Source organism: Pseudohalocynthiibacter sp. F2068, assembly GCF_023015645.1.
In the GTDB taxonomy this organism is placed as follows: Bacteria; Pseudomonadota; Alphaproteobacteria; order Rhodobacterales; family Rhodobacteraceae; genus Pseudohalocynthiibacter; species Pseudohalocynthiibacter aestuariivivens.
In genome coordinates this window covers 170,140-227,249 of the sequence record NZ_JALKAK010000004.1, presented here as the reverse complement: position 1 = coordinate 227,249, position 57,110 = coordinate 170,140, and the positions used below count along the sequence as shown (strand labels likewise).

Genomic DNA, 57,110 nt, shown 5'->3' with positions numbered 1-57,110 from the left:
GATTGAAAATTCAAAGCTTCGGACCGACATCAAACAGGATGTCAGCAGGCTCGACAGAATGTTTGAACAACTTATCGACCTGTCTCGCGCCGATGCCTCGGCACAAACAGCCTATTCCAAGGTCGATTTACGCAAGCTAGCAGTTGATCTTGCATCAGATATGGCCTCCGAAACCATCCGCTCCGGCAGAACGCTCGCTGTTACCGGAGCGTCACAAAGCTTTGTCGTGGGTAATCCGGGGTTACTGACGATAGCACTTGGAAATCTCGTTCGAAATGCGCTGCACTATTCATCCGAAGGCACCGAAGTTGAGATTGAAGTTTTGGAAAAACCTGCAGGCTTGCGCGTGCTTGACCGCGGTCCTGGTGTGCCTGAGAAATTAAAAACCGATCTGTTTGAACGTTTCAACCGCGGGTCCTCTTCTGGGTGCAAGCCCGTCGGTTCTGGACTCGGATTGGCGATCGTAAAATCTGTAGCCGACGCGCATGATGCGAAAGTCCGCATTGAGGACCGACAAGGTGGCGGAAGTGATTTTGTCTTTGATTTTTCGCAACACGCCTAGAGCAAACCCAATCTACTGCTCTGAGGTCAGGAATTTTCCAGGTCTTGGGAATCAAAAAGATTCAACCGCTATTATTTAAGAAAATTCAGCACATTATCCAAAATCTTTTAGAAATCTGATTGCCTGTAAGAATTCTGTAAGCCTGCTGTCTGCACATGTGTCTAGACGAGCGATAAGCTGGCATGAGGCAGAACATGAAGATCGAATTTTTAGAAGGTGCGTGCGCCGAAAGAATGGCTGCGCAAAACCATATCCGGAAGGTGTATCAGGAAGCATATGGGGCAGAGCTAAACAGCTTTGCGCCGCTGCTTGTCACCGCGACGAATGCTGAGGGTAAAATTCTGTGCGCTGCCGGTATTCGAACGGCTACGGATGGGTTTTTCTCTGATACTTATCTAGATGGTGACTTTAGCACCGCATTATTGCACCGCGCCGGAATTTCCCTCCCTGCCGAAGAGATAATGGAAGTTGTGTCGCTTGCTTCCATCACACAGTTTCCCGTGTTGCCTGTACTTGATTCCATGATTTCCTGGGGTCGCGAACGCGGCATGACCTGTGGCGTGTTTACGGCCACAGCTCCGCTGCGTCGGCTTTTGAAGCGCACGGGTCTGACATATATTCCCCTGTGCCCGGCCAGCCCTGCATGTGTGCCCTCACCTGCGAACTGGGGCAGTTATTATGAAACGGATCCTTGGGTTTGCGCGTTCAGCGAAGCCCAGTCTTTGCCGGTAACCCTGTCGCCCCGGCACCGGCACCTGTCGGCTGATCTGCGTTCTGAGGCCTCCTGATGAAACCAGTATTCGAAGCGCTGGCGCGGCATGTGGCCACGCGGCCAGAAATTGTCGCCTTTCGGGATGATGCGAAGATCGTAACCTGGGCTGATCTATCCACCCGTGTTGTGGACCTTGCATCCCGGCTTGCCGGGGCCCCAAATACGGTTGGCATCGCGCTTGCCGGGGGTATTGACTATGTCGTTGCAGACCTTGCCGTCACGCTTAGCGGACGAACACAGGTTCCATTGCCCTTTTTCTTTAGCAACGAACAAAATGCGCACATACTAATGGATGCTCAGATTAGCGCTGTTATTGCGCTCGATGCTTCCTTGTTTTCGGCCTTGCCGCATATAGAGGTCATTGATCCGACTTTCTCGGGAAACGAAGGACCATCAATGCCAGAGTATCAGGGTGGCGTGGAGCGTGTGATTTACACCTCCGGATCATCCGGTCGCCCCAAAGGCGTGGTTATCGGTGACCGTCAATTAGATGCGTCTCTTGCCGCACTGAGCAAAATGAGTGGTGCCACAGCGACGGACCGGCATCTTTCAATCCTGCCTCTTGCCCAGTTGTTAGAGCAGATTTGCGGGATATTTCTGCCAATCCTCGCAGGCGCCGAAACGATCTTCAGATTCGACGCAACAAAGGCGCTTTTTGGTGCTCCGATCAAACCGTTGACCGATACGTTTTTCACAGAATTGCCAACGACCAGCCTTTTGGCTCCATCCCTTCTTGGCCGATGGGTCGCCGATCTGGAACTGAGATCAGAAACCGCCCCGGACAGCTTGCGTTTCGTCGCTGTAGGCGGGGCTTCAACCGCGCCTTCGCTTGCGACATCAGCAAGGGCTGTCGGCATCCCGTTGCACGAGGGCTATGGCTTGTCAGAATGTTGTGCGGTTGTCGCAATGAACCGTCCTGGTGAAAGCGTTGTCGGAACGGTTGGTCCGGTTTTGGATGGTCTGGATGTAAAGCTCGAGAATGGAGAGATCACAGTTGAAGGCCCAACCGTTATGGTCGGGTATCTGAATGGTGATCCGGCACCCGCACGATGGAAAACGGGTGATCTTGGCCATTTCGTCGGGAATCGACTTGTAATCGATGGCCGCAAGGATGCGTTGCTGGTGACTGGTGCGGGGCGCAATATTTCGCCTGAGTGGGTCGAACAGCGCATCAACGCCGACCCAAGAATTGTAAGTTCGGCGCTTGGGCTTCGGGATGCCGACGGGTTTTTGGTTCTCGTCGTCGCGACTGCTCAATCGTTACCTGTAGAAAAGATCGCCCGGTCTTTGGCTGATCTGCCAGATTACGCAAAACCCACGGAAGTGATCTTTGTGGATCCCGCGGAACCCGGCCTTTTATTTCCCGTGGGAACACCTGATCGCGCTGTTGCCAAAACGCTGATCAACACACGCGCAGCGCTTCCCCTACCAAACCTTGAAACTATTGAAAGCCTTGCATCATGACACAAAGGAAAACAGCCCTGATCACCGGGGGCGGGTCGGGAATTGGACGCGCACTTGCCGTTGAGGCTGCAAGACTGGGTTTTGATCTGATCCTTGCCGGGCGAACCGCTTCCAAACTGGACGAAACAGCATCGATGGTCGGCGAGACGAATGTTAAAACCGTTACCGCTGACGTTGCAACCGCTGAAGGGCGGGCCGCTATTCGTGAGGCTGTGGGCAACAAGCTGGATTTTCTGATTAACAATGCGGGCACGCTCAAAGTTGGCCATCTGGCGTTGCTGAGCGATGAAGACCTCAACCAAATGATCGGCACCAATCTGACGGCACCCATTGCGTTGACACGTGACCTTTTGCCCGCATTGGACATGGTTAAAGGCCGGATCGTGAATATCGGGTCGGTGTTTGGGGATATCGCTTACCCGTTCTTCGCTGGGTACTCAGCGACAAAATTTGGTCTGCGCGGTTTTTCTGACGCCATCCGCCGAGAGCTTTCCGGAACCGGGGTGGGCGTGACTTACATCGCACCCCGTGCAACCCACACCGCTGCTGAAACCGAATTTTCAGCTTTGGTTGAACCCATGCAAATGACACTCGACAGTGCTGAAAATGTGGCTTCGCAAGCTTGGGAAGCGATCCTTGCAGGCAAACGCGAGAGTTTTCCAAAGGGTAAAGAACGCTTCTTTGTCAAAGTGCAGCGTCTGTTTCCCAAGCTTGTCGATAATTCTGTCTGCGCACAGGCGCAGGACCCAAAAACATTGGCAGCGCTCAAACCCGCCACCTGAATGCACGTTACTTTTGACCAATGATTTCCGATTCAAGAACAGGACTACAAAATGAACTATAATGTCATTCGCGCGACTGAAGCAAAAACTCCAACCCTTGACGCATCTGTTGTTGCATCGGTCAAAGATTACTTGGAAAAAGATGGCTGGGTACTGTTGCGTGGCTTTGACGTTGACATGCAGGCGTTCAGCGACCTGACAACGCTGCTTTGCAAAACAATCACCTTTGATCCGGCGCGTGAAAATACCGACAAGACGACCCAAAAGGTTGATGCCGGGCTTGGCCCCATTGGTCTTCACATCGAAAACGGCAATACGCCTGTTTGCCCGGACGTTGTCGCATTCTATTGCACAAAGGCTGCTTTTGAGGGGTCACAGACAACGATCTGCGATGGGCGAGAAGTATTCAAGAAGTTTGATGACAGGCAGAAAGAGCGCTGGTCACAAAAAATGACGGTGAAGCGTACGCTGCCCGAAGACCTCTGGAAGCGCTACCTGGCGAATGAACATCCCGCGATCAGAGAGCCGGAAGAAGTAACCCACGAACACATCCTACAATTCAAGGCGGCGATTCCCGATCAGGATTTCAAACTGAATGAGGACGGTTCACTGGATTATGAACTCACGATTGCGCCGGTGCGGCCTTCCTCGCTTTCCAACGGTCACGCTTTCGCAAACGCGATCCTTGGACCGTCTCATAACTACGAGCCTCCGGTCTACACGCTGGAAGATGGAACGAAGGTGACGACGGAGGAAATAGAGGCTCTGCGTGACATCGCAGAAACCTGCACCGTCGAAATTAACTGGCAGGATGGCGATATTGCAGTCATTGACAATACCCGCGTGATGCATGGCCGCCGCGCCATCAAGGATCAGGACAGGCAGCTTTATATTGGAATGGGTCGGGTTTGAATTACGGGGCAGCTATTTAACTCTTTATTCCATTCCCGCCAACATTCTATGATTACGCTCAATGCACGGCCTTGCGAATTTGCCGAACGACAAGCCAGACACCAAGGACGACAAGCGGGGTCAGGCCCGCAGTCAGCCATATCTTGTCAAAGCCCATCCCTTTGGCGATCGGCAGGGCCATGTAGCTTAGCAAATTCACAGCGTAGTAACTGATCGCGACGACGGACAGCCCTTCGACCGTTTTTTGCAACCGAAGCTGAAGATCAGCCCGCCTATCCATGCTTTCCAACACTTTCTGGTTCTGTGCTGACCGTTCCACATCCACCCGCGTACGCAGCAGTTCGCCTGCACGCCAACTTTGCTTTGCCATGTTGCGCAGCTGACGCTCAGCCGCCTTGACCGTTCGCATTGCAGGGTCGAACCGGCGCATCATGAACTCGCCAAACGTCTGACGACCCTCAAAACGTTCTTCACGCTGCACTTCTATCCTTTGGCTTACAATAGCCGCGTAAGCAGCTGTCGCACCAAACCGGTAACTGGTTTGCGTTGTCAGCTTTTCCAACTCCGCAGAAATGGGCGTCAGGGCCGAAAGCGTTTCCTCGGCATTCACGGAGTCCGAGGCCATTTCCTCAACCAACGCAATCAACTGGTTGTCAATTTCGCGCAGCCGTGCCGACAGCTTGCGCGACTGTTGAAAGCCAAGCATGGACATCGCTTTGTAGGTTTCAATTTCACACAGCCGTTGCACGATGCGGCCGATCCGGCGCACCCCGATATCCGGCGCAACAAACACCGAAAAGCGCATATGGCCTGCCTCATCGATCCGAAAATCACCCGCGATGACGGCCGAACGATCCAGAACATAGCTGACGGCCAGACTTTCCGGCACAAAAAACGCGTCTAAATGCGAATGTATCTGCGCAAGGTCAGGCATGTGATCTATATGGATCATCGCAGACGTAACCCGGACGCCGGGTGCCTGGGTCAGCCATTCTTCCGGGAAAATCTCGAACGCAACGGGGTCGAAAACCCGTCCGCTAAGGCCGTCACAAAACACCGTGTAGGTTACAAATTCACTATGGCTTTCCCACTTAAGATGATAGCGACCGATTTCTCCGGAATAATGTGTTGCCTCGGGTTGCGGATGTGGCGCGCCATAACGATCAAGCAATGCCAGAAGGTGGATAAGATCCGCGTCCCGGTCACGATTAGCAGCGGCCAGCGGGCGCTTTATAGCAAGATATATGGCATGGCTTGGCGCTGCGAGCGCTGGAAATGGACGCGCGTGAAGCTCATTCGCCAATTTATAGCGCAACGGATGATCTTTGATGCGGCTCATATACAGGCTCCGGAATTTTTTACGCTAACTACGCGGTAACCCGAGAAGTGTAAATAAAATAATCTTTATTTTCAATTGCTTACCTGCACACAATTGCATACCAACCGTCTTTCCTTGTGCGTAAAATAAAAAAGCCCCGCAGTTCTTCACTGCGAGGCACTTTTCGTTAACGCGTATGGTCCTAGCTGATCATCGTCAGCAGTTGATCAAGCGAGGCTTTGGCGTCACCATAGAACATGCGTGTATTTTCTTTATAGAACAGCGGGTTCTCGATGCCAGAATACCCCGTACCCTGCCCACGTTTGCTCACGAACACCTGCTTGGCTTTCCAGCATTCCAGCACCGGCATACCAGCGATGGGGCTGTTGGGGTCTTCCTGCGCGGCGGGGTTCACGATGTCGTTGGAGCCGATCACGATGGCCACATCGGTTGATGGGAAATCGTCGTTGATTTCATCCATTTCCATAACGATATCGTAAGGCACGCGCGCTTCGGCCAGAAGCACATTCATGTGGCCCGGCAAACGCCCGGCGACCGGGTGGATGGCAAAGCGTACCTCTTTGCCCTTGGCGCGCAAACGTTTTGTCAGTTCAGAGACTGACTGCTGCGCCTGCGCAACCGCCATACCGTAGCCCGGAATGATGATCACGCTGTCTGCGTCTTCCAATGCCGCAGCAACACCCTCGGCCTCGATTGCGATCATCTCGCCTTCGACTTCCATCTGCGGGCCAACGGCACCACCAAAGCCCCCAAGGATCACCGAAACAAAATGTCGGTTCATCGCACGGCACATGATGTAAGACAGGATCGCACCGGATGAACCAACAAGTGCGCCGGTCACGATCAGAAGGTCATTGCCAAGCGTAAAGCCGATGGCCGCTGCAGCCCAGCCGGAATAGCTGTTCAGCATTGACACAACAACTGGCATGTCAGCGCCACCGATGCCCATGATCAGATGATATCCAATGAAGCCTGCGATGAGCGTTACAGCAACCATTGTCCAGATACCGGCACCGTTGAAATACATGAGGCCAAGGATAATGCAGAGCGCCAGTGAACCCGCATTCAGCGCGTGACCACCCGGCAGTTTCTTTGGCTTGCCGTCAAGCTTGCCTGCAAGTTTGCCAAAAGCCACGACAGAGCCGGTGAATGTCACCGCACCGATGAAGATACCAAGAAACACCTCGACCTTCAAAATGGCGACTTCGATGGAGTCTTTATGCGCGAGCTTTTTGGCAAAACCATGCAGCGCGTCACGCGCCGCCTGATCCATGCCCTGCACGGCAGAAAGCTCCAGATCGGCGTTCAGCCCGATAAAGACCGCGGCCAGGCCTACAAAGCTGTGCAGCGCTGCCACAAGCTGTGGCATCTCTGTCATCTGAACTTTGCCAGCAACATAATAGCCAGCGTAAGAACCAATCGCGACCATCAGCAAAAGGACGATGTAGTTGCCGCTGTCAGGGCCAAATACGGTGGCAACAACCGCCACCGCCATGCCCACGATCCCGTACCAAACGGCGCGTTTCGCGCTTTCCTGATTGCTGAGACCGCCCAGTGAAAGGATAAAAAGAACCGAAGCGGCTATATAAGCCGCGGATGTAATACCAATGCTCATGTCGCTCTCCTCAGGACTTCTGGAACATGGCAAGCATCCGGCGTGTCACCAGGAAGCCACCAACAATGTTGATCGAGGCAATCAGCACCGATATCGCGGCGAGGATCATCACAAGCCATGAGCCCGAGCCAATCTGCAACAACGCGCCGATAATGATGATACCTGAGATCGCGTTCGTCACCGCCATCAGCGGCGTGTGCAGCGCGTGGCTGACGTTCCAGATCACCTGGAAGCCGATAAAACAGGCAAGCGCAAAGACGATGAAGTGCTGCATAAAGCTCGCCGGTGCATAGGCCCCGATGATCAGCATCAGCAATCCGCCAATGGCGAGCATACCAACCTGACTGCGCGTCGCCTTTTGAAAAGCTGCCACTTCGGCGGCGCGTTTTTCCTCGGGCGTAAGCTCTTTGGTGGCTTCTTTCGGTTTGGCGGCGATCGCCTGTATCTTCGGCGGCGGCGGCGGGAAGGTGATTTCACCCTTGAAGGTCACTGTCGCGCCGCGGATCACATCATCTTCCATGTCATGATTGATCTTGCCGTCTTTTTCCGGGGTCAAATCCGTCATCATGTGGCGGATGTTGGTTGAGTAAAGCGTGGACGCCTGCGAGGCCATCCGGCTCGGGAAATCTGTGTAGCCAATGATGGTCACGCCATTGGCTGTGACAATCTTTTCGTCGGCCACCGTCAGTTTACAGTTACCACCCTTTTCGGCAGCGAGGTCCACGATCACAGAACCGGGCTTCATGGCTTTGACCATATCTTCGGTCCAAAGCTCTGGCGCTTCACGGTTCGGGATCAGCGCGGTGGTGATCACAATGTCCACTTCCGGGGCAAGTTCGCGAAACTTCGCAAGCTGTGCTTCGCGGAATTCTGGCGAGGAAACAGAAGCGTAGCCGCCAGTGGCTGCACCATCCTGCTGTTCTTCCTCAAATTCGAGATAGACGAATTCAGCCCCCATCGATTCAACCTGCTCCGCCACTTCAGGGCGCACGTCAAAGGCGTAGGTCACAGCGCCAAGACTGGTTGCAGTTCCGATTGCAGCCAAACCGGCAACCCCTGCCCCAACCACAAGGATCTTGGCAGGTGGTACCTTACCCGCAGCCGTGATCTGCCCGGTAAAAAAGCGGCCAAAGTTGTTGCCCGCCTCGATCACCGCGCGATAGCCCGCGATATTGGCCATAGAGCTTAGCGCATCCATCTTTTGCGCACGTGAAATACGCGGCACCATTTCCATGGCAATCACGTTTGCGCCTTTGGCACGGGCGGCTTCCATGCCCTCTTCGTTCCCTCCGGGGTTGAAGAAGGAAATCAGCGTCTGCCCTTTGCGAAGGCGTTTAAGCTCTGTGTCATTGGGCTGGCGCACCTTGACCACGATGTCTGCCGCCTTAAAAAGCGCCGCACCGGTTTTCACGACCTCAACCCCCACAGTCTTGTAGGTGGCGTTGGAAAAACCAGCCGCATCACCAGCGCCGGATTCGATAACACAGTCATAGCCCAACTTTTGAAGCTGAACCGCACTCTCGGGAGTCATGGCTACACGCGCCTCTCCCTCAAAAACTTCCTTCGGCGCACCAATTTTCACGTCGATTTTCCCCTTTTCTGCGGATGTTACGGAAAACCGTTCCAGTTTGAGCTAAAACGAACCCCGTGCAGACATTTTCAGATAAGAGCGTCATACCCTGCGCAATATTATTTCACAAGAAGTTGACGCTAACGGTTTATTGAAGGTCGGCCTTTGCTACAGCCAGCGGCGGGTTTTTCGCATGTAGGCCGCGAACTGAACCCTGAACTTTTTACGAAGCCGATCCTCCTCTGGTATAATAAAGCGTTTTTCCATAATCCAGACGAAGATCGGAACAAGCGGCAGAGATAACACCGCGTCCCAATACAAGATCAGGCCCGTCAGGATCAGCACATCGCCCAGATAGATTGGGTTTCGCGACCGTTTGTAAACACCTGTCTGAATCAGATTGCTGGATTCTTTGTGCGGATGCACCGTGGTTTTGTGGCGGGTAAATTCCCGAAGCGAAAGAATAAGAAGTAATATTCCACCGCCGAGGCAAATTCCACCCAGGAAGTCGGCCCAGGCGCCACCAAATGTTAAGCCCGGTAAATAGACTGTCTGGCACCAGGCCAAAGCCAGAAAAGCTGCCAACCATACCGGTGGGACATCAATGGATTTCATGGACCCTACTCCTTTTCGGTTTCCTACAATTGTGCTGTCCATTGCGAAATTGCAATTCACATACCTGCGCTCTTGCGCCTCAGGTTAGATACGATAGCTTTCGGGGTGCAGCATCGCTTGCCAAGATTTCACAATTTCAGGGCTTTCAACATGACCGATTTTGCAGCCACCAAGGCGATGTTTCATTTGCCTGACGACGCAACTTACCTTGACGGTAATTCTCTGGGTCCGCTTCCAAAGGCCGCCCCGAAACGGCTGGCGCGCACCATGCAGGACGAATGGGGCGAGATGCTGATCACTGGCTGGAACAAAGCGGGCTGGATGGGGATGCCAACTGAAATCGGCGATCGCATAGGAAAGCTGATTGGTGCGGAACCCGGCCATGTCGTGTTGGGGGATACGCTGTCGATCAAGGTCTATCAGGCGCTCGCCTCTGCACTTGAGATGAACCCGAAGCGCCGCGTGATACTTTCAGATAACGGGAATTTCCCGTCAGACCTCTATATGGCCGAAGGGCTGTGCAAAACACTTGGTTCTGATTTCGAGCTTAGAACCGTAAAGCCGGAAGACGTGGAAAATTCGCTTTCCAGCGACGTAGCTGTTCTGATGCTGACCGAGGTAGATTACCGCACGGGTCGCCTTCACGATATGAACGCGCTAACTGCAGAAGCACAGGCGCATGGAATCATCACTGTCTGGGATCTTGCCCACAGTGCCGGTGCTTTGCCCGTGGACGTTGCTGGGGCAAACGCTGATTTTGCGGTGGGGTGTACCTATAAATACCTGAACTCCGGCCCCGGTGGACCCGCGTTTATCTATGTTGCGCCCCGGCATGTTAACAAAGTTCGCCCCGCGCTTTCCGGCTGGCTGGGGCATGAAGCGCCGTTTGAATTTGACCTATCTTACCGGCCCGGTTCTGGCATTGAACGCATGCGGGTTGGCACACCGCCGATCCTGCAACTTGCCGCATTGGAGGCGGCAATGGACGTTTGGGATAGTGCCAACATCCATGATGTACGCGCGCAATCGATAAAACTGTGTGATCAGTTCATTGCAGGGGTTGAGGCGAGCTGCCCTGAACTGACACTCGCCAGCCCGCGCGATGGCACTGCCCGTGGCTCGCAGGTCTCTTTCCGGTTTGAAAATGGCTACGCGGCGATGCAGGCCCTTATTGTGCGCGGCGTAATTGGTGACTTTCGTGCGCCTGACATCATGCGTTTTGGTTTCACGCCGCTTTATATCGACGAAGCAGATGTCGCTCGTGCGGTTGATGTTCTTACTGATGTTACGACGAACCGCCTGTGGGACACGCCGGAATACAAAATGCGCGCGCGCGTTACATGAAGCTTCATATACGCGCCTCTGGGCCGGAAGATGATGACGCGTTACATCATATCTACTTCCGCGCCGTTCGCGAAGGCACCGCACAGTTTTACACACAAGAGCAGCGGATTGCCTGGGCTCCGTCCGAAAAAAGGCAAAAGCCTTTTGACGCTGCGCTCATCTGCTGGGTTGCGGAAGATGAAGCGCAACCCGTCGGTTTTGTGGCTGTGGAACCCGGCGGCTATTTAGACCTTGCCTTTGTGCTGCCAGAGTACATCGGTCGTGGCGTTGCAAAAGCGCTTTATTGCGAAGTACTGGAGTGGGCGGACAAGGAAGGCCTAGACCGTCTCACTGTGCACGCAAGTCATCAGGCCCGAAGGTTTTTCCTGCGACAAGGATGGACCATCGACTATGCCGAGACAGTGGAGCGAAACAGTCAAAAACTGGAACGGTTCGCAATGAGCCTTATGCTTAAGAACCCGCGGTGAAACCCAAATGGGTTAAATGGCAGTCAATTCCGATCTAGGCGTGGCGCAAAGATGGTGACGTCCGGCCCTCCGACCACGCATGCACAGCCTCGCCAAAGCTGGCGAACAAGGGGCGCGAGACAGGGTCTTGCGCAGCACGCCATTCCGGGTGCCATTGCACCGATATTGCATAGCCCGGCGCACCTTCGACATATATCGCTTCGGGTGTTTCATCAGGCGCCCAACCGTCAATGACGACACGTTTTCCGGCCGTTTTGATACCCTGACCATGCAGCGTGTTTGTCATCACCTCTTCCGCACCCATCATGCGGTGAAACACACCGTCTTTTGCGAACCGGACGGTATGGCGCAATGCAAATTTTTCTTCCAGCGTGCCCTCTGGTGGCATTCGGTGGTTTTCGCGACCGGGCAAATCCCTGATTTCCGGGTGAAGTGTGCCGCCCAACGCGACATTAACCTCTTGAAAACCACGGCAAACCCCTAAAATCGGCTGACCGCGCTCAACACAGGCCCGCACAAGCGGCAGGGTGATCGCATCACGATTGCGATCAAATTCGCCGTGCGCATCGGTTGCGGGTTCACCATATTCTTCCGGGTGCACGTTAGGCCGCCCACCAGTCAGCAAGAAACCATCACAGGTCGCGAGCAGTTCTTCGACTGTAACAAAACGCGGATCTGACGGGATAAGCAGCGGCATACAACCAGACACTTCGCTAATTGCTTCGGAATTCATGGTTCCGCCTGCGTGCGTAGGGTAATCGTCGTTGATCAGGTAGCTGTTTGAGATAATACCAACGATTGGGCGGGCCATTTGATACCTTTGTCTTGAACTTCAGATACCTATAAGCTGTTTCTATTCTTGTGTGTAGAGCTACCTTGCACATTCAGATGTGCAAGGTTGCAATACTGAAAAATCACGCCTCGCCCGAAAGGCCCGCGGCTTCAATACCAGCAAGCCCCGCTTTTGCATCGTTGTCAGAGGTATCACCGGTTACACCCACGGCCCCGATGACCGCGCCTTTTTTGTCGCGCATCAGAATACCGCCGGGAACAGGCACAACCTGCCCTCCATAAACCCCATTTACAGCAGCCATGAAATACGCTTGCTGCTCGGCCCGCATCATCTGGGCAGTGCCAGCCATGCCCAGCATGACAGCGCCATATGCCTTGCCCTGCGCAATCGCAAAACGGCCCGGCGAAGCTGTGTCTTCGCGCTCAAACGCTTTGACGTGGCCGCCCGCATCAAGAACCACAACGGAAAGCGGCTTGAGCCCAAGCTCTTTGCCTTTACTAAGGGTCGCTCTGATAATCGTTTTCGCTTTTCTAAGCGTAATTTCTGACATTTGAAGCCCCTTGTTGATGTCGTTTTTTAAGTTCAAGCCGACGTGCATGCAACACGGGTTCGGTATATCCAGATGGTTGTTCGCGACCTTTGAAAACCAGATCACACGCCGCCAGGAAAGCGATACCGTCGAAATCCGGTGCCATAGGTAAATAGCCCGCATCGCCTACGTTCTGCTGATCAACAACAGCCGCCATCTTTTTCATCACGGCCATGACCTGCTCTTGCGAAACAACGCCATGATGAAGCCAATTGGCCAGCGCCTGTGATGAAATCCGGCAAGTCGCCCTGTCTTCCATCAGCCCCACATCATTGATGTCCGGCACTTTCGAGCAGCCAACCCCCTGATCCACCCAGCGTACCACATAGCCAAGTATCCCCTGAGCGTTGTTTTCAATCTCTTCCGCGATTTCCTGCTCTGACCAGTTCACGCCCTTTGCGACGGGGATGGTCAGCAGATCGGAAAGTGTACCAAGCGCGCCACCCTTGGTAATTTCATCCTGACGCTCAAACACATTTACCGTGTGATAATGCGTTGCATGCAACGTCGCGGCGGTTGGGCTGGGCACCCAGGCGCAATTTGCCCCGGACATCGGGTGGCCAATTTTATCACGAAGCATTTCAGTCATCAGATCAGGTGCCGCCCACATGCCTTTGCCGATTTGCGCACGCCCCTGAAGACCGCAGGAAAGACCGATATCGACGTTTCTGTCTTCGTAGGCTGTGATCCAGGCGGAATTTTTCATCTCGCCCTTACGGACCATTGCGCCCGCTTCCATCGAAGTATGAATTTCATCCCCTGTGCGGTCCAGAAAACCCGTGTTGATAAAGGCAACACGTGATTTTGCGACCCGGATGCATTCCCTGAGGTTTGCCGAGGTGCGGCGTTCCTCGTCCATGATCCCAAGCTTTACTGTGTATTGCGGCAAACCCAACGCTGCTTCTACACGGCCGAAAATTTCATCCGCAAAAGCCACCTCTTCCGGGCCGTGCATTTTTGGCTTCACAACGTAGACTGATCCGTGAACCGAATTTCCACCGTCCCGCTGCAAATCATGCATTGCGATGGCGGTTGTCATTATGGCATCCATCAGGCCTTCGCCAACCTCGTTGCCGTCCCTGTCAAGGATGGCTGGGTTGGTCATCAAATGCCCAACGTTGCGCACCAACATCAAAGCCCGGCCCTTCAGGGTCTGTGTCGCGCCATCCGGTGCGGTGAATTCCAAATCTTCGTTCAAAACGCGCTGGAAGGTTTTGCCGCCCTTTGAGACCTCTTCTGACAAATCGCCCTTCATCAGACCAAGCCAGTTGCGATAGGCAAGAACCTTGTCTTCGCCATCCACGGCGGCAACGGAATCTTCGCAATCCATGATCGCGGAAAGCGCACTTTCAAGCACAATATCCGAAATTCCGGCGCTGTCTGATTTACCAACCGGCGTCTCTTTGTTGAGCACAAGTCTGATGTGCAGGTCATTGTTTTTAAGAATGATTTCACTTGGATCAGTGGCGATGCCAATAAATCCGACGAAATGCCTGGTGTCTTTCAGGCCCGCACCGGCCTGAAGGTACCCGTCTTGTACTGCCAGATTATCCAGATCTGCCCAACTGCCTGTTTGTAGCGGAACCGCATCATCCAAAAAGGATTTACCCCAGGCGATAACGCGCATGCCGCGCGCCGGGTCATACCCCTTTCCAGCAGGCAGATCACCAAGTGCATCTGTGCCATACAGCGCATCATAGAGCGACCCCCATCGCGCATTCGCCGCATTCAGTGCATAGCGGGCATTCATGATCGGAACCACCAATTGTGGGCCTGCAATCGACGCTATCTCTGGATCAACATTGGCTGTGTCGATGCTGAAATCCTGCCCTTCCGGCAAAAGATACCCGAGATTTTCCAGGAACGCCCGATAGGCAGCGGCGTCATGAACCTTTCCGCGATTTGCGATATGCCAATCGTCAATTGCCGCCTGCATATCTTCCCTGATTTGCAGAAGCGCCTTGTTCTTGGGACCAAGGTCATGAACGAGGTCCGAGAAGCCGGACCAAAACTGATCTGTGTTTACTCCCGTGCCGGGTAAGGCCTGCGCCTCAACAAATTCAACGAGCGTCGGGTCGACCTGAAGTCCGTGTTTATCAATGCGGGCCGGCATGGAATCACCTCTGTATGGTACGGTATACAACTGAATTGCGCCTATTTAGGGCCAAAGTTTCCGATGCGCAACAACTGTGGTAATATTAAGTTACCAATTTAGGCAATTTGTGAGGTGCTATCCTCTTTTTTCCAAGCCTTGCGGCGGCCAAGCATTCCGTTACATCTAGGACAAATTCGGTTGCAGGAGCCCGTGATGCGCAATGAGACGATCTTTCTGAAAGATTACACCCCCCCCGCCTATCTGATCGACGATGTGCATCTGACATTTAAGCTGGACCCAACCAAAACCCGGGTTCTTAGCCGCATTGCATTTCACCCCAATCCCGAAACGACAGACCGGGACTTCTTTCTGCACGGCGAACAGCTATCGTTGATTTCAGCCACAGTAGATGGGAAAGCGTGTCGACCTGAGATTGCAGATGAAGGCCTTATAATCGCGGTGCCCGATGCGCCGTTTATCTTTGAGGCGGAAGTAGAAATAAGCCCGTCGACCAATACGGCGCTTGAAGGGCTTTACATGTCAAACGGAATGTATTGCACGCAATGCGAGGCGGAAGGGTTTCGCAAGATAACGTATTACCCCGACCGTCCGGATGTGATGACGACCTTTACCGTGCGGGTTGAGGGTGATCTGCCAGTGCTGCTTTCAAACGGCAACCCTGCCGCGTCTGGTGATGGGTGGGCTGAATGGCATGACCCCTGGCCAAAGCCATCTTATCTCTTTGCGCTTGTCGCGGGTGACCTTGTCGCACACCCCGACAGCTTTAACACAATGTCCGGCAAACAGGTTGAGCTAAACATCTATGTGCGCCCCGGGGATGAACACAAATGCGCCTTTGGGATGGAAGCACTGAAACGGTCCATGGTCTGGGATGAACAGATCTATGGTCGCGAATATGATCTCGATATTTTCAACATCGTGGCGGTTGATGATTTCAACATGGGGGCGATGGAAAATAAGGGGCTGAATATCTTCAACTCCTCGGCCGTTCTTGCCAGCCCGGAAACCTCAACCGATACAAACTTTGAGCGTATCGAAGCCATCATCGCACATGAGTATTTCCACAACTGGACAGGGAACCGGATTACCTGCCGTGACTGGTTTCAGCTTTGCCTGAAAGAAGGGCTAACCGTTTTTCGCGATCAGCAGTTCACGGGTGACATGCGCAGCCATGCGGTGAAACGCATTAATGATGTGCTTGCGTTGCGCGGTCGTCAGTTCCGCGAAGACAATGGTCCGCTCGCCCACCCCGTGCGCCCCGACAGCTTTGTTGAAATCAATAACTTCTACACCGCAACGGTTTACGAGAAAGGTGCCGAAGTCATTGGGATGCTGAAGCGTCTGGTTGGGGATGCTGACTATGCAAAAGCGCTCGACCTTTATTTTGAACGCCACGATGGCGATGCAGCCACGATAGAAGACTGGCTGAAGGTGTTTGAGGACACGACAGGCCGCGATCTGGACCAGTTCAAACGCTGGTATGAACAGGCTGGCACGCCACGTTTGACTGTGACTGATCACTTTGACAACGGCACCTATACGCTGCATCTGAAACAAGAAACTCCGCCAACGCCGGGCCAGCCCAAGAAAGACCCGCGGGTTATTCCGGTTGCTGTCGGGCTGCTAAACCCCAACGGCGACGAGGTGGTGGAAACCACCATTCTGGAGATGACCGAGGCAGAGCAGAGTTTTGAGTTTAAGGGGTTGGCAGCAAGACCGGTTCCGTCAATCCTGCGCGGGTTTTCCGCCCCGGTCATCTTGCAACGAGACACCACAAACGCAGAGCGCGCGTTTTTACTGGCCCATGACACGGACCCGTTCAACAAATGGGAAGCCGGGCGCGCGCTTGGCAAAGACACCCTGAGCCGTATGGTGACCAATGGCACACCACCGGATAACGCTTACCTTGATGCGCTCATGGCCGTTTTGCGCGATGATACCCTTGACCCTGCGTTTCGCGCACTGGCCCTCAGTCTTCCAGGTCAGGACGACATCGCACAAACATTGTTTGACGCTGGGTTGACGCCCGACCCCGACAAGATTTATCGCGCCTCGCAGACATTGAAACAAACACTCGCCCAGCACTTACAGGACTTACTGCCAAAGATTTACGCGGAAATGCATGTGCCCGGACCCTATTCACCCGATGCTGAAGCTGCCGGGAACAGAGCGTTACAGGGAGCAGCACTCAGCCTGTTGTCACGCCTTGACGGTGGTTCTGCCGCATCACGTCAGTATGAAAGTGCAGATAACATGACCCAGCAGCTTGGCGCGCTGTCCTGCCTGCTGACGATTGAAAAGGGGGAAGCAGAGCTTGCGGCCTTCCGCACGCAATGGGGCCAAGACCGCCTGGTAATGGACAAATGGTTTGGTCTGCAAGTCACTTACGCAGCACCGGAACGCGCCGCTGCAACTGCTGACAGGCTGACCAAAGACCCTGAGTTTGATTTGATAAATCCAAATCGTTTTCGTGCGGTTTTTGGCGCCCTCGCCATGAACGCAGCGGGCTTTCACGACCCGACTGGGACGTCCTACAACCTGGTGGCCGATTGGTTGATACGCCTTGATGCGCTGAACCCACAAACCACGGCACGCTTGTCCACAGCGTTTGAAACCTGGCGGCGTTATGATGGTGATAGGCAATCCCTGATCCGGGACGCTTTGGAGCGAATTCAATCAACACCCGGTCTGTCACGCGACACAAGCGAGATGGTCGGGCGGATACTGAACGGATAAGCTTCTTTTCGGGCGGTCTATTGTTTCAGTCCCGGGCCCATTCCCCATTCGTACATGGCGCCGATAACCGGTTTTAGCGACTCGCCCTTTTCCGTCAGGTGATACTCGGCGCGTGGTGGATGCGTTGAGTAGAATTCACGGCGTATCACACCAGCGTCTTCGAGTTTTTTGAGCCGCGCCGATAAGGTGTTTGGGCTGACGGACAAGACGTCTTCAAAGTCTTTGAAACGACGCGGTCCTTCCAAAATCAGCTCTCGCATAATCAGAAAGCTCCACTGATCGCCAACCACATCGGTTGTGCGTTTGATCGGGCAATTTGTTTTGTCAGGAATCTCCATGCGTCTTGCCTACCATATAAATTACCGTTCTCGAATTGACTTCTATATTTATAGTCACTACGTGATTTATATCAATATAGGAGAGATATATGTTCGTTCAATTCGTAGAGTACTATGTCCAAAGTTTTGTGGTGCTTGTTCCTGCAATAGTTCTGGGGATAATTGCGTTTCACGCACAAAAAGCCGAATTTTCATTAGGCCGAATGCTCGCCACTGTGGGCATTGTCGGACTTTTACTTGGCGTTTGGTATGCGGGCGCCTCGGCACTAAGCCTTGCCGGAATCTTGATGCCGCCCGAAACTTTCGCTGACCCACCCTTCGCGCTGATGCCCATTTTGATCGGTGGCCCGCTAATCTGGTTCCTCGGGCGCAAAACCGCCACCGGCAATGCGCTGTTTAACCAAGCAAGCCATTCCTCGCTGATTGCCATTCAAATGCTGCGTATCATGGGGTTCATCTTTCTGGTTGGCTGGCTGACCGGAGATATCCCATGGCAGTTCGCCTTGCCCGCAGGCCTTGGTGACATCTGGGCTGGTTTCGCTGGTATTAGTGCCTATCGGGCCGTTCAGCAAAATGCTCCTGATGCCCGTAAAAAGCTCGTTCGCGCAAATGTCATCGGGCTGCTCGATTTTGCCGTTGCGGTTGGAACCGGGGTTTTGACCACAGAAGGGTTTGCTCACATCTGGTCGCTTGATGCACCAAATATTATCAACAGCTATCCGATGGCGCTTTTTCCAGGATTTTTTGTACCCATTTTCATTGGATTTCACCTGCTTTCGCTTTCGAAACTACGCGCAGAGAAAATTTAGCACGAAAATAACTCACTTGGCCGGCTGCGAAATGCGGACCGGCCAAAAGACGACAACTGGCGTCGCAAACTGCAAAGACGGGATCACGCACCACAGCCTTGATGCGGAAAAGCGAGGCGCGCATCATGGCACATGATCTTTCAAACCTGTTTTCAACCCTGGCGTCCCTTTATGAAAGGGAGGGCCGTGATGGGGCAAATGAAGCCGTTACCGCGCTAAAGAAGGCGACAACATCCGATCATTCGTTTTCAGAGGTTGACGAAACACCATTTCTTGAAGAATTCGAAACTGCCTTTGCAACCAACCCAGCGCCTGAGGCTATTGCTGTGCAAGATGTTCTGCCGCTGATCAAATGGCACTACGCGGGTTTGGAAGATGGCCGCATCCGCCCGGAAATCGCCCGTCATATGCTGACCGCAGAACTTTTGGGCCCAGATGGCATGATTTTTCATCCAACGGTTCGGGTCGGCCTTTTCATGCAACGGGCCGGCTTGAACTATGTCACCCGCAACCACGCCGCAGAAGAGTGTTTCATTATGCTGGCAGGGGAAGGGTTCTGGAGCACAGATGACGGAGAGCGATATCACAAAACCGCAGGTAACGTGATTTTTCATCCATCGATGATGCCACATCGCAGCGAAACGCGCGAAAAACCACTGTTAGCCGCCTGGCGCTGGAGCGGTGATATCGGTTGGGATCAGTATCAGCTGAAAGGTTAACACTTGTTCCCCGGTAAAGCGCTGCGTAGGGTCTGCGTGATCTGAGGTTATTGATGCAAGAATTTTCCTATAAAACGAGCGGTCGAACTACGCGTACGATCATTGTCTTGGTACTGGTTTATTCTGCATTGGCAGCGCTTTTGGTGGTCTTTGACGCTGCGTGGTGGCTTGTTGGTGGTTTAGTAATCTTTACGCTACCCGCGCTTTGGGACATTGCAATAGATCGTCCATCATCTCTAAAACTCAATGATCAGAGCCTCGGTTGGTCTTCGGGCAACGTGACGCAGGAACTACCACTTGAACAAATCGTCAAGGCGCGCTTTGATACGCGGTTAGATTTTTCCGTGCGCGTAACGCTTTTTCTAAGCAGTGGAAAAAAACTCCGCCTGCCCTATGACTGCCTTCCCCCGCATAAAACGCTTGAACGAGCGATGAAGGAACGCGGCGTTGTGACGGAACGCCATCACTTCTCGTTGTTGTGAATACCGTTTAAGCCACAAGCGCCTATAGTGCCCGAAAAGGGGATTCCACTATGCGTTATGCTCTGCCAATCTTGCTGTTGTTTTGTCTTCCGGTCTTGGCACAAGACAGAAGCGGAGGCGACACTGCTGGCAGTTGGCGTGTGACCCACCACCAGATTTTTGGTATCTGGAATGTTTTTTGTGACGAACGGCTGACCGGCGATACCCTTGAAGAACGCTGTTACATCCGCCGGGTTGACGTATTTTCCCCTGCACCAAAATTCGCGGCACAGTTTCTTTTCATCACACCACACGCAGATGGTGTTGAAATCGACTTTGGGATGGAACGCAGCACGGCATTTGAACCTGACGGGTTCCGCATCCTCGCTGACGAAGGTGTCATCTGGTCAAACGACCGACGTGGATGCCTGAGGGGGCGCAATTGCAATTTTACAGGTAAAGAGGCGGCCACGCTGATATCAATGATGGAAACTGGTGAGAGTTTTCGCTTCACCTTTACCGACAGACACGGCAATCCGCAGGATTTGAACTGGGAACTGTCCGGTTTTCCGGCTGCATTGAAGGATTTTCGCACTGTAGCGGCTGAACGTGGGCTTATGTGATCTTGCCCCGCACTTCGCCCTGTCTTAGAAAGCGCTGAATTGCTTTTCGGACGGATCTGACATGCTCGACCTTACCTACACTGCCCCGACCCCCAAAACCATCGCTGGCGCCAAGGAAGATTGGGAGCTTGTGATCGGGCTGGAAGTCCACGCGCAGGTCACGTCAAAGGCCAAGCTGTTTTCCGGGGCTTCGACCAAGTTTGGGGCGGAGCCGAATTCCAACGTTGCCTTTGTCGACAGCGCGATGCCGGGCATGTTGCCGGTGATCAACGAATATTGTGTAGAGCAGGCCGTGCGCACGGGATTGGGCCTGAAAGCGGATATCAACCTTTACTCCGCCTTTGACCGCAAGAACTATTTTTACCCGGACTTGCCGCAAGGTTATCAGATCAGCCAACTTTACCACCCAATCGTTGGCGAAGGTGAAATTCTGGTGGAAATGGGCGAAGGGATTGCGCGTAAAGTGCGGGTGGAACGCATTCACCTTGAACAGGACGCCGGCAAATCCATTCATGACATGGACCCGAACATGTCTTTCGTTGACCTAAACCGCACAGGTGTTGCGCTGATGGAAATCGTCAGTCGCCCGGATATTCGCGGCCCCGAAGAGGCAGCTGCCTATGTCTCTAAGCTGCGCCAGATCCTGCGATATCTCGGAACTTGTGACGGCAATATGCAAAACGGCAGCATGCGTGCAGACGTGAACGTGTCTGTCTGTCGCCCCGGCGACTATGAGCGTTACCAGGAAACGCAGGATTTCGGCCATCTTGGTACGCGTTGCGAGATCAAGAACATGAACTCCTTGCGGTTCATTCAGGCGGCCATCGACTATGAGGCGCGCCGCCAGATCGCCATTCTTGAGGATGGCGGTTCAGTCGTGCAGGAAACGCGCCTCTATGACCCCGACAAAAACGAAACGCGTTCTATGCGGAGCAAGGAAGAAGCGCATGACTACCGTTACTTCCCAGACCCCGACTTGCTGCCGCTCGAAATCGAACAGGCCTGGGTTGATGAAATAGAAGCCTCGCTTCCGGAACTACCGGATGCAAAAAAAGCGCGGTTTATAGCGGATTTCGGCTTGTCAGACTATGACGCGTCCGTCCTGACCGCCGATGTTGAAAGCGCGCATTTCTTTGAAGTCGTTGCCAAAGGGCGCGATGGAAAACTGGCCGCGAACTGGGTAATTAATGAACTGTTTGGCCGTTTGAAAAAGGACGATCTTCTTATCACCGATAGCCCGGTTTCGGCAGAACAGCTTGGCGGCATCATTGCGTTGATTACCAAAGGTGACATTTCCGGCAAAATTGCCAAGGAACTGTTCGAGATAGTCTATACTGAAGGCGGTGACCCTTCGGATATCGTCGAGGCACGTGGCATGAAGCAGGTGACAGACACCGGTGCGATTGAAGCCGCTGTTGATCAGATTATTGCGGACAACCCCGCACAGGTCGAAAAAGCACAGCAGAACCCCAAGCTTGCCGGATGGTTCGTCGGCCAAGTAATGAAGGCGACCGGCGGCAAAGCAAACCCCGCAACCGTCAACGCCCTCGTGAAAGACAAGCTTGGTTTATAGTGCTGCTATAAATGAGCGTACCGGTGACGTTCTAATCTCAACAACGTCATCCGCATGCATCGGCAATAAAGCAACAAAAATACGGACATAATCGCAGTATTTTGGACAAATCATCCCCGAATCGGGTAATGAGTAACTTCGCCAGAACCGATCAGGGAAAACGGTAATGCCAAAATTCGAATATAAAGTTGTGCCTGCCCCAAAAAAGGGAGAACGCGCAAAAGGATTGAAAAGCTCTGACGCGCGTTTTGCCAATACCTTGATGGGTGTGATGAATGAGCTTGGTCAAGACGGCTGGGAGTACCAGCGTTCAGATACCCTACCTTGCGAAGAACGCTCTGGTCTGACCGGAAAAACAACCGTTTTCCAGAACATGCTAATTTTTCGCCGTGCTATTGAAACCGGTGCTGAAACCAAGACCGATTCTTCAGTGACGCTCGCTGTGCCACAGGCAACGGGTGGTTTTATGCATAGCGCGCCAACAATCCAACCAGCGCTTCAAGATCAGGAAAATGCGGCCCCCGCTTTGGGATCTGCAAAAGAAGCCGGCAAAGACGAACCCAAGTCAGAAGTTGCTGCTGAGTAACTTGGCTCAGGAATTGATATCCAATGTAAGCGCGTGGATACGTCCGATAATCTCGGGTCCAATCGCAACGTGCACGGCTCTGTGGCGCGCAATACGGCTCATTTCTGCAAATTCCGGCACTACAATAGCAACTCGAAAATGGCTTTGACCACCCTCCTGATATCCGGCATGACCACGGTGATCCTCGCTTTCATCAACAACATTTAAACTCTCCGGCGAAAACGCGGATGAAAGTTTTTGGTAGATTTCGTCCTGAACGGTCATATTTTTTGCCCTAGCCCCTTCTCTAATGCTCAAAAAACACTAAACTCTCTTGTCCGAGTCGAAAAGGTAAAGAACATGAAAAAAGCTGATCCCTTCGGATTCGATATTTCCGTTTCTTCGGACAAAAAGAAGCGGACAAGAGGCAAGCGTGGGATGTCTGGGGCCTTCGAAACCTCTACCCGTCAATGCGAGCATCCCAGCTGTCAGGAGCCGGGCCAGTATCGTGCGCCCAAGTCACCGGATATTCTGGATGATTTCTATTGGTTCTGCAAAGACCACGTGCGTGAATACAATCTGAAATGGAACTTTTTCAACGGTGCGACCGAAGATGAGGTCGAAGAACAGGTTCAGTCAGACCGTGTATGGGGCCGTCCGACAAAGCCCTTGAAGGCAACTGATGAACAGCGTGCATGGGCGCGCCTTGGTGTTGATGACCCGCATCAGGTTCTGGGAAGCAATGCGACGCAAAACCCCGGAAAATCCATAACTGGCACCCGTAAACTGCCACCGACGGAACGCCGGGCCGTTGAAATTCTGGAAGCGCGCGACCACTGGACTAAAACTGAGATTCGCAAACAATACAAAGCGCTGATCAAAATCCTGCATCCAGACATGAATGGCGGTGACCGATCCGACGAGGACCGTTTGCAAGAAGTTGTCTGGGCCTGGGATCAGATCAAGGAAAGCCGCAGTTTCAGAAACTAGCACTGGAAATTTAAAAGGACCGCCAAATTGCGGTCCTTTTTTTATTCTGCGATAGGGGTCTTTGCGATTTGTTCGTGTTAGTTTTAGGCAGCCACAAAAATTAATGAAACGCCATTCAGACAATGCCGCATGCCTGTCGGCTCTGGCCCATCATCAAAGATGTGGCCCAAATGACTACCGCAACGGCGACAATGCGCTTCGGTTCGCGTGGTAAACAATGTGTTGTCCGCTTTCGTGGCAATCGCACCTGGCAAACTTTGGTAAAAGCTTGGCCAGCCGGTACCACTGTCATATTTGGCGGAAGAAGAATAAAGCGGCAGCTGGCAACCGCGGCAAATATAAGTTCCATCCGCATAGTTTTTATCATACGGGCTTGAAAAAGGTGCCTCTGTGCCCTCTCTGCGCATCACGCGGTACTGTAATGCGGATAGCCTGGCACGCCACTCTGCCGGTGTTCGAGTAACCTCAAAATTGCCTGTGTTCGCAAATGCGGGGCTGCACGTTGTTCCAATCAGGGCAAAAGCCGCTGTAGCAGAAAGAAAGTGACGACGCTTCATAGAATCCTCCTCCAATTGGGAGAAAGAATAGTAGGTTAGCCCTGTTCTGAGCAAGTGAACACCAAGCAAATCTGCGTGAGACCAGCGTTACTTTTTTTGACCAAACCAAGCGAAAAAAGCGTGAAAGCACGGATTCTGAGGCGGTTGAGCCTGGAATATTCGTTCATCATCGCCGCGCAAGACCAGATATTCGGACCTAAGTGTTAAACAAATGAATACTCCCTAAGTGATCCATTTCTGCCATTGCTCCCCTTGCACCTCCGTGAATTTTGTTGCACGACAATCGCGTTGCTTTGCTTGGGGCAGGCAACAAAGTCTGGAAGGATACGTCATGGCAGATGGCACAACTGATGTCGCAGCAAAACCAACTGAAGAAATCTCTGTACGCGAGGTTTTTGGAATCGACACCGATATGGTTGTCAAAGGCTTTGCAGATCGCAGTGATCGGGTGCCCGAAATTGACGCCACTTACAAATTTGATCCTGATACAACACTGGCAATTCTTGCCGGGTTTTCCCACAACCGCCGTGTCATGATTCAAGGCTACCACGGCACCGGGAAGTCGACACATATCGAACAGGTGGCTGCTCGCCTGAGTTGGCCTTGTGTGCGCGTTAACCTTGATAGCCATATCAGCCGGATCGACCTTATCGGTAAAGACGCAATCAAGCTGCGCGACGGCAAACAGGTGACTGAATTTCATGAAGGCATCCTTCCTTGGGCGCTGCGCAATCCGGTTGCGATTGTTTTTGATGAATATGATGCTGGCCGCGCCGACGTGATGTTCGTTATTCAGCGTGTGCTGGAACATGACGGCAAGCTTACGTTGCTTGACCAGAACGAAATCATCACCCCGAACCCGAACTTTCGCCTGTTTGCCACTGCAAACACCGTTGGATTGGGGGACACGACCGGGCTTTATCACGGTGTGCAACAAATCAACCAGGCCCAGATGGACCGCTGGTCGCTTGTCGCAACGCTGAACTACCTGAGTCACGATGCTGAAACACAGATTGTGCTTGCGAAGAACCCGCTGTTCAACAATGAAAAGGGCCGACAAACCATTAGCCAGATGGTTACAGTGGCCGACCTGACCCGCACGGCCTTTATGAACGGGGACTTGTCGACAGTGATGAGCCCGAGAACCGTGATCAACTGGGCTCAGAACACCCATATCTTCCGCAATATCGGCTATGCTTTCCGTCTGTCCTTCCTCAACAAATGCGACGAGCTTGAGCGCCAGACGGTAGCGGAATTCTATCAGCGGTGCTTTGACGAAGAACTGCCGGAAAGTGCCGCATCAAGCGCGATGGTCTGAGTAAATGCATATCGGTCTGATCGGTGGCATCGGAGTTGCAGCAACTGTTGTTTACTATCAACGTCTTACGGCGGCGATAGAAGCACAGGGTGGCGCCCTCGAACTGACCATCGTTCATGCTAATGTACATGAGCTGATCAAGAACAACCTAGCGGATGACCGGGAAACACAAGCTGAAATTTATGCTCGTTTAATTGATCGTCTTGCAGCCGCCGGATGTGATTGCGCCGCAATAACCTCGCTTGGTGGACATTTCTGTTTTGAAGAAACCGAAGCCCGCAGCGCCTTGCCTTTGATATCTGGCGTTACCCCGCTTGATGATTTTTTTGTCGAACAGGGCATTAAGAAAGCAGGGATTCTAGGCACCCGTGTTGTCATGCGTACACGGCTCTACGGGCAAATTAATAAAACCGGGGCAACCGCCTTGGATGACTATATTGAGCACCTTGGCCAGACATATCAGGACATGGCTGTTGCCGGTTTCTGTACAGATGAACAGCGTGCAACGCTTGTGAATGCGGGTGCCCGCATGGTACGCGATCAGGGGGCCGATGCGGTGGTGCTCGCAGGAACCGATTTGAACCTCGCGTTTAATGGGCAGAACACGGGCTACCGGGTGATTGATGCGCTTGACGTTCACGTCGACCAATTGGCGAAACTAGCACTGGGTGTTATCACTCTGGATGATGTGAAGACCGGCAAATGAATAAACCAACAGATAACCCAGCTGAGCCGTTCAAGAAGGCTCTTGCAGAAGCCACCAAAGTGCTGGCCGATGACGCTGAGCTTTCGGTCACTTACTCTGTTGATCCTCCTGGCAAGACGGAAGATTCAGTCCGTTTACCGCAAGTCACACGCCGCATGACGCGTGACGAAGTTCTGCTTGCCCGTGGCACTGCAGATGCTTTGGCGATGAAGCACAAGCACCACGACCTGACGACACATAACCGCTATCTGCCTCAGGGTCAGATGGCGCGTGATCTTTACGAGGCTATGGAAACCGCGCGCTGCGAAGCCGTGGGCGCACGCCAAATGCCCGGCACCTTGTCTAACATTGATGCAAAGATTGCGACCGATGCGACCCGCAAAGGCTATGAACAGATAACTGAACGTGGTGATGCACCGCTTTCTGTGGCGGCTGGATATCTGGTACGTCATCTGGCGACTGGGCGCGACCTGCCTGCAGGTGCTGAAAATGTGATGGAACTCTGGCGCGGTTTCATTGAACAACAGGCTGGCGGAACACTTGAAGATCTGTCTTCAAACCTTTCTGATCAAACGGCTTTCGCTAAATTTACCCGGCAAGTTATAGAAGACCTTGGATACGGTGACCAACTGGGTGATGACCCGGACAACGAAGATGAGGATTCAAGCGAAGACGCTGAAGAAAATCAGGACGACGACGAAAACCCGGATAGTCAGGGTCAAGATGATGAATCGGAAGAAGCCGAAGCATCGCCCGAAGAATCTCAGGAAGAACAGCAAGATTCCGGTCAGGCTCAAGTCTCGCTTGATGAAATGGCCGATATGGAACAGGGCGACGAAACGGAATTGCCCGAAGGCGATGCTCCGATGGAGCCACCCCCGCCTGCACCTGCATCGGATGCTGACCCGAACTATACCATCTATTCAACTGAATTTGATGAAGAAGTCAAAGCCGAAGACTTGGCGGAACCTGCGGAACTTGAACGTCTGCGTGCCTATCTGGACCAACAGCTTGAACCCTTGAAAGGGGCGGTTAGCCGTCTTGCCAACAAATTGCAGCGCCGCCTGCAAGCACAGCAAAACCGCAGTTGGGAGTTTGATCTGGAAGAGGGCATTCTCGACGCAGGCCGCCTTGCCCGAGTAGTCGCGAACCCAACAACCCCGCTTAGCTTCAAAATGGAACGCGATACAGAATTTCGCGATACCGTTGTCACCCTGCTGCTTGATAATTCCGGCTCCATGCGCGGACGCCCCATTTCCATTGCCGCCATTTGTGCAGATGTTCTGGCGCGTACGCTGGAACGTTGTCAGGTCAAAGTCGAAATTCTGGGCTTCACAACACGTGCCTGGAAAGGTGGGCAAAGCCGCGAAGGCTGGCTGGCCGAAGGGCGCCCACAACAACCCGGACGCCTGAATGACCTTCGTCACATCATTTATAAATCCGCAGATGCGCCATGGCGGCGTGCACGACCCAATCTTGGCCTTATGATGAAGGAAGGCCTGCTCAAAGAAAACATAGACGGCGAAGCGCTGGAATGGGCACATCGGCGTATGACCGGTCGCCCTGAAGTCAGGAAAATCCTTATGGTTATCTCTGACGGTGCACCGGTTGACGACTCAACTTTGTCCGTTAACCCTGCTAATTATTTGGAAAAACACCTTCGCGACGTGATCGCCATGGTCGAGAAACGAAATGCTGTTGAACTGCTTGCAATCGGCATCGGCCACGATGTGACACGTTACTACGAACGTGCCGTCACAATCACCGATGTCGAACAACTCGCCGGTGCTATCACCGAACAGCTTGCAGCGCTTTTTGACAATGATCCACGCGCCCGCGCCCGGTTTTTGGGAATAAAGCGGGCGGTCTGATGTTCCAGAGCTTTGAAATTCGCACCCACCCCAAAGATGGCCCACCACGCCTTGCGGCACTTAGAGCAGAACTGGTTGCGGAACCTCTGGATGGCTTTCTCGTGCCACGTGCGGATGCCCATCAGGGTGAATATGTTGCCGATCATGACGGTCGCCTAAGTTGGCTTACCGGATTCACCGGGTCAGCAGGGTTTTGCGCTGTTCTTACAGACCGCGCGGGGGTGTTCATTGACGGGCGTTACCGCGTTCAGGTGAAATCGCAAGTTGACCTTGAGCATTTCACGCCTGTGCCATGGCCCGAAACAAAACTTGGGAATTGGTTGAAAGAGGCCCTGCCAGATGGAGGGACCATTGGCTATGACCCTTGGTTGCATGCCTATAACGAAATCGAAACGCTCAGTGAACTGCTGAAGGTTAGCGGAATTTCACTGCAAACCAGCGGAAATCTGGTGGATCGCATTTGGCATGACCAGCCGCCCCCACCGCTTGGCAAAGTTGAGGTTTACCCGGCTGAATTGGCTGGCGAAAGCCATAAAGACAAACGCAAGCGGCTCGCCAAAGCTTTGATCGACTCAGGCCAAAGTGCCGCCATCATCACCCTGCCCGATAGTCTGGCATGGCTTTTGAACATTCGCGGCTCCGATATTGCACATAACCCGGTGGCGCATGGGTTTGCGATCTTGCATGCAGACTCAAGTGTTGATTTGTTTATCGACGCAGCCAAGCTTGATGAAAATGTCAACGTTCATCTGGGCGCAGATGTGCGAGTTCACGCCCCTGCAGCCTTTGCAGTCACCCTGGCGTCCCTCTCGGGAAAGATTCTGGTCGATAAAAACACTGTTCCAATGCAGGTCATTCACACGCTTGAGACTGCAAAAATTCACACCGTATTTGATCGTGATCCCTGCATTTTGCCAAAGGCGCGGAAAAACCCTGCCGAAATTGCTGGCTCTGCCGAGGCCCATTTGCGCGACGGTGCCGCAATGGTCGAGTTCCTGCATTGGCTTGATCAGGAGGCCCCAAAGGGCGCGCTCACAGAAATTGACGTTGTTAAGAAGTTGGAAGGTTTTCGTCGCGCAACAAATGCACTGCGGGACATCAGTTTTGAAACAATCTCCGGTGCCGGGCCGAACGGCGCAATCATTCACTACAGGGTGAACGAGGAATGCAACCGCAACATCACCTCCGGCGAACTACTGCTGGTTGACAGCGGCGGCCAGTATCTGGACGGCACAACAGACATCACGCGCACAATCGCAATTGGCGAGATTGGTGAAGATGAAAAGATCTGCTTTACCAGAGTCTTACAGGGAATGATCGCCGTGTCCCGCGCCCGTTGGCCCAAAGGTGTTGCCGGTCGTGATCTGGACAGTCTCGCACGTTATCCGCTTTGGCTGGCTGGTCAGGACTATGACCATGGTACCGGCCACGGTGTTGGGGCGTTTTTAAGCGTTCATGAAGGCCCCGTCCGGATCGCGCGCACGTCCGACCTGCCGCTTGAATCCGGTATGCTGTTATCGAACGAACCCGGTTACTACCGCGAAGGCGCCTTTGGCATCCGGATCGAAAACCTCATCGTTGTAGAACCTGCAACGGATCTGCCCGGGGCTGATAACCGCGAGATGCTGGCTTTTCGCACGTTGACCTATGTGCCAATCGACCGCCGCCTGATTGTATCTGATATGCTTTCGACCAATGAGCGCGACTGGGTCAACCAATATCATGCAGATACACGCCGCTTCCTGTCGCCACGTCTCTCAAAAGAAGCAAGAGAATGGCTTGACGCCGCGACCCAACCTCTGTGACACTGATTTGTTGCGTTTTCTTTGTTAGATTGCGCAGCAAGTTTTAGAGGTGGGAAAAGATGACTGATCACATTCATATTCGAAAAGCAGACGGCACATGGGTTGTCCGCGCGGGCGGCGCCGTTTTGGCAGAATCCAAAAACGCTCTGGAACTTTCAGAGGGCAGCTATCCACCGGTGATCTACTTCCCGCGCGCGGATATCGCGATGGCGTTTGTTGAACCGTCCGCAACCACCTCTCATTGCCCACATAAGGGCGATGCAAGCTATCATTCGATCCAGACCAAAAGCGTGCTTATCGATGACGCCGCATGGTCATATGAAAACCCAACAGAAAATGTTTCGCGGATAAAGGGCCACCTTGCGTTTTATCCGGAGAAAGTAGCTGTGGAACAACTTTAAGCTCTTTATTCAACACTTTCTTTTTCCAAGAAATATCCTCGCCGAAGGCATAGAATCTTTTAGATGGACCTTCCCATTCAAAGCGCTGGTCTTGAGCTTCAGGAATGCTCTTCTGCGGCTGTTTCCATCAAAGCTTTGTTATACGCCCTAAGCGCATCAACCTGAAACAACGCACCCCAAAGCTCGGGAGGCTGATCTTCCCCCCCCAAAGTGACCACTGGAATGAAGGGCAGCCCAGATTTTTCAAAGATTGGCATAGCTGCCTCAAGCGTTGCGTTACCATCGACATAAACGCCCTGTTCGATCAGCTCCCAACAGGCGTCATCCGTTGCACCGTCTTCCTGCCCTTTGGCACGCATCACCTGGGCAACATTGAACGTCGCCAAGAGATAGGCCTGAGGTCCGGCTGCAAGATGAACATTTCGTCGTTCAAGCTGTGTCAGGAAAAACGACCGATCCACGAGGCGGCTCGCCAGCGCCGTAGACAGCGATACGGATACCATGACAGCAAGTCCAGTCTGCCAGTCCCCCGTCAGTTCAAACACGATCAGCGTCGTTGAAATGGGTGCGCCAAGCACCGCTGCTGCAACCGCGCCCATCCCAGCCAAGGCGTAAAGCGTTTCCGAACCAGAAACATTCGGCAGTATTCCGGTTGCCACAATTCCAAAAGCGAGTCCTGTCAGCGCACCAAGCATCAACGAAGGGGAAAAAACCCCTCCCCCCATGCGTCCGGCTAAAGTGATCGCAACAGCCGCCGTTTTTAAAACCGCAAAGATCACCACTTCATGAAACAACAGCTTACCGGTCAATGCTGCAGACGTGGTTTCATAACCAACCCCAATGATATGCGGATACCAGATTGCCATTGCCCCAAGCAGTGCGCCAGCAATCATCGGGCGCGCCCAACGCGGAATATGCAAGCGCGCCTGTATATGGTCGCCGATGTCCTCTGCCCAGAAGATCGCCCACATCAGCGCGACAGCCACAAGGCCCGACACCAGCCCGAGAATCAGAAATGCCGGCAACTCGACATAAAACGCGATCGCACCATCAACCGGCAACATGAACTCGGTAACATCCCCAAATTCCAGACGGCTGATCACGGTACCCGCAACACTGGCAATAACAATTGGCGCAAAGGCATGCACCGCAAAGTGGCGCAGCACGACCTCAAGCGCGAAAAGGGCACCGGCAATCGGGGCATTGAAAGACGCCGAAACCGCAGCGGCCACTGAACATCCCAGCAGATCACGCCCGGTGATTCCGTCGGCATGTATGCGGTTTGACACCCAGCTTGAAATCACTCCCGCAAGGTGAACGACAGGCCCTTCCCGGCCACTGGAACCGCCCGATGAAAGCGTCACGAGCGAGGCAAAGGCAGAGGCCAGACCCGCGCGCTTTTCAACGCGCCCTTCCCGCAGAGCAGCCCCTTCAATCACATCCGCAACAGCGCGTGCCCGCCCATCGGGCGTGAACCAATGCAAAACCAGCCCAGTCAATAGCCCGCCAAGGATTGGGATTATTAATATCCAGTACCAGGGTAGAGTTTCCGCAAACGTATGCAGCATGCGCACATCTTCAGTTCCATAAAGTGCCGTTTGAACGGCCGAAACGCCTTTGCGAAAAAACAGCGCTGCAAAGCCAGCGCAAATACCAATCAGCAATGCAATGAACCAGAATTGAATTTGGCTTGGTCCACGTTTGAGCAAGACCTGCCAGCCTTGGCGGAGTGCGCGGACGGCCTGGTCTTTTTGCTGCACGATCAGGGATTTGCCCTGTTCTGCCATCTAGCACCTACCTTATTGTGCGGTCCAATAACGACCGGTTTCTATTTTTGCAGGCTTTCCCATGTTACCAGCTTGGCCTAGGGTCCTTCCGGTTACAACTTGAACGAGGCGACAATGTCCATCCAGTCCGCAATTGCCGAGCTTTCTCTTGTTTTAGGCGATAGGCTATCCTCAGCAAAGCCCGATCTTGAGCTTCACGGTCAAAGTGAGACACATTTCACTACAATGCCGCCTGATGCTGTTGCCTATCCGGAGAACACAGATGAGGTCAGCAAGATCGTGAGAATTTGCGCAGCTCAAGACTGCCCGGTCATTGGCTGGGGCGCAGGCACATCATTGGAAGGGCATACTTCGGCTGTTCGCGGCGGGGTCTGCGTTGATTTTTCTCGCATGAACAAAGTCTTGGTTGTCAATGCTGAAGACATGGATGTTGTCGTACAACCCGGCATAACCCGTGAAGACCTGAACACGGATCTGCGCGCGACCGGGTTGTTCTTCCCGGTTGATCCCGGGGCCAACGCTTCGATCGGTGGCATGGCGGCAACACGGGCCAGCGGAACAACAGCCGTGCGCTATGGCACGATGCGGGACAATGTTCGCGCGCTTGAGGTCGTGCTCGCTGACGGAAGGATCATTCGAACTGGCAGCCGGGCGCGAAAATCCTCTGCCGGATATGACCTGACCAGCTTGTTCGTCGGTTCCGAAGGCACACTTGGGTTGATCACCGAACTGACGCTCAAGCTTCAGGGACAACCCGAGGCGGTTGCCTCTGCGATATGCGCCTTTGATGCAATCGAAGATGCGGTGAACACAGTTATCACGACCATCCAAATGGGGATTCCGATGGCGCGGATCGAGTTTGTCGACAGCGCCACCGCTACCGCTTTCAACATATATGCCGGGGCGAACATGCCTGAAGTACCGCATCTGTTAGTCGAGTTTCACGGTTCAGACACATCTGCTTCTGAAGATGCGCGCCGATTTGGCGAAATCGTCGATGACATGGGCGGCAAGGGATTTGAATGGTCAACCAAGGCAGAAGACCGGCGTGCGTTATGGGCCATGCGCCACAACGCCTACTACGCCTGCCTCGCATTGCGCAGAGGGGCGACAGCGCTTGTCACCGATATCTGTGTTCCGATTTCCCGTCTTGCCGAGGCCGTTGAAGAAACCCGTGCAGATATCACAAATAGTTCGATTCCCGGCCCAATTCTGGGCCATGTCGGCGACGGCAATTTTCACGCGATCCTGTTGGTTGAGCCGGGCAACACCAAAGAACTCGAGGTTGCCAAGGACCTGTCCCACCGCATGGCGGAACGTGCGCTGCGGCTGGGCGGCACAATTACTGGAGAACATGGGGTCGGTATGGGTAAGCTTGACTATATGCAGGCTGAACATGGTGACGGGTGGGCTGTCATGGGAGATATCAAACGCAGCCTAGACCCGAAAAACATCATGAACCCGGGGAAGGTTTTGAAGCTAAATTAAGCCAATCCAACATTTCAGATTTGCCTGCAGTAGAAAAAGCAACAACACGGCTATCTGGTAAACGGCGAGCCCAGCCTTTCTTGAAAATCTCTTGTAACAGCGCCTTTCCAAGACCCCCGGCCAGATGGTGACGCCGCATGCTCCAGTCAAGACAGCTTCTGCAAACGGGGCGGCGCTGCGATTCTAGTTCATCCATATCAAGACCAAAGCGCGTCAATGCCAGCCGTCCAGAATTGCTTAGTTTCAATGAGGCTTCACCATTCGACATCCACCCAAGTGCCTTCGCTCTGTCAAACAAGGTAACCCCTATTTCACCCGCCAGATGGTCATAACAAACACGGGCGTAGCGTAGTGCGGGGTCTCGCGGGCCAGGGCGAGCACGGTGGCCCGTGCGGTGTGCTGAAATACCCATCAATGCTTCAAGCACCGCTCCTACATCTGAACCAGTCAGACGGAAATAGTGGTGCCGGCCCTGCACTTCACGCGTCAGCAGTTGGCCTTCGACAAGGCGGGCAAGATGCGTGCTCGCCGTTTGTTTCGTAACTCCCGCCTCGGTTGCTAACTCGGTCGCGGTTAGTGCGCGACCGTCCATCAACGCCACCAACATATTTGCGCGGGCAGGATCACCGATCAGTGATGCAGTCAGAGCTATGTCAGGGCCTTCTTTCATAGTTCGACGGTAACCGAACCATTGTCGAATCTCAAGATGCTAAGACACTTTGTACAACTTAGAGGAACTGATCCATGATTACCTGTTTTATCCGCTACGAAATTGATCACTTCAAACGCGACGCGTTTTGCAGATACGCACAAAACTGGGGAAAGGCGATTCCCGAGTGTGGCGCTGATTTAGTCGGTTATTTTGCACCACACGAAGGATCTGCCACGACGGCCTACGGCGTTTATACATTACCGTCGCTTGCGGAATATGAGGCGTACCGTGCCCGGCTTGCCGTCCATCCATTGGGACAGCAAAACTATGCCTTTGCAAAGAGTGAGCAGTTTATCCGTCGCGAGGACCGCATATTCCTGTCATGTGCATCCAAACCACACGCCCAAAGGAAACCCTTATGATTGCAGTAATATTCGAAGTTCAGCCCGCCGAAGAGCAACGCTCTGTCTACTTTGATATTGCGTCAGGGCTACGCGCGAAGCTGGAAGAAATGGACGGCTTCATTTCGGTTGAGCGTTTCGAAAGCCTTGTCACCCCGAACAAGATATTGTCGCTGTCATTCTGGCGTGATGAAGCCGCCGTGATACGCTGGCGTAAGACTGAACAACACCGTGCAGCACAATCCGTGGGGCGTCGAAAGGTATTTGCAGACTATCGACTGCGGGTTGCCAATGTATTGCGAGATTACGGCATGGATCAACGTGCGCAAGCGCCCGGGGACAGTCAAGATTTCCACGACTGATCTACTCTTTTTAGATTTAGGATTCTAACAGTCATATCCGGAGCGATGTTTGCATTTCTATCCAGCGAGCAAAGCCGCTGCCGCTGCCCGTGCCTGTTCTGTCACCGTATCACCTGACAGCATGCGCGCTATCTCATCTATCCGGTCGTGCGGATTGAGTGGGACCACGGTCGATGTGGTCTGGGCATCTTTCACGTGCTTCTCTACCCGCCAATGATGGCCACCCAAGGCTGCAACCTGCGGAGAATGAGTCACCACCAGCACCTGTGTCCCATTGGCAAGCGTTGACAGGCGCCGCCCTACCGCATCCGCCGTCGCCCCGCCGACACCTCTATCAATTTCATCAAAGATCATTGTCAGGCCAGAAGCGCCGGAAGTAAGACAGACTTTAAGCGCCAACAGGAACCTTGAAAGTTCGCCCCCCGAGGCGATCTTATTTAACGGGCCCGAAGGTGCGCCGGGGTTGGTTGCAACGGTAAACGCAACGGAATCACGGCCTTCCGGCCCTGCGGGTGCTTCGGTAATTTCGGTCACAAATATCGCGCGCTCCATTTTCAGCGGTGCCAGTTCTTTTGCCATAGCGCGATCCAGGAGTTGCGCTGAGTCTCGGCGAGCTTTGCTTAGCTTGGTTGCTGCTGCGTCATATTCAGTTTCCGCATCGCGCACAGCTTGTTGTTTACTGCTCATTTCAGTTGCGCTGTTATCAAGCGCATCCAGTTTAACGCGCAGTTGCGTTGCAAAAGTTCCAAGATCATCGGGCAATACGTCGTGTTTACGCGCAAGACCGCGAATAGCGAAAAGGCGTTCTTCTGCCTCTTCCAGCTCTGATGGGTTAAAAATCAGTGCCTGAAGACATTGTTCCACACCGCTCTGAGCATTTCCAAGTTCTGACAATGCGCGGTACAAAGCCTCGGTCGCCTCTTCAAGCTGTCCCTCTGCCTGTTCGGCCACCTCTTCAAGCCAGCGCAGGGCGTCCCCTATTTTGCCCTCAGCCCCTTCCAGACCTAGTGCATTCTGCGCTTTGACGATATCTTCGCGAATACGTTCTGACGCCTGCATCATTCGGCGACGTGCGTCCAATGCTGCTTCCTCGCCCGGTTGCGGATCAAGCAAGTCAAATTCACTGACTGCGTGACGCAGGAAATCTTCTTCGGCGCGGACTGTTTCAAGTGCGTCTTCGGCGGTTTGCAGGTCTTTCTTTGCATCTGAAAGCGCCCGCCATGCCGACCGGCATGTTCCGACCTTTGTGGCCAACCCCGCATAATCATCCAGCAACAGCCGGTGGCCGCGTGGATTGAGCAAACCACGATCATCGTGCTGTCCGTGAAGCTCTACCAAGGTATCAGAAAGCTGGCGCAGCACCTCGCCTGAACAGCGTCGGTCATTGACCCATGCGGTTTTGCGCCCGTCACGTCCGTTTGTGCGGCGCAGGATCAGCTCTTCGCCATCTGGCAAGCCAGCCTCTTCAAGAATCTGATGGGCGGGGTGGTCTTCTTCAAGGTCGAACCACGCAACAACCTCGCCCTGTTCAGCACCAGTGCGCACAAGCTCTGCGCGTCCACGCCAGCCAAGTACGAATCCAAGTGCATCCAGCAGAATCGACTTTCCTGCTCCGGTCTCTCCTGTCAGAACATTGAGGCCCGGCTGAAACTCCAGTTCCAGGCGGTCAATGATCAACATGTCCCGGACGTCCAGTCCTCTGAGCATCGGTCCTCCGCGCGCTCTGGATCAGAGCCATTGGCCCTTAACAGTCTGGCGATAAATCTGTGCCAGCCAGCCGCCGCCGCGTGCTTCTGGCGCCAGTCCCCGCCCTGTCAGCAAGGCATAGCTGTCCTCGTAGAACGCGCTGGACTGGAAGTTATGGCCCAATATTGCAGCTGCAGTTTGGGCTTCCGCATTCAACCCGAGTGACAAGTAGCTTTCAACCAGCCGATGCAATGCTTCTGCGGTATGGCTGGTTGTCTGGAACTGCTCTACCACAACACGGAATCGATTTATCGCTGCTGTATAGTGGCCCCGTGCAAGGTAATACCGCCCGATCTCCATTTCCTTGGCAGCGAGGTGATCAAAGGCCAGGTCAAACTTGAGAATCGCCGAACGCGCATATTCACTGTCTGGATAGCGTTCAATTACTGTTCTTAGCGATTGAAGCGCCTGAAACGTCAGACCCTGGTCACGACCGATTTTATCAATCTGGTCATAGTAACTTAGCGCGAGAAGGTATTGCGCATAGGCTGCATCTTCGTCAGCTGGATAAAAGTCGATGTACCGTTGGGCTGCAGCACGGCTGTTTTCGTAATCGCGGTCTTTGTGATATCCGAAAGCCTGCATTATAAGGGCGCGTTTTGCGAATTCCGAATAAGGATACAAACGCTCGACTTCGCCAAACAGGCGTGTCGCCTCATCAGCTTTACGCCGATTTTCAAGCTCAAACTCTGCTTGTTCAAAAATTTCCTGTGCGGACATCTCTTCAATTTCGCGCTCGCGATTACGCTCGCCGCGTCCACACGCCGTCACCAAAACCAGTGCCAACAAAATTCCGACTGTCCTAAACGAAGACCTGCCGCGTGCCATCACCCGCCTACCCCACTTGAATATCAAAAAGGACCAGTTGTCCTAATATGTCAGGAGTTTCCTAGCACAGAAAAATCCGGTGCAAAACGACTTTACGCGGTTTTTAACACGCATGCGCCATGGCAGGAATATCAGAAGGCCGCACACCCACGCCCGGAAGCCGTGCAGCCATGGTTTCATCGCAGACAACCATCCGGAATGAGTCAGGTTGCGCGAAAAGCGCGCGCAAGAGTTTATTGGTCAGAGCATGCCCCGCACGATGCCCGGAATAGCGTGCCATCAAAGGAGCACCCGCCAAGGCAAGATCACCAAGTGCATCCAGCATTTTGTGGCGAACAGCCTCATCCGTGTGACGCAAACCACCGGGGCTCAGAACTTCAGCGCCATCCACTACGACAGCATTGTCAAGCGTACCGCCCAATGCAAGCCCATTGGCGTGCATCACATCTACATCGACCTGACGGCAGAAGGTCCGGCTATCGCACAATTCGCGCACGAAACTGCCGTTTGCCATGTTCAGTGTTTTGGTCTGACGGCCAATCGCTGAGTCGGCAAAGTCGATATGAAAATCAATATAAAGCGTATCGGACGGATCAAGTCTCGCAGTTGCATCACCGTCACGAACTTCGACGGGCGCAAGCACCTCAATCGCACGTACCGGTGCATCAAGACGACGCAGACCCTGTGCAACGATTCCTTCCACAAACGGAACGGCGCTACCATCAAGGATAGGAATTTCCGGGCCATCTACTTCGACAAGAGCGTTATGAACGCCACACCCCGACAAAGCCGCCATGATGTGTTCTATTGTGGAAACTTCGACACCGGCTTCATTGGAAATTCGGGTACACAGTTTTACGCCCGGCAAAACCTGATCCCAGCGCGCAGCGATAAGGGCGTTCGAATCAACATCCGTTCTGCGAAACCAGATCCCGTATTCAGCAGACGCAGGATGAATCGTCACCCGGGCCGCGGCACCGGAATGAAGCCCGACTCCATCGAAGCGAACTGGCGATTTGATCGTTGTTTGCAAAACAAACCCCTTCAGCAAAGCACGGCACGTATCAGTGGCCGACACCGTTGAGGTAAATGCAGAGGGCCAATAGCTCAACTCAATCTTTGCAACGTTCTGAAACATCGTAAATTAATATGCGCGATAAATTGCCGAAAAATTTATGAAGGTGATATAAATCACTGTTTATAAATAAAAAAAAGCCGGATAAATCCGGCCTTTCTTTAACATTTATTAAACCGACTCAGTTGGCTTGACGGCGGAGAAACGCCGGAATTTCGATGCGTTCCTGCTCAGGATCAGTCTCGGAATCGCTCTCGTAAGACTGAACCGGCGGTTGACGTCGCGTCGACTGGCTCTGTGTTTCGCCAGGTTCGGTGCCATGCCCCGTCATCCGATTGATCAAAGAATTGATACCAAATCTAGGGCGGTTTTCTGCCCTTGGCTGCGTTTGTTCCGGCTCACGGCGAGGTGCCATGCTTTGTGTTGCGGGAGCCTTTTGCACAGCGGCCTGCAACCTCGCAATCGCCTCGGGCGATGGCGTACCCGGCGTCGGGGCCCGTGGTGCAACAAACTCGGTCGCCTCTGCACGTGCGTCGAACTGCGAATCAGACGCTTCTGATTGTGGCTTATAGGCGGGTGGTGGAAGATCGTCGCTTTCATCAAAGTCGTCAAAAATATCTTCCGCCTGTTCTTCCGCTGCGGCTGTTTGCGCATCCAAATCTTCGAACAGGGATTGTTCTGGTTCAGATACTGATTCGGCAACGAATTCAGCTTCTGCATACTCCTCTTGTTCTTCAGTCGCGTGTTGTTTTGGCTGAAGAGGCTCTGCCATACGGCGGCGTGCGACCGGAACTTCCGGAACAATTTCGCTTGCGTCGATTCCCGTCGCAACAACAGAAACGCGCATCATACCTTCCATGGAAGTATCCAAAGTAGAGCCGACAATAATGTTCGCCTCTGCATCCACTTCTTCCCGAATGCGATTTGCTGCTTCGTCAAGCTCAAACAGCGTAAGATCGTAGCCGCCAGTGATGTTGATAAGAACACCACGTGCGCCACGCAGGCTGATCTCATCAAGCAATGGATTGGCAATCGCTTTTTCCGCTGCCTGAATAGCGCGATCTTCACCTTCTGATTCGCCGGTTCCCATCATCGCTTTGCCCATCTCATCCATCACAGCACGGACATCAGCAAAGTCGAGATTGATCAAACCGGGCCGAACCATTAGATCGGTCACGCCTTTAACGCCCTGATACAGAACATCATCTGCCATGCTAAACGCTTCGGTGAAGGTGGTTTTTTCATTGGCCAGACGGAACAGGTTTTGGTTTGGGATGATGATCAGCGTATCGACAACCTTTTGAAGCGCGTCAACGCCGTCTTCGGCCTGTTTCATCCGTTTGATTCCCTCAAACTGAAAAGGCTTCGTCACAACACCAACTGTCAGCACACCAAGCTCGCGCGCGGCTTGCGCGATAATCGGTGCCGCGCCGGTACCGGTGCCCCCACCCATACCAGCAGTGATGAAACACATATGCGCCCCAGCCAGATGATCGACGATTGCTTCGATCGTTTCTTCGGCGGCGGCGGCACCAACTGCAGGCCGGGCGCCAGCGCCCAGACCTTCAGTAACTTTAACACCCATCTGGATTTTCGCCCCAGATTTGCTGGACTGCAGCGCCTGGGCATCGGTGTTCGCCACAACAAACTCGACGCCTTCAAGCTGCTTATCGATCATATTGTTCACGGCGTTGCCGCCCGCACCACCTACGCCAAAAACCGTAATACGTGGTTTCAAATCATCCTGCCCTGGCATCATGAGGTTCAATGTCATCGATTTATCCGCCTGTGTGTTAACTTACTCTGTTGGCAATTTGCCCCTAATCCACGTCAATCCTACCGTTACAAAGCCGCAACGTCACCTAAAAAACACCCAAAAGACACAAAATATAGACATTTTTGGGGCGGCTTCGGCGGGATTTCGCCGGGTTAGCTAGATGTTGCGGTCTACCAGTTGTCCCTAAACCATTTAACGGCGCGGCGCAGCGAACGCGCCGGGTATCGTTCTGCGGGAATTTCAAAATCCCACCACTCGTCTTGCGGGTGGGCCGCAAAGAGACACAACCCCACAGAGGACGCAAAAGCGGCACCCGTAGCGGCTTGGGGTAGTCCCTGAACGCGTAGCGGACGACCAAGTCTCACCTGCTGGCCAAGAATGCGCGAGGCAAGCCCATCAAGTCCCGGAATCTGACTGCCCCCACCCGTCAGAACGATTTGCTGACTTGGAAGCCTGTCGAACCCGGCAGCATCCAGACGGGCGCGCACCTCTTCAAGAATCTCTTCGACACGGGGGCGCATGATTCCGATCAGCTCTGCGCGGCTGACAGTACGCCTGTCGTGCTCCCAGTCACCGGTCTCTCCGCCGATTTCGATCATTTCGCGGTCATCCATTCCGGTCGCAACAACCCCGCCGTAGAATGTCTTGATCCGTTCAGCCACCGTCAACGGGACCTGCAGCCCTTTGGATATATCTCCGGTCACATGTTCGCCGCCCAAGCGCACGCCATCGGAATAGATCATGTGTTTTTTCATGAAAATCGACAAACCGGTCGCACCGCCGCCAAGGTCTATGCAGGCTGCGCCCAGTTCCTGCTCATCCTCAACCAGCGAGGAAACACCCGACACATAGGCCGAAGACGCAAGCCCCGCGAGCTCAAGATCACATCGCTTAATACAATAGAGCAGGTTTTGGATTGCTGTGCTGTCCACTGTCATCATATGCATATCTACAGCCAGACGATTGCCGATTTGGCCGCGCGGATCGTTTAACCCGCTGCGATGGTCAATCGCAAAATTAACAGGCTGCGCATGTAAAACTTCACGACCCTGCCCATAATCCGGCATATCGCATGCCGAAAGAACGCGCGCGATGTCCTGTTCCGTTACAACACTGTCCTGAAGCTCAATCTCGCCCGCCAGCCCGTAGGATCTGGGTTGAGCCCCGGAAAAACAAGCGATGACATGGTCGACCCGGACATTTGCCATCTTCTGCGCGGCCTGCACTGCGGTTCGGATCGCGCGCTCGGTTTCCTGCATGGCATCGATTTCACCAAAACTTACCCCACGTGAACGGGTTGTCGCGGCACCAATCACCCGAAAGCTGGACTGACCGGCCATTGATCCGATACCGTCTTGCTCTCCAAAATGCTCTGGCCCGTCAAAGCGCAAAACAAGGCAAGCGACCTTAGATGTACCAATGTCCAGAATTGCCACCACACCGCGCTGCATCGCTGCTTTGCGCATATTTCGCATTGCCCGCTGGCTTTCATAGAGGTTCGTCATCATTGAGTCGTGTCTCCTAGAACCTGTCCACGGATCCTGCGCAGTTCGGTAACTGCTGTCTCTGCGAGCCGGACTGTTGGGCGGTTTTGGTTGCGCATATCAATTACGACAAGGTCGCGCGCCATGAGGTCTTGCACATGATCCAGTGCAATCACACGCTCAATCGCCTCGACCGGGTTTTCTTCTGGCAAGAGGATTCGCTGATTGCGATCAAGTGCAACATCCCAGCGCCGTTCTCCCATCCGGACGAGACCACGCACCCGGCTCGCCAACGGTTCTGCTGCAGCGAAAAGATCGAGTGCTTCGGGCACCGCGAGTTCGGCCCCCTCCCCTGTCAGCAGCGGTAGATCAGGGCGCTCAGCCCGGGCGATCAACGCGCCAACCCGGTGCCCCGTACTATCGAGCAGTTCAACACCTTGCGGGCCACGCCAGACAACCGAAGGAATCCGCTCAATAACATCTATCTGCAAAACGCCGCCGGCCCGAATTCGGACTTCTGCAGATGCGACCGCATCCAGTTCCGCAATGGTCAGGCGCATTTCTTCGAGGTCGAGATCAAAAGAACTGAGCGGAAAATCAATTGGCACAATCTCGCGAATGTCGCCGTTTACTTCCGGCGATGCACCGTCAATCGCCATGAGCTTGACCATGAATTCCGGACGTTCTTCAATCGAATTGCGAATTTCGGTGATCCGTAATGCAATCGCATCGCGGTTATCTGCGTTCCCCAATACAGCCATACCAAGCGCAAATGCCGCACCCATTGGCAAACCAACCCGCAGGAATGTTCGGAACAATGGTGTAAGCAACAGCCGTTGATACCTGTATGACAGCCGGCTTGGTGCCGGATCGCGGGGGCTGGTGTTCTCGCGGTGGGATGCTTTCATCTGTCGCATGACGCATCCTCCACCATCCAGCGACACAAGGCCCCGAAAGAGATGCCAAGATGAGCCGCCTGTTCAGGCGCGAGCGACGTTGGTGTCATGCCCGGTTGGTTATTCGTTTCCAGTAAGATCAGTCCATCGAGCCCCCGGGATTCATCCCAACGATAATCAGTACGGCTTAAACCTCTGCACCCAAGGGCGTCATGCGCGCGCACGGCGTACTCCATGCAGGCGTCAAATATCTCGCCTGGTATGTCGGCGGGCAACACGTGGCGCGAGCCACCTTCGACATATTTTGCATCGTAATCGTACCAGCCGTCGGTCAGGATATCGGTCACGGTCAAAGCCCGGTCATCCATCACGGTCGTGGTCAATTCGCGGCCTGGTGCATAAGTCTCGACCATCACGGTTTCGGGCATGGCTGATGACATTTTCGGCGGCCCGTTGGCGGATTCATGCACTATGTAAATACCAACAGATGAGCCTTCATTGTTGGGTTTAACAACATAGGGCGGTGTCATCACGTGGTCCGCTGCCACATCAGACGTTTTGGCGATAATGCTATCGACGACAGGCAAACCTGCAACACGAAACACTTCCTTTGAACGATCTTTGTCCATCGCAAGTGCAGAGCCCAGAACACCGGAATGCGTGTATGGAATTTTCAACCATTCGAGCATTCCCTGAACGCAGCCGTCTTCCCCCCACCGACCGTGAAGCGCATTAAAAACAACGTCAGGATTTATATCGACAAGACGCGCAGCAAGGTCTGGACCAGCGTCCACCTCTACCACCTCAAATCCTTCGTCCCTCAAAGCAGCGGCGCATTCACGCCCGGTCGACAGTGAAACCTCGCGCTCAGCCGAGAATCCGCCCATCAAAACCGCTACTTTTTGGGTTGCCCTGCTCGACATACCCACCTCGTACCGCCAATTGGGTCATATTGCTGACCCTTGTTATTTTCGACCCGCTTCCGGGCCTTTGTTTTTATTCATTTTTCAGGGGCCGGTTCACCGACCCTCTTGATCTCCCACTCTAGCGTTATTCCACTGTGTTGGAAAACCCTTTTTCTTACTTCTTCGCCTAATCCTTCAAGATCAGCAGCCGTTGCGTTGCCAATATTCACCAGAAAGTTCGGATGCATCGGTGACATCTGCGCCCCGCCCCGCGTTGCGCCACGCATTCCGGCGTCATCGATAACCTTCCAGGCCTTCAGATCATGCCTGTCATCGTCTTTGCCGGTGGAGCTAAACCCGGCAGGATTGCGAAAGGTGCTGCCAGCCGTCCGGTCTTTTGTGGGTTGGGTTTCGTCGCGTTTTGCAAGCTGCTTTTCCATCCGCTTTGCCAACACCTGTGGTTCTTCGCGTGATCCTTCAAATACGGCATCAACAATGACCCAGCCTTCCGGCAGATCCGTTGCCCGGTAGCGAAAATTCAGATCATCCGCAGTCAGGGTCACAATTTCACCCTCACGCGTGACAGCGCGTGCAGAGACAAATGCATCAGCGGTATAAGTGCCGTAACATCCGGCGTTCATGCGAACAGCACCACCAATTGCGCCCGGTATCGTTCTCAGAAAGGTAAGATCAATACCCGCTTCTGCAGCGCGGCGCGCCACATGGGCGTCAAGTGCTGCAACACCCGCTGTAACGCGACTATCTTCGATGCTGATGTCGTTGAACCCCCGCCCCAACCGGATTACGACCGCCCGGATACCGCCATCACGCACGATCAGGTTCGACCCAACGCCCATGGGAAACACTGCAATGTCGGCTGGAAGGTTGCGCAAAAAAGTTGCCAGGTCCTCGATATCGGCAGGCTGAAACAAATAATCCGCAGGGCCACCCACCCTGAGCCAGGTGAGATCATCAAGCGTCCGGTTTGGTGTTAATCTGCCGCGCACCTCAGGAAGGATCATTGGCTCCGCCCAGAACGAGATGCCGCAACCACCGGCCCAGATAGACAATTGGCCAGCGCAACATCGACGCGCCCGCCGCCAGCGCAATCAGGCCGACCCAAGGGCCATTTTCATATGTCAGATACCCGAGCAATGGCACGCCGATCGCGATCAAACCGTAAGCGCGGCTCCAATAGTTGTCTTTGCTCGGCAAAATAGCGGAAACATTCGCGATGATCATCCACAGAAGCGTAAGAACAAGTGACGTGTTCATTGGTCTGTGCCTTCTTGTTTTGATTGTCTGGATGGCAAATTATACAACTTTACAATGTAATAAACCAGCGGTCGACGGAACATTGAAATCACAGCGGCAAACGCAAGCAATACGATCCAGACATTGTGCTCGTAGGCCAGATAACCCATCAAAAGCGGTGCAAGCAACAAGAGTGAGACACCCGGTACGTATTGCAACCGCATCGGCAACAGCGCAACGAAAGTCGCAGCTATCGCCCAAAAACAGGCCAGATAAAGAGACGTCGTCATGTCTTCAGCCTTTCCGGCAAACCATGCGCCCATGCAGATATCGTACCTGCACCGAGGCAAACAACCATATCACCGGGCTTTGCTTCTTCACGAACCAGACGTTCCAGACCATCTTCGTCCATTATGGCGCAGGCGTGACGGTGGCCGTGCCGAACGAGACCCGCGACCAGATCATCCCGGCTCGCCCCCTCGATAGGGTCTTCGCCCGCAGCGTAGACCTTTGAAATACCGACAACATCAGCATCATTAAAGCAAGCGCAAAAATCATCGAAAAGAGAATGCAGGCGCGTGTAGCGATGCGGCTGATGCACCGCGATAACGCGACCGTCACAAGCTTGGCGTGCCGCTTTGAGAACAGCGGTAATTTCAACCGGGTGGTGGCCATAATCGTCAATAATCGTGACACCATTGACTTCACCTATTTTGGTGAACCGGCGGTTTACACCGCCAAAACTTGCCAATGCTTTTCTGATCTCATCAAGCTTCATACCCAGATGGCGCGCAACCGCGACTGCGGAAAGCGCATTGGATACGTTGTGATCGCCCGGCATGGGCAAGGAACACCCTTCAATCACTTTGTCCTCGGCTTGCAGATGGATATCAAAATGCGCAACACCGGCCTTGTAAGTCAGGTTCGCGGCACGCACGTCCGCCTGGGCGTTAAAGCCAAAGGTTACGACACGGCGGTCCGTGATACGTCCAACCAGCGCCTGAACTTCCGGATGATCCGTGCAGCAAACCGCAAGGCCATAAAACGGAATGTTTGAAACAAACTGGTAAAAACCCGCCCTCAGACTATCGAAATCGCCCCAGTGCTCCATGTGTTCCGGGTCAATGTTGGTGACGATTGCAATTGTGGCTGGCAAACGGTTAAAGGTGCCGTCGCTTTCATCCGCTTCGACAACCATCCATTCGCCTTCGCCACGGCGTGCGTTTGAATCATAGGCGTGGATAATTCCGCCATTGATCACGGTTGGATCAAATCCACCGGCATCCAGCAGAGTGGCTACCATTGTTGTGGTCGTTGTTTTTCCGTGGGTGCCTGCAACGGCAATATTGGACTTAAGCCGCATCAGTTCGGCCAGCATTTCAGCCCGACGCACAACGGGAAGGCCGCGTGAACGTGCTTCATCCAGCTCCGTATTCCCAGGCTTGATTGCGGATGAGATTACGACAACTTCGGCATCTTCCAGATTTTCGGCACGCTGGCCGATGAAAATCTTTGCGCCCAGGTTCTTTAGCCGGTTGGTGATCTTGGTTTCCTTAATGTCAGACCCCTGCACCGTATAGCCGTGATTGAGCAAAACTTCGGCAATGCCGGACATGCCGATACCACCGATACCGACAAAATGGATGGAGCCGAGCTGCGTCGGTAATTTGGTTGCGGCACTCATACTCTTTGTCCTTGGCTTGCAAGGTTTTCAACCAGTTCCACCAAATCGTCGGTCGCATCGGGCCGCCCCTGAGACAGGGCCGCCGACGCCATTTTAACCGCCGCTTTCGGATTACTGAAAACCGCCTCTATTTGCGCGGATAACGCGGCAGGTTCAAGAGCCGATTCCGGAATAAGTATTGCAGCATTTGCTTCCACCAACCCACGCGCATTCGCGCTTTGGTGGTCTTCGGTCGCGGCGGCATAGGGTATCAGAATTGAGGGGCGCCCAATAACGCTGATATCAGCAACGGACGATGCGCCAGCACGACTTACAACAAGTTGCGCTTCGGAAATTCGGCTGGGAATATCATTAAAGAAGGGCTCGACCTCCGCGTTGATGCCGCGCGACGCATAAAATGCGGCGACTCGCATCTGGTCTTCCTTGCGGGCCTGATGGCTGACACGCAGGTTTTTCAGATATTGCTCTGGCAAGGCAGCAATGGCGTCAGGCACCACATCTGAAAGAATGCGCGCACCCTGGCTACCCCCCATAACAAGAATAGACATCGGATAGTCACCAGGCGGAATATAAGGCGCACCCGCTCGGGCGTGTACGGCGGAGCGAACCGGATTGCCGATATGTCCGCCATTTACGCCTTCTGGCAATTTTGTCGGCCATGTTCCGCACGCAACCGTGTCGACGCGCCGCGCAAAGATTTTGTTTACTCGTCCAAGAACACCGTTTTGCTCATGTATCATTCTGGGCACGCGCAAAATCCAGGCGGCACCAAGGGCAGGAATTGTCGGATAGCCCCCAAAACCCACTACAACCGCGGGTTTGTCGAATAAAAACTTAAAGACCGTCGAAACGGTTCCTGCCAGAATGCGCAGCGGAACCATCGCCTTTGCGAGAATCCCGCCCCGCGCAAAAGTTGCCGACGATATCGTGTCGATTTCCACGACATGTGGAAAACCGCCGGTATAGCGCGCGCCGCGGGCATCCGTCGAAAGCTTTACACGCCATCCTTTGCGCAACATTACCTCTGACAGGGCCTGTGCGGGAAACATGTGCCCGCCCGTGCCACCTGCTGCAATCACCAATAGCGGCTTTTTGGACATCGACTAGCGCCCCCTGCCGTTGAAGTGGTCAGCAATTTCACCCTGCGGTCGTGTCCGCGTAAACGCCAGCAACATGCCAACCGCAATACCGCCGGCGATCAAGGATGATCCGCCATAGCTGACAAACGGTAGCGTCATGCCTTTGGCTGGCAACAGGCGCACCGCGACGCCCATATTGATGAAGGCTTGGACGCCAAACATGCAGACAAGCCCTGTACCAGCGAGACGAATGAAAGGGTCGCGTTCACGCATCAGACGTAAAAGAGACCGAACTGTGATAAACGAAAAAAGTGCAATAATGGTAAGAACAAGGATCAACCCGTATTCTTCGGCCGCCACCGCAATGATGAAATCTGTATGCGCGTCCGGCAACCACCATTTGACCTGTCCTTCACCGACACCTACCCCAAAAAAACCACCTTCACGGATTGCGTCTGTGGCATAGCCCATCTGTGTTGTCGGATCGACATCGGGCGACAGAAAACCGTCAATCCTACGGGCAAAATGGTCTGAACTGTTGTAAGCAATCGTACCTGACAAGGCGACGAGACCGGCCATAATAATCAGCAGGGTAAACGGTGCGCCAGCCACAAAATACATGACTCCCCATCCGAAAAGGATCAAACAGGCCTGACCAAAATCTGGCTGCGCAGCCAGAAAGCCCACAATCACCAGCGTCAGAAGGAAAGACACACGTTTACCGGGGGGGCCGTTAATTTCCTGGCTCGCAGCCAGCAACCACGCAGCCATAATAACGAATCCGGGTTTCAGAAACTCTGACGGTTGCACCGCCGCAAACCCAAGCGAATACCAGCGTGTGGCACCCTTGCCAAAATCCGTTCCCAATACCGGGAGCAAAATCAGCGCCCCAAAAGCAACCAGAAAACCCAGCACGCCAAGGCGACGGACAAGGTTGGGTGACATCATCGAAGTCAGCACCATCGCCGATAAGGCAATTGCCCCAAACAGCGCTTGCCGTTCAACGTAATGGAATGGTTGAAATCCATTTTTTGATGCAAGGGGCGGCGACGCCGCCAGACCAAGAAGAATACCAATTCCAAAGAGGATTAAAATGGAGGAAAGCGTCCATTTATCGATTGTCCGCCACCAGCGTGGCAAAACCGGTTCGCCGTCACGCACATGAATCGTGCCATAGACCATTTCCGTCATGGGGTACCGCCTGATACTGCCTCAATTTTCGCCCGTTTTCCGGGTCTAACGACAGTGTAACCTACTGAACCCGTTGACGCTAGTATGCGTTCGCGCTCTTGCGGTTTTTTGTTGATCATGATCAGCAGGCGCAACAAGGGGACAAACTTGAGCGAATTTGACACGATAATCCTGGGTGCAGGAGCCGCCGGAATGATGTGTGCCGCCTATGCGCATGGTCACACACTGGTGATCGATCACACAAAAGCAGCTGGTGAAAAAATCCGCGTTTCGGGTGGTGGCCGCTGCAATTTCACCAACCTTCACACAAGCTCTGTGAACTTCATCAGCAACAACCCGCATTTCGCAAAATCCGCGCTAAACCGTTATACGCAATGGGATTTTATCGAATTAGTTTCGAAATATGGCATCTCCTACCACGAAAAAACCCTTGGTCAGTTGTTCTGTGACACTTCGGCCAAAGACATCATCAAGATGCTGCAAGCCGAGATGACCAAAGCAGGCGCAGAGCTTTGGTTGAATACCAGTGCCTCCGACATAGCGAAGACTGAATCAGGCTTTTGCCTGACACTGACGCACGATGGAAAATCACAGTTTGCCACCTGCAAAAACCTTGTTGTGGCCTGTGGCGGGAAATCTATTCCGAAAATGGGTGCGACTGGGTTTGGCTACCAGATCGCCCAGCAATTTGGTCTGAAGGTCACAGAAACCCGGGCCGGGTTGGTGCCTTTTACCTTCGGTGACAAAGTCATGGCTGGGCTAAAACCCCTCGCTGGCGTTGCCGTGGACTGCCGCGCCGAAGCAGGTGGTGCGCAGTTCGAAGAAGCCGTTTTGTTTACCCATCGGGGCATGTCTGGCCCGGCCATCCTGCAGGTTTCCAGCTTTTGGCGCGAAACAGAGGCGGTGACCCTTTCTTTGTTGCCGCAGGTTGATTTACTGTCTGAACTCCGGCAGCAACGCCAAACCTATGGGCGCCGCAGCATTTCGAATGTCTTGGGTGACTATCTTCCCAAACGGTTGGCTTCATATCTTTGCGAAATGGCATCGGTTTCGGGCAATCTGGCCGATTTCAGCGATATCGCGTTAAGTGCACTCGTAGAAAAACTACACAACTGGCAACTGATCCCTAGCGGCACCGAAGGGTATCGCACCGCAGAGGTCACTGTAGGTGGCGTCGACACCGAGGTGCTTTCGTCAAAAACAATGGAGACCAAAGACGTTCCCGGTCTTTACTTCATTGGCGAGGTTGTAGACGTAACTGGATGGTTGGGTGGATACAATTTCCAATGGGCCTGGTCATCTGGCTGGGCCGCGGGTACCGCAATCGCCGCTCAGTCCTGATCCAGCCAGCGCTGAACTTCGGCCATGAAATCTTCGCCGCGTTTTTCAAAATTCGGGTATTGATCAAAACTCGCCGCTGCGGGTGCCAGCAAAACTGTTTCGCCGGTTTGTGCCTCTTCTGATGCACGTGCTACGGCCTCGGCCATGGTTTCGCAAATCTCGTAGGGTGTTTCGCCCAGTTCCAGCGCAAAATCCTTGGCGGAATGGCCGATAAGATAGGCCTTCACGACAGCGTCCAGATGCGACGTCAGTGCCGCGATACCGCCATCCTTGCCGAGCCCCCCAGCGATCCAGCGAATGTGGGAAAACGCCTGCAATGCCTTTGCTGCGCTATCAACATTTGTCGCTTTGGAATCGTTAACAAAGGTGATGCCAGCTTTTTCGCCGACAATCTGGCTTCGGTGCGGCAACCCCTGAAAACTGTGAAAAGCTTGTTCAATCACGCGTGGGGCAACCCCGAGCGCACGCACGGCAGCATAGGCAGCGCAGGCGTTCTGATGATTATGTGTTCCCGGCAAGCCTTTGATCGCACGCAGATCGATAGAGCCGGCTTGCTTTCCTTTGCGATACTCCGAAAGGAAGCCTTTGCGTGAAAAAACAAACCAACCTACACCCGTCAGTTTTGAATCGACCGACACCCTGATCACGCGGTCATCTGTACTGCCTTCAGACATTTGATTGGCCAGAAACCGGCCTTCCGCTTCATCAACGCCAATCACGGCGCGGTCTGGCCCACCTTCGGCAAACAGGCGACGCTTGGCCGCAAAATACCCGCCTTTACCGCCGTGACGCTCCAAGTGGTCCGGGGTGAGGTTCGTAAAGACAGCGATATCAGGTGTCATCGCACGGGCAAGTTCTGTCTGATAACTCGAGAGTTCCAACACCACCACTTCGCCGTCGTGCGCCGGTTCCAGATCCAACACACCCCGGCCAATATTACCAGCCAGTTGGCTTGGCTTTCCGACTTCTTCCAAAACATGATGGATCAGTGCGGCAGTTGTGGATTTACCGTTCGAGCCCGTAACCGCTATAACCCGCGGCATGGTGCTAAAGCTTTCCCAATCCAGCGTCGCAAACGACTGAAAGAAAAGCCCGATATCATTGTCAACGGGCACACCAGCGGCCATCGCTTTTTCAATGATCGGATGAGGTGCTGGGTAGAGATGCGGAATACCGGGGGAAACAATCAGCGACGTGACATCATCAAATGCATTGGCGCGGGTGAGATCGACGGGGGTGAAATCCATCATCTCGGCTGTCGCCCGTGCTTCGGCACTATCGTCCCACAGCAGTGGAATTGCTCCACCCTCTTCCAAAGCCAGCGCAGTTGCCATACCTGAACGGCCAAGCCCAAGGACCGCGACTTTCTTGCCATTGTATCCTTTAACCGGAATCATGCCCGCGAACCTTTATATGATGCTAATGCGGCAACCATTACACGCAGCTTACCTGATTTTCAGCGTTGCAAGCCCGATCAGTGCAAGGATCAGGGAAATAATCCAGAACCTGATCACAATCTGCGGTTCTGCCCAGCCTTTCTTTTCGAAGTGATGATGGATCGGGGCCATCAGGAAAACGCGTTTTCCCGTCCGTTTGAAATAGAGCACCTGAATAATGACTGACAGGGCTTCGACAACAAACAAGCCACCGATAATCGCCAGCACCAGTTCATGTTTCGTCGCCACCGCAATCGACCCCAAGGCACCGCCCAGCGCCAGCGAGCCGGTATCCCCCATAAAGACCGCTGCAGGGGGGGCGTTGTACCAAAGAAAGCCAAGCCCGCCGCCAATCAGCCCTGCCGTAAAGATAAGCAATTCTCCTGTACCCGGCACATAGTGCACATCCAGATATTCGGTAAAATCGACCCGGCCAACCGCATAAGCAATTATCCCCAATGCCCCTGCTGCAATCATAACCGGCATGATGGCCAAACCATCGAGCCCATCTGTCAGGTTCACGGAATTAGCAGACCCCACGATCACGATCATCGCAAAAGGTACAAACAGGAAGCCGAGGTTGATAAGCGTGTCTTTAAAGACCGGAAGCGCGAGTTTGTAGGTCAGCGCATCGGGGTGGAAATGCGCGGCCCAGTAGCCCGCAATGAGCGCGATCAGCAAGCCAATTCCAAAACGGACCTTACCTGATACCCCTTTGGCGTTATTCTTGCTAACCTTTTGAAAATCGTCGACAAACCCAATTAGTCCAAAACCAATCGTTACGAACAGGGTCATCCAGACATAAGGGTTGTCGGGGCGTGCCCACAGCAATGTTGATACCGTCAAAGCCCCTAGTATCAGAACACCGCCCATCGTGGGCGTTCCCGCCTTAGATTCTATGTGGCTTTCCGGGCCGTCTTCACGAATGGGCTGGCCGTTTCTTTGACGTCTGCGCAACAGATTGATCAGGGGCTTTCCAAAAAGGAATCCAAATATCAAAGCCGTGAAAAATGCGGCCCCCGCACGGAATGTGATATAGCGAAAGAGGTTGAAAAAATCGCCCCCATCCGAAAACTCTGTCAGCCAGTAAAGCATCTTTTCACATTCCTTCGTTGTCGTCCGCGACCGGATGACCCAGTTTTCGGATGGCGTCAACCACTAGCCCGACACGTGCGCCAAGTGACCCTTTGACCATCACAACATCACCCGCATCAACTAGATGATGTATATCGCGCGCGATTTCCTCAGCCGTTTCAAACCATTTTCCGCGTTTAAATTCTGGTAAAGATTTCCATAGATGCCGCATACGTGGGCCGACACAGTGGATCAACTCGATCCCCGTCAAACTTGGCAATGAGGCGATATTTTTATGCAGCCTGATTTCATTGGGACCAAGTTCTAGCATATCGCCCAAAATTGCGATACGCCGTCCCGTTGCCACGCGTCCGACGCCATTTGTGGTGTGTGCTGCAGCTAATACCTCGAGCGCGGCTCGCATTGAGGTTGGATTCGCATTGTAGGAATCGTCGATGAGGTCCATCCGCATTTCGACTTCGACGGCATCCAAAACCAGTGTTTCGCGCTTACCGCGCCCGATCGGTGGGCTCCAGAGCGCCAGATCGCGGGCACCCATGCTGCTGTCAGCACCCAACGCGTCCAACACCGCAAGAACACCCAGTGCGTTGGTCGCAAAATGACGCCCAGCGCTTTTGACTTTGAACAAAACGTCACCATCCTTGGGCAGGTGCGCTTTCGCCACTGTCATATCCCCAACGATGCGCACTTCGCGAAGCTGGTAGGTGTTTTTCTCACCTTCGCCAAAGCTCAGGCATGTCGCCGCTTTCTTTTCCGCAGCTTTCTTCAAAATCGCAGCAACGTCACCGTCCCCGTTCAAAACGGCCGATCCCCCTTTGACCAAACCATCAAAGATCGCCGCCTTTTCGTGGGCGATTCCTTCAAGGCTTTTAAAAGCTTCCATATGTGCCGGCGCAATGATCGTAATCATCGCGACATGCGGACGCGCCATTTTAGCCAAGGGTGAAATCTCGCCCGGGTGGTTCATGCCTATTTCAACCACCGCAAAATCCGCATCCTGCGGCATTCGCGCCAAGGTGATCGGAACGCCCCAGTGGTTGTTGAAACTTTTTTCGGCAGCGTGAACCTTGCCCTGTCTTGCAAGAACATCGCGCAACATTTCTTTCGTAGATGTTTTGCCCACGGATCCGGTGACACCTACAAGTTTGCCCTTGAAACGCGCCCGCCCCGCCTTGCCCAAATCCTGCAGCGCGACAAGCACGTCATCCACGATCAACAAAGGAGCATCTTTCACCACACCGTCGGGAACATGGGAAACCATGGCTGCAGCAGCACCTTTTTCAAGCGCCTGTGCGACAAAGTCATGACCGTCTCGTAGATCTTTCAGAGCAACGAAAAGATCGCCCGGCTCTATCGATCGGGTATCGATTGATATTCCACTCGCCTGCCACTTGACTGTCGATCTACCGCCCGTCGCTTTGGCCGCCTCTGCGGATGTCCAGAGCGTGCTCATGCCAGCCGACCTTCTAGTGCGGCAACTGCAACGCTGGCCTGTTCGACATCGTTGAAGGGCAATACATCATCCCCAACCACCTGCCCGGTTTCATGGCCCTTGCCCGCAATCAACAACGCGTCTCCGGGTCCAAGCGCATCAACGCCCCGCAGGATCGCCTCAGCCCGGTCCCCGACTTCCTTTGCCTGGGGGCAACCGGACATAACCATCGCGCGTATCGCTGACGGGTCTTCAGAACGCGGATTGTCGTCGGTCACAAAAACAACATCGGCATTTTCGGCTGCCGCCTGCCCCATCAACACCCGTTTGCTTGTATCGCGGTCACCACCAGCCCCAAGCACAACAATCAACCGCCCCATAACGTGCGGGCGAAGCGCGTTCAGTGCAGTCGCCACTGCATCGGGCGTATGTGAATAATCGACATAGACCGGTGCACCGTTCTCTCGTGTTGCTGCGAGCTGCATGCGCCCGGTCACGGTCTGAAGTTCCTGCAGGGTGTCAAACACCTCTGAAGCGTCAGACCCGGTTCCAATCACAAGCCCGGCTGCGGCCAAAACGTTTTCCGCCTGAAACCCACCTACCAACGCCAAACGTACCTGCCGTGATGTGCCTTCCCATTCAAAGAGCAATTCTTGCCCCGTTGGATCATAGCGCTGGCCCAGAATAAGCAGATCAGCCGTTCGGCTACGTCCAACGGTGATCACCCGCTGGCCACGCGCCCGTGCAATCTCTACCACCGTTTCACCTTTAGGGTCGTCGATGTTAATAACGGCAGTACCGTCTTCCGACAAAACGCGTGAAAACAAGCCCACCTTTGCACCGAAATACTCTTCAAAACTTGCGTGGTAATCCAGATGGTCCTGCGTGAAGTTGGTAAATGCCGCCGCCGCCAGTTGTACACCGTCGAGGCGGCGCTGTGCCAGACCGTGGCTCGACGCTTCCATCGCGGCATGCGTAACACCTGCCCCGGCCATTTCTGCCAAAAGACGATGGAGCGTGATCGGTTCGGGCGTTGTATGCGCAAGAGGTGCTTTGAACGCCCCTTCGACGCCTGTTGTTCCAAGGTTGGCGGCTGCAATCCCCATTAGTTCCCATATCTGGCGCGTGAAAGTTGCAACAGAGGTTTTACCGTTTGTTCCGGTCGCGGCGACCATGACTTCGGGTTGCGCACCAAACCAAAGCGCCGAAGCGTAGGCGAGCGTCTGACGCGGATCCTCTGCCAGTACAACAGGCACATCAGGCGTAGCAGAAAGCTCTACTTTTGCAATGTCTGCGCCAGCCCTGTCAGTCAGAATAGAACCTGCACCCATTCGCAGAGCAAACTGAATAAACTCTCCACCATGAAACTTCGTGCCCGGCAAGGCAGCAAAAAGGTGGCCTGCCTTTACGTTTCGGCTATCAACCGAAAGGCCCGTCACCCGAACATCGCGCCCATCTGATGCGGTCAAACCAAGCTGTGATAGTGATTTCGCTGTCTGATCCGGCATCGGCCCGCCTGTTCTGCTAGTTGCTGGTCAGTGTTATCCCAGATGCTGGGGAAGGTTCAATCTGTGGTCTGAGGCCAAGCAGCGGAGCAACGCGGCGGATAATCTCTGCCGCAACCGGCACAGCAGTCCATCCCGCAGTTCTGCGCATCTCACCCAGCGTATGAACTTCTGGCTCATCCAGGGTAACAATCAGAACATATTTTGGATCATTTGCCGGGAAAACAGAGGCAAAGGTGGCAATTACTTTGTCGTCATAGTAGCCGCCGCCGTTTTCGCGGGGTTTGTCTGCAGTTCCGGTCTTTCCGCCGACGGCGTAACCCGGAACTTCACCAAAGCTTGCCGTGCCTCGCACAACCACCTGACGCAACAAATCGCGCACTATGGCGGATGTATCAGTTGAAACCACCCGCTCTCCGTGTTGCGGACCGTCCTGAAGCAAAAGGGTTGGCATGACACGCGTACCGCCGTTCAGAAGGGACGCATAGGCAGCGGCAAGGTGCATCGGGCTAGTTGACAAGCCATGGCCATATGAAATTGTCATCGCTGAAAGCTCGGACCAGTTCGGCGGCAATAGCGGACGCCCGCCTGATGCTTCAACCATTTCAACTGGTGTTGGTTCAAGTAATCCGAGCGACCCCAAAAACGCGCGCTGGCGTGCCGGTCCGATTTGCTGAGCGATGCGGGCCGTGCCAATATTCGACGAGCGCACAATGATGTCCGACACAGATAACTGGGCACCGTAGTCATGGAAATCGCTTATCCTGAAGCGTCCCCACCGCAATGGGCCGCGTATATCGATCATCGTCTCCCGGTTCATTAAGCGTGCATCAAGGGCCTGGGCTGCCGTGAAGATTTTGAACGTTGAACCCAGTTCGTAAACGCCCTGTACCGCGCGGTTGAACAGTGGACTGTCAGAGGCAACTCCTTCTGTCAGGGGGCGGGGGCGGTCATTCGGGTCAAAATCCGGCAGGGACACAAGCGACACAATTTCACCCGTGTGAACATCCATCAGAACCGCCGCCGCACCTTTGGCTTTCATCAGGCGCATCCCGCCATTCAGCACCTGTTCAGCAGCCGCCTGAATTGTCAGATCAAGTGACAATTGCAACGGCGCGCCATTGTTCGCCGGGTCGCGCAGATATTCATCAAAGGTCTTTTCAACACCTGCCGTGCCAATAACTTCGGCCGCATGAACGTCTTCTCGTCCGAACGAAGCCCCCCCAAGAACATGCGCCGCAACACTGCCGTTGGGATAAAGCCGCATCTCACGCGGACCA

54 protein-coding genes (2 of these 54 only partly in view) are annotated in these 57,110 nt (G+C 53.8%); 24 read left to right on the top strand and 30 right to left on the bottom strand.

The window, feature by feature from the left end; genetic code table 11:
• The 5 genes from MWU63_RS07135 to MWU63_RS07115 form a co-directional block, all read left to right on the top strand.
• Window positions 1-562 carry the end of a HAMP domain-containing sensor histidine kinase gene (locus MWU63_RS07135; RefSeq protein WP_213888522.1) on the top strand. Its footprint begins 803 nt before the window's first position, so only the last 562 of its 1,365 coding nucleotides appear in the window; the start codon falls outside the window, past its left edge; it ends in the stop codon at window positions 560-562.
• 194 nt (window positions 563-756) lie between these two features.
• A complete protein-coding gene (locus MWU63_RS07130) occupies window positions 757-1,350 on the top strand; it encodes a thermostable hemolysin (protein ID WP_213888523.1) in 594 nt (197 codons plus the stop codon).
• Window positions 1,350-2,798, top strand: coding sequence for an AMP-binding protein (locus MWU63_RS07125; protein ID WP_247077398.1), 1,449 nt, complete (start codon window positions 1,350-1,352; stop codon window positions 2,796-2,798). The genes MWU63_RS07130 and MWU63_RS07125 overlap by 1 nt, the downstream gene beginning before the upstream one ends.
• Entirely contained in the window at window positions 2,795-3,580 is a 786-nt protein-coding gene (locus MWU63_RS07120; RefSeq protein ID WP_213888525.1) for an SDR family NAD(P)-dependent oxidoreductase, read from the top strand. Before MWU63_RS07125 ends, MWU63_RS07120 begins: the two co-directional genes overlap by 4 nt.
• 51 nt (window positions 3,581-3,631) lie before the next feature.
• Window positions 3,632-4,492, top strand: coding sequence for a TauD/TfdA family dioxygenase (locus MWU63_RS07115; protein ID WP_213888526.1), 861 nt, complete (start codon window positions 3,632-3,634; stop codon window positions 4,490-4,492).
• A gap of 58 nt (window positions 4,493-4,550) precedes the next feature.
• Here MWU63_RS07115 and MWU63_RS07110 read toward each other — a convergent pair whose 3' ends face one another.
• The 4 genes from MWU63_RS07110 to MWU63_RS07095 form a co-directional block, all read right to left on the bottom strand.
• The gene (locus tag MWU63_RS07110; RefSeq protein ID WP_213888527.1) at window positions 4,551-5,831 is read right to left on the bottom strand and encodes a DUF3422 domain-containing protein; all 1,281 of its coding nucleotides are present in this window, start codon (window positions 5,829-5,831) and stop codon (window positions 4,551-4,553) included.
• A 181-nt stretch (window positions 5,832-6,012) separates the two neighbouring features.
• Entirely contained in the window at window positions 6,013-7,446 is a 1,434-nt protein-coding gene (locus tag MWU63_RS07105; RefSeq protein WP_213888528.1) for an NAD(P)(+) transhydrogenase (Re/Si-specific) subunit beta, read from the bottom strand.
• 10 nt (window positions 7,447-7,456) lie between these two features.
• Complete coding sequence (locus MWU63_RS07100) at window positions 7,457-9,028, bottom strand: Re/Si-specific NAD(P)(+) transhydrogenase subunit alpha (RefSeq protein WP_213888529.1); 1,572 nt, start codon at window positions 9,026-9,028, stop codon at window positions 7,457-7,459.
• 156 nt (window positions 9,029-9,184) lie between these two features.
• Window positions 9,185-9,631, bottom strand: a complete 447-nt coding sequence (locus tag MWU63_RS07095; protein ID WP_213888530.1) for an isoprenylcysteine carboxylmethyltransferase family protein — start codon at window positions 9,629-9,631, stop codon at window positions 9,185-9,187.
• A gap of 150 nt (window positions 9,632-9,781) precedes the next feature.
• Between MWU63_RS07095 and kynU the strand changes: the two genes are divergently transcribed.
• Together kynU and MWU63_RS07085 are read left to right on the top strand one after the other, a co-directional pair.
• The gene (gene kynU / locus MWU63_RS07090; RefSeq protein ID WP_247077396.1) at window positions 9,782-10,975 is read left to right on the top strand and encodes a kynureninase; all 1,194 of its coding nucleotides are present in this window, start codon (window positions 9,782-9,784) and stop codon (window positions 10,973-10,975) included.
• Entirely contained in the window at window positions 10,972-11,442 is a 471-nt protein-coding gene (locus MWU63_RS07085; RefSeq protein WP_213888532.1) for a GNAT family N-acetyltransferase, read from the top strand. The genes kynU and MWU63_RS07085 overlap by 4 nt, the downstream gene beginning before the upstream one ends.
• A 34-nt stretch (window positions 11,443-11,476) precedes the next feature.
• On the opposite strand, the gene MWU63_RS07080 is transcribed toward MWU63_RS07085, so the two are convergent.
• From MWU63_RS07080 to MWU63_RS07070, 3 genes are all read right to left on the bottom strand, one after another.
• The gene (locus MWU63_RS07080) at window positions 11,477-12,253 is read right to left on the bottom strand and encodes a gamma-glutamyl-gamma-aminobutyrate hydrolase family protein (RefSeq protein ID WP_213888533.1); all 777 of its coding nucleotides are present in this window, start codon (window positions 12,251-12,253) and stop codon (window positions 11,477-11,479) included.
• A 103-nt stretch (window positions 12,254-12,356) separates the two neighbouring features.
• The gene (locus MWU63_RS07075) at window positions 12,357-12,785 is read right to left on the bottom strand and encodes a heme-binding protein (protein ID WP_213888534.1); all 429 of its coding nucleotides are present in this window, start codon (window positions 12,783-12,785) and stop codon (window positions 12,357-12,359) included.
• Window positions 12,766-14,937, bottom strand: coding sequence for a malate synthase G (locus MWU63_RS07070; protein WP_213888535.1), 2,172 nt, complete (start codon window positions 14,935-14,937; stop codon window positions 12,766-12,768). Before MWU63_RS07070 ends, MWU63_RS07075 begins: the two co-directional genes overlap by 20 nt.
• 195 nt (window positions 14,938-15,132) lie before the next feature.
• On the opposite strand from MWU63_RS07070, the gene pepN reads away from it, so the two are divergent.
• Window positions 15,133-17,676 (top strand): aminopeptidase N, encoded by a 2,544-nt coding sequence (gene pepN, locus MWU63_RS07065; protein ID WP_213888536.1) that lies wholly within the window; start codon window positions 15,133-15,135, stop codon window positions 17,674-17,676.
• Window positions 17,677-17,693: 17 nt separating this feature from the next.
• Here the strand turns inward: pepN and MWU63_RS07060 are convergent, their stop codons facing one another.
• Window positions 17,694-18,014, bottom strand: coding sequence for a helix-turn-helix domain-containing protein (locus tag MWU63_RS07060; RefSeq protein ID WP_213888537.1), 321 nt, complete (start codon window positions 18,012-18,014; stop codon window positions 17,694-17,696).
• Window positions 18,015-18,103: 89 nt separating this feature from the next.
• Between MWU63_RS07060 and MWU63_RS07055 the strand changes: the two genes are divergently transcribed.
• From MWU63_RS07055 to MWU63_RS07030, 6 genes are all read left to right on the top strand, one after another.
• Complete coding sequence (locus MWU63_RS07055) at window positions 18,104-18,823, top strand: hypothetical protein (RefSeq protein ID WP_213888538.1); 720 nt, start codon at window positions 18,104-18,106, stop codon at window positions 18,821-18,823.
• Between the two features lie 125 nt (window positions 18,824-18,948).
• On the top strand, window positions 18,949-19,542 hold the full coding sequence (locus tag MWU63_RS07050) for a dimethylsulfonioproprionate lyase family protein (protein ID WP_247077384.1): 594 nt from the start codon (window positions 18,949-18,951) through the stop codon (window positions 19,540-19,542).
• 53 nt (window positions 19,543-19,595) lie between these two features.
• Window positions 19,596-20,024 (top strand): hypothetical protein, encoded by a 429-nt coding sequence (locus MWU63_RS07045; RefSeq protein WP_213888540.1) that lies wholly within the window; start codon window positions 19,596-19,598, stop codon window positions 20,022-20,024.
• 50 nt (window positions 20,025-20,074) lie between these two features.
• Window positions 20,075-20,626, top strand: coding sequence for a hypothetical protein (locus MWU63_RS07040; protein ID WP_213888541.1), 552 nt, complete (start codon window positions 20,075-20,077; stop codon window positions 20,624-20,626).
• Window positions 20,627-20,687: 61 nt separating this feature from the next.
• Complete coding sequence (gene gatB, locus MWU63_RS07035; RefSeq protein ID WP_213888542.1) at window positions 20,688-22,199, top strand: Asp-tRNA(Asn)/Glu-tRNA(Gln) amidotransferase subunit GatB; 1,512 nt, start codon at window positions 20,688-20,690, stop codon at window positions 22,197-22,199.
• Window positions 22,200-22,365: 166 nt separating this feature from the next.
• A complete protein-coding gene (locus MWU63_RS07030) occupies window positions 22,366-22,785 on the top strand; it encodes a DUF4177 domain-containing protein (protein ID WP_213888543.1) in 420 nt (139 codons plus the stop codon).
• 6 nt (window positions 22,786-22,791) lie between these two features.
• Here MWU63_RS07030 and MWU63_RS07025 read toward each other — a convergent pair whose 3' ends face one another.
• A complete protein-coding gene (locus MWU63_RS07025) occupies window positions 22,792-23,049 on the bottom strand; it encodes a BolA family protein (protein ID WP_213888544.1) in 258 nt (85 codons plus the stop codon).
• Window positions 23,050-23,124: 75 nt separating this feature from the next.
• Between MWU63_RS07025 and MWU63_RS07020 the strand changes: the two genes are divergently transcribed.
• Window positions 23,125-23,754, top strand: coding sequence for a DnaJ domain-containing protein (locus tag MWU63_RS07020; protein ID WP_213888545.1), 630 nt, complete (start codon window positions 23,125-23,127; stop codon window positions 23,752-23,754).
• Between the two features lie 83 nt (window positions 23,755-23,837).
• Here MWU63_RS07020 and msrB read toward each other — a convergent pair whose 3' ends face one another.
• Window positions 23,838-24,311 (bottom strand): peptide-methionine (R)-S-oxide reductase MsrB, encoded by a 474-nt coding sequence (msrB, locus tag MWU63_RS07015; RefSeq protein ID WP_213888546.1) that lies wholly within the window; start codon window positions 24,309-24,311, stop codon window positions 23,838-23,840.
• Between the two features lie 331 nt (window positions 24,312-24,642).
• Between msrB and cobS the strand changes: the two genes are divergently transcribed.
• Genes cobS through MWU63_RS06990 form a run of 5 tightly spaced genes read left to right on the top strand, consistent with a single transcriptional unit; the run spans window position 24,643 to window position 30,412 of the window.
• Window positions 24,643-25,629: a cobaltochelatase subunit CobS gene (gene cobS, locus MWU63_RS07010; RefSeq protein WP_213888547.1), complete on the top strand. Its 987-nt coding sequence runs from the start codon at window positions 24,643-24,645 to the stop codon at window positions 25,627-25,629.
• A gap of 4 nt (window positions 25,630-25,633) precedes the next feature.
• The gene (locus tag MWU63_RS07005; RefSeq protein WP_213888548.1) at window positions 25,634-26,335 is read left to right on the top strand and encodes an aspartate/glutamate racemase family protein; all 702 of its coding nucleotides are present in this window, start codon (window positions 25,634-25,636) and stop codon (window positions 26,333-26,335) included.
• The gene (cobT, locus tag MWU63_RS07000; RefSeq protein ID WP_213888549.1) at window positions 26,332-28,206 is read left to right on the top strand and encodes a cobaltochelatase subunit CobT; all 1,875 of its coding nucleotides are present in this window, start codon (window positions 26,332-26,334) and stop codon (window positions 28,204-28,206) included. Before MWU63_RS07005 ends, cobT begins: the two co-directional genes overlap by 4 nt.
• A complete protein-coding gene (locus MWU63_RS06995) occupies window positions 28,206-30,011 on the top strand; it encodes an aminopeptidase P family protein (protein ID WP_213888550.1) in 1,806 nt (601 codons plus the stop codon). Before cobT ends, MWU63_RS06995 begins: the two co-directional genes overlap by 1 nt.
• 59 nt (window positions 30,012-30,070) lie before the next feature.
• Window positions 30,071-30,412 carry a DUF427 domain-containing protein gene (locus tag MWU63_RS06990; protein WP_213888551.1) on the top strand — a complete coding sequence of 114 codons (342 nt, stop codon included), beginning with the start codon at window positions 30,071-30,073 and terminating at the stop codon, window positions 30,410-30,412.
• Between the two features lie 98 nt (window positions 30,413-30,510).
• Here MWU63_RS06990 and MWU63_RS06985 read toward each other — a convergent pair whose 3' ends face one another.
• Window positions 30,511-32,199 carry a chloride channel protein gene (locus MWU63_RS06985; RefSeq protein WP_213888552.1) on the bottom strand — a complete coding sequence of 563 codons (1,689 nt, stop codon included), beginning with the start codon at window positions 32,197-32,199 and terminating at the stop codon, window positions 30,511-30,513.
• Window positions 32,200-32,313: 114 nt separating this feature from the next.
• On the opposite strand from MWU63_RS06985, the gene MWU63_RS06980 reads away from it, so the two are divergent.
• Entirely contained in the window at window positions 32,314-33,687 is a 1,374-nt protein-coding gene (locus MWU63_RS06980) for an FAD-linked oxidase C-terminal domain-containing protein (protein ID WP_247077381.1), read from the top strand.
• Here the strand turns inward: MWU63_RS06980 and MWU63_RS06975 are convergent.
• Window positions 33,653-34,357 carry a winged helix-turn-helix domain-containing protein gene (locus tag MWU63_RS06975; RefSeq protein WP_213888554.1) on the bottom strand — a complete coding sequence of 235 codons (705 nt, stop codon included), beginning with the start codon at window positions 34,355-34,357 and terminating at the stop codon, window positions 33,653-33,655. The genes MWU63_RS06980 and MWU63_RS06975 overlap by 35 nt on opposite strands.
• Window positions 34,358-34,431: 74 nt before the next feature.
• Here MWU63_RS06975 and MWU63_RS06970 point away from each other — a divergent pair, with 74 nt between their 5' ends.
• Together MWU63_RS06970 and MWU63_RS06965 are read left to right on the top strand one after the other, a co-directional pair.
• Window positions 34,432-34,761 carry an NIPSNAP family protein gene (locus MWU63_RS06970; protein ID WP_213888555.1) on the top strand — a complete coding sequence of 110 codons (330 nt, stop codon included), beginning with the start codon at window positions 34,432-34,434 and terminating at the stop codon, window positions 34,759-34,761.
• Entirely contained in the window at window positions 34,758-35,102 is a 345-nt protein-coding gene (locus MWU63_RS06965) for an antibiotic biosynthesis monooxygenase (protein ID WP_247077369.1), read from the top strand. The genes MWU63_RS06970 and MWU63_RS06965 overlap by 4 nt, the downstream gene beginning before the upstream one ends.
• Before the next feature lie 57 nt (window positions 35,103-35,159).
• Here the strand turns inward: MWU63_RS06965 and recN are convergent, their stop codons facing one another.
• The 13 genes from recN to ftsW all read right to left on the bottom strand — a co-directional run bounded on the left by recN (window position 35,160) and on the right by ftsW (window position 49,021).
• Window positions 35,160-36,809, bottom strand: coding sequence for a DNA repair protein RecN (recN, locus tag MWU63_RS06960; RefSeq protein ID WP_247077367.1), 1,650 nt, complete (start codon window positions 36,807-36,809; stop codon window positions 35,160-35,162).
• Window positions 36,810-36,830: 21 nt separating this feature from the next.
• A complete protein-coding gene (locus MWU63_RS06955) occupies window positions 36,831-37,676 on the bottom strand; it encodes an outer membrane protein assembly factor BamD (RefSeq protein ID WP_213888558.1) in 846 nt (281 codons plus the stop codon).
• 103 nt (window positions 37,677-37,779) lie between these two features.
• Complete coding sequence (lpxC, locus tag MWU63_RS06950; protein ID WP_213888559.1) at window positions 37,780-38,709, bottom strand: UDP-3-O-acyl-N-acetylglucosamine deacetylase; 930 nt, start codon at window positions 38,707-38,709, stop codon at window positions 37,780-37,782.
• Between the two features lie 223 nt (window positions 38,710-38,932).
• Window positions 38,933-40,525: a cell division protein FtsZ gene (gene ftsZ / locus MWU63_RS06945; RefSeq protein ID WP_213888560.1), complete on the bottom strand. Its 1,593-nt coding sequence runs from the start codon at window positions 40,523-40,525 to the stop codon at window positions 38,933-38,935.
• Between the two features lie 173 nt (window positions 40,526-40,698).
• Entirely contained in the window at window positions 40,699-42,033 is a 1,335-nt protein-coding gene (ftsA, locus tag MWU63_RS06940; RefSeq protein ID WP_213888732.1) for a cell division protein FtsA, read from the bottom strand.
• Window positions 42,033-42,929 carry a cell division protein FtsQ/DivIB gene (locus tag MWU63_RS06935; protein ID WP_213888561.1) on the bottom strand — a complete coding sequence of 299 codons (897 nt, stop codon included), beginning with the start codon at window positions 42,927-42,929 and terminating at the stop codon, window positions 42,033-42,035. Before MWU63_RS06935 ends, ftsA begins: the two co-directional genes overlap by 1 nt.
• Window positions 42,917-43,831: a D-alanine--D-alanine ligase gene (locus MWU63_RS06930; RefSeq protein ID WP_213888562.1), complete on the bottom strand. Its 915-nt coding sequence runs from the start codon at window positions 43,829-43,831 to the stop codon at window positions 42,917-42,919. The genes MWU63_RS06935 and MWU63_RS06930 overlap by 13 nt, the downstream gene beginning before the upstream one ends.
• A 77-nt stretch (window positions 43,832-43,908) precedes the next feature.
• Window positions 43,909-44,835: a UDP-N-acetylmuramate dehydrogenase gene (gene murB / locus MWU63_RS06925; RefSeq protein ID WP_213888563.1), complete on the bottom strand. Its 927-nt coding sequence runs from the start codon at window positions 44,833-44,835 to the stop codon at window positions 43,909-43,911.
• Window positions 44,822-45,088 carry a DUF2484 family protein gene (locus tag MWU63_RS06920; RefSeq protein WP_213888564.1) on the bottom strand — a complete coding sequence of 89 codons (267 nt, stop codon included), beginning with the start codon at window positions 45,086-45,088 and terminating at the stop codon, window positions 44,822-44,824. The genes murB and MWU63_RS06920 overlap by 14 nt, the downstream gene beginning before the upstream one ends.
• Window positions 45,085-45,357: a DUF2484 family protein gene (locus tag MWU63_RS06915; RefSeq protein ID WP_247077366.1), complete on the bottom strand. Its 273-nt coding sequence runs from the start codon at window positions 45,355-45,357 to the stop codon at window positions 45,085-45,087. The genes MWU63_RS06920 and MWU63_RS06915 overlap by 4 nt, the downstream gene beginning before the upstream one ends.
• Window positions 45,354-46,751 (bottom strand): UDP-N-acetylmuramate--L-alanine ligase, encoded by a 1,398-nt coding sequence (gene murC / locus MWU63_RS06910; protein WP_213888566.1) that lies wholly within the window; start codon window positions 46,749-46,751, stop codon window positions 45,354-45,356. The genes MWU63_RS06915 and murC overlap by 4 nt, the downstream gene beginning before the upstream one ends.
• Window positions 46,748-47,851: a UDP-N-acetylglucosamine--N-acetylmuramyl-(pentapeptide) pyrophosphoryl-undecaprenol N-acetylglucosamine transferase gene (locus MWU63_RS06905; protein ID WP_213888567.1), complete on the bottom strand. Its 1,104-nt coding sequence runs from the start codon at window positions 47,849-47,851 to the stop codon at window positions 46,748-46,750. The genes murC and MWU63_RS06905 overlap by 4 nt, the downstream gene beginning before the upstream one ends.
• A 3-nt stretch (window positions 47,852-47,854) precedes the next feature.
• Complete coding sequence (gene ftsW, locus MWU63_RS06900; protein ID WP_213888568.1) at window positions 47,855-49,021, bottom strand: putative lipid II flippase FtsW; 1,167 nt, start codon at window positions 49,019-49,021, stop codon at window positions 47,855-47,857.
• 147 nt (window positions 49,022-49,168) lie between these two features.
• Here ftsW and MWU63_RS06895 point away from each other — a divergent pair, with 147 nt between their 5' ends.
• Window positions 49,169-50,362, top strand: coding sequence for an NAD(P)/FAD-dependent oxidoreductase (locus MWU63_RS06895; protein ID WP_343229451.1), 1,194 nt, complete (start codon window positions 49,169-49,171; stop codon window positions 50,360-50,362).
• Here MWU63_RS06895 and murD read toward each other — a convergent pair.
• The 5 genes in view from murD to MWU63_RS06870 are tightly spaced (at most 48 nt apart) and all read right to left on the bottom strand, a layout consistent with a single transcriptional unit that may run on beyond the window.
• Entirely contained in the window at window positions 50,353-51,759 is a 1,407-nt protein-coding gene (murD, locus tag MWU63_RS06890; RefSeq protein ID WP_213888569.1) for a UDP-N-acetylmuramoyl-L-alanine--D-glutamate ligase, read from the bottom strand. The genes MWU63_RS06895 and murD overlap by 10 nt on opposite strands.
• 48 nt (window positions 51,760-51,807) lie before the next feature.
• Entirely contained in the window at window positions 51,808-52,893 is a 1,086-nt protein-coding gene (gene mraY, locus MWU63_RS06885) for a phospho-N-acetylmuramoyl-pentapeptide-transferase (RefSeq protein ID WP_213888570.1), read from the bottom strand.
• A 4-nt stretch (window positions 52,894-52,897) separates the two neighbouring features.
• A complete protein-coding gene (gene murF, locus MWU63_RS06880) occupies window positions 52,898-54,346 on the bottom strand; it encodes a UDP-N-acetylmuramoyl-tripeptide--D-alanyl-D-alanine ligase (RefSeq protein ID WP_213888571.1) in 1,449 nt (482 codons plus the stop codon).
• Window positions 54,343-55,833, bottom strand: a complete 1,491-nt coding sequence (locus MWU63_RS06875; protein ID WP_213888572.1) for a UDP-N-acetylmuramoyl-L-alanyl-D-glutamate--2,6-diaminopimelate ligase — start codon at window positions 55,831-55,833, stop codon at window positions 54,343-54,345. Before MWU63_RS06875 ends, murF begins: the two co-directional genes overlap by 4 nt.
• 16 nt (window positions 55,834-55,849) lie before the next feature.
• A protein-coding gene (locus MWU63_RS06870) for a penicillin-binding protein 2 (RefSeq protein ID WP_213888573.1) crosses the window boundary here: on the bottom strand, window positions 55,850-57,110 show its 3' portion. Its footprint extends 524 nt past the window's final position; 1,261 of the gene's 1,785 nt are visible here — the last part of the coding sequence; its start codon lies beyond the right edge, outside the window; the stop codon is at window positions 55,850-55,852.

What these genes read in the sequence shown, in the direction of transcription:
- cobS (WP_213888547.1), top strand. Translation starts at nt 24,643, where the DNA reads ATGGCAGATGGCACAACTGATGTCGCAGCAAAACCAACTGAAGAAATC.
- MWU63_RS07025 (WP_213888544.1), bottom strand. Translation starts at nt 23,049, where the DNA reads ATGACCGTTCAGGACGAAATCTACCAAAAACTTTCATCCGCGTTTTCG.
- MWU63_RS06980 (WP_247077381.1), top strand. Translation starts at nt 32,314, where the DNA reads ATGTCCATCCAGTCCGCAATTGCCGAGCTTTCTCTTGTTTTAGGCGAT.
- MWU63_RS06995 (WP_213888550.1), top strand. Translation starts at nt 28,206, where the DNA reads ATGTTCCAGAGCTTTGAAATTCGCACCCACCCCAAAGATGGCCCACCA.
- MWU63_RS06905 (WP_213888567.1), bottom strand. Translation starts at nt 47,851, where the DNA reads ATGTCCAAAAAGCCGCTATTGGTGATTGCAGCAGGTGGCACGGGCGGG.
- kynU (WP_247077396.1), top strand. Translation starts at nt 9,782, where the DNA reads ATGACCGATTTTGCAGCCACCAAGGCGATGTTTCATTTGCCTGACGAC.
- MWU63_RS07105 (WP_213888528.1), bottom strand. Translation starts at nt 7,446, where the DNA reads ATGAGCATTGGTATTACATCCGCGGCTTATATAGCCGCTTCGGTTCTT.
- MWU63_RS06990 (WP_213888551.1), top strand. Translation starts at nt 30,071, where the DNA reads ATGACTGATCACATTCATATTCGAAAAGCAGACGGCACATGGGTTGTC.
- MWU63_RS06915 (WP_247077366.1), bottom strand. Translation starts at nt 45,357, where the DNA reads ATGACGACGTCTCTTTATCTGGCCTGTTTTTGGGCGATAGCTGCGACT.
- MWU63_RS06965 (WP_247077369.1), top strand. Translation starts at nt 34,758, where the DNA reads ATGATTGCAGTAATATTCGAAGTTCAGCCCGCCGAAGAGCAACGCTCT.
- MWU63_RS07055 (WP_213888538.1), top strand. Translation starts at nt 18,104, where the DNA reads ATGTTCGTTCAATTCGTAGAGTACTATGTCCAAAGTTTTGTGGTGCTT.
- murC (WP_213888566.1), bottom strand. Translation starts at nt 46,751, where the DNA reads ATGAGTGCCGCAACCAAATTACCGACGCAGCTCGGCTCCATCCATTTT.
- MWU63_RS07075 (WP_213888534.1), bottom strand. Translation starts at nt 12,785, where the DNA reads ATGTCAGAAATTACGCTTAGAAAAGCGAAAACGATTATCAGAGCGACC.
- ftsA (WP_213888732.1), bottom strand. Translation starts at nt 42,033, where the DNA reads ATGACGAACCTCTATGAAAGCCAGCGGGCAATGCGAAATATGCGCAAA.
- MWU63_RS07040 (WP_213888541.1), top strand. Translation starts at nt 20,075, where the DNA reads ATGCGTTATGCTCTGCCAATCTTGCTGTTGTTTTGTCTTCCGGTCTTG.
- MWU63_RS07030 (WP_213888543.1), top strand. Translation starts at nt 22,366, where the DNA reads ATGCCAAAATTCGAATATAAAGTTGTGCCTGCCCCAAAAAAGGGAGAA.
- MWU63_RS07070 (WP_213888535.1), bottom strand. Translation starts at nt 14,937, where the DNA reads ATGCCGGCCCGCATTGATAAACACGGACTTCAGGTCGACCCGACGCTC.
- MWU63_RS07020 (WP_213888545.1), top strand. Translation starts at nt 23,125, where the DNA reads ATGAAAAAAGCTGATCCCTTCGGATTCGATATTTCCGTTTCTTCGGAC.
- MWU63_RS06935 (WP_213888561.1), bottom strand. Translation starts at nt 42,929, where the DNA reads ATGCGACAGATGAAAGCATCCCACCGCGAGAACACCAGCCCCCGCGAT.
- MWU63_RS06930 (WP_213888562.1), bottom strand. Translation starts at nt 43,831, where the DNA reads ATGTCGAGCAGGGCAACCCAAAAAGTAGCGGTTTTGATGGGCGGATTC.
- cobT (WP_213888549.1), top strand. Translation starts at nt 26,332, where the DNA reads ATGAATAAACCAACAGATAACCCAGCTGAGCCGTTCAAGAAGGCTCTT.
- MWU63_RS07110 (WP_213888527.1), bottom strand. Translation starts at nt 5,831, where the DNA reads ATGAGCCGCATCAAAGATCATCCGTTGCGCTATAAATTGGCGAATGAG.
- MWU63_RS07125 (WP_247077398.1), top strand. Translation starts at nt 1,350, where the DNA reads ATGAAACCAGTATTCGAAGCGCTGGCGCGGCATGTGGCCACGCGGCCA.
- msrB (WP_213888546.1), bottom strand. Translation starts at nt 24,311, where the DNA reads ATGAAGCGTCGTCACTTTCTTTCTGCTACAGCGGCTTTTGCCCTGATT.
- mraY (WP_213888570.1), bottom strand. Translation starts at nt 52,893, where the DNA reads ATGCTTTACTGGCTGACAGAGTTTTCGGATGGGGGCGATTTTTTCAAC.
- ftsW (WP_213888568.1), bottom strand. Translation starts at nt 49,021, where the DNA reads ATGACGGAAATGGTCTATGGCACGATTCATGTGCGTGACGGCGAACCG.
- MWU63_RS06985 (WP_213888552.1), bottom strand. Translation starts at nt 32,199, where the DNA reads ATGGCAGAACAGGGCAAATCCCTGATCGTGCAGCAAAAAGACCAGGCC.
- MWU63_RS07050 (WP_247077384.1), top strand. Translation starts at nt 18,949, where the DNA reads ATGGCACATGATCTTTCAAACCTGTTTTCAACCCTGGCGTCCCTTTAT.
- MWU63_RS07120 (WP_213888525.1), top strand. Translation starts at nt 2,795, where the DNA reads ATGACACAAAGGAAAACAGCCCTGATCACCGGGGGCGGGTCGGGAATT.
- ftsZ (WP_213888560.1), bottom strand. Translation starts at nt 40,525, where the DNA reads ATGACATTGAACCTCATGATGCCAGGGCAGGATGATTTGAAACCACGT.
- MWU63_RS06920 (WP_213888564.1), bottom strand. Translation starts at nt 45,088, where the DNA reads ATGAACACGTCACTTGTTCTTACGCTTCTGTGGATGATCATCGCGAAT.
- MWU63_RS06955 (WP_213888558.1), bottom strand. Translation starts at nt 37,676, where the DNA reads ATGGCACGCGGCAGGTCTTCGTTTAGGACAGTCGGAATTTTGTTGGCA.
- MWU63_RS06875 (WP_213888572.1), bottom strand. Translation starts at nt 55,833, where the DNA reads ATGCCGGATCAGACAGCGAAATCACTATCACAGCTTGGTTTGACCGCA.
- pepN (WP_213888536.1), top strand. Translation starts at nt 15,133, where the DNA reads ATGCGCAATGAGACGATCTTTCTGAAAGATTACACCCCCCCCGCCTAT.
- MWU63_RS06970 (WP_213888555.1), top strand. Translation starts at nt 34,432, where the DNA reads ATGATTACCTGTTTTATCCGCTACGAAATTGATCACTTCAAACGCGAC.
- MWU63_RS06975 (WP_213888554.1), bottom strand. Translation starts at nt 34,357, where the DNA reads ATGAAAGAAGGCCCTGACATAGCTCTGACTGCATCACTGATCGGTGAT.
- recN (WP_247077367.1), bottom strand. Translation starts at nt 36,809, where the DNA reads ATGCTCAGAGGACTGGACGTCCGGGACATGTTGATCATTGACCGCCTG.
- MWU63_RS07095 (WP_213888530.1), bottom strand. Translation starts at nt 9,631, where the DNA reads ATGAAATCCATTGATGTCCCACCGGTATGGTTGGCAGCTTTTCTGGCT.
- MWU63_RS07115 (WP_213888526.1), top strand. Translation starts at nt 3,632, where the DNA reads ATGAACTATAATGTCATTCGCGCGACTGAAGCAAAAACTCCAACCCTT.
- MWU63_RS07005 (WP_213888548.1), top strand. Translation starts at nt 25,634, where the DNA reads ATGCATATCGGTCTGATCGGTGGCATCGGAGTTGCAGCAACTGTTGTT.
- MWU63_RS07130 (WP_213888523.1), top strand. Translation starts at nt 757, where the DNA reads ATGAAGATCGAATTTTTAGAAGGTGCGTGCGCCGAAAGAATGGCTGCG.
- MWU63_RS07060 (WP_213888537.1), bottom strand. Translation starts at nt 18,014, where the DNA reads ATGGAGATTCCTGACAAAACAAATTGCCCGATCAAACGCACAACCGAT.
- MWU63_RS07080 (WP_213888533.1), bottom strand. Translation starts at nt 12,253, where the DNA reads ATGGCCCGCCCAATCGTTGGTATTATCTCAAACAGCTACCTGATCAAC.
- murB (WP_213888563.1), bottom strand. Translation starts at nt 44,835, where the DNA reads ATGATCCTTCCTGAGGTGCGCGGCAGATTAACACCAAACCGGACGCTT.
- gatB (WP_213888542.1), top strand. Translation starts at nt 20,688, where the DNA reads ATGCTCGACCTTACCTACACTGCCCCGACCCCCAAAACCATCGCTGGC.
- murF (WP_213888571.1), bottom strand. Translation starts at nt 54,346, where the DNA reads ATGAGCACGCTCTGGACATCCGCAGAGGCGGCCAAAGCGACGGGCGGT.
- murD (WP_213888569.1), bottom strand. Translation starts at nt 51,759, where the DNA reads ATGATTCCGGTTAAAGGATACAATGGCAAGAAAGTCGCGGTCCTTGGG.
- MWU63_RS07085 (WP_213888532.1), top strand. Translation starts at nt 10,972, where the DNA reads ATGAAGCTTCATATACGCGCCTCTGGGCCGGAAGATGATGACGCGTTA.
- MWU63_RS07045 (WP_213888540.1), top strand. Translation starts at nt 19,596, where the DNA reads ATGCAAGAATTTTCCTATAAAACGAGCGGTCGAACTACGCGTACGATC.